Origin of the sequence: [Clostridium] citroniae WAL-17108, assembly GCF_000233455.1 — a bacterium.
GTDB lineage: Bacteria > Bacillota > Clostridia > Lachnospirales > Lachnospiraceae > Enterocloster > Enterocloster citroniae.
Window position 1 is genome coordinate 77312 of record NZ_JH376430.1, and the last position, 57671, is coordinate 134982.

Annotated in this window: 48 protein-coding genes and 3 pseudogenes (1 of these 51 cut by a window edge); 7 read left to right on the forward strand and 44 right to left on the reverse strand. The window is 42.3% G+C overall.

Annotated elements, in window-relative coordinates:
- From HMPREF9469_RS33160 to HMPREF9469_RS26285, 9 genes and pseudogenes are all read right to left on the reverse strand, one after another.
- Positions 1-615, reverse strand: a pseudogene (locus HMPREF9469_RS33160) (hypothetical protein); the annotation flags it as partial.
- A gap of 143 nt (positions 616-758) precedes the next feature.
- A complete protein-coding gene (locus HMPREF9469_RS26250; RefSeq protein WP_007869385.1) occupies positions 759-2183 on the reverse strand; it encodes an undecaprenyl-phosphate glucose phosphotransferase in 1425 nt (474 codons plus the stop codon).
- Between the two features lie 110 nt (positions 2184-2293).
- Positions 2294-3388, reverse strand: coding sequence for a glycosyltransferase family 2 protein (locus HMPREF9469_RS26255; protein WP_007869389.1), 1095 nt, complete (start codon positions 3386-3388; stop codon positions 2294-2296).
- Entirely contained in the window at positions 3381-5609 is a 2229-nt protein-coding gene (locus HMPREF9469_RS26260; RefSeq protein ID WP_007869391.1) for a glycosyltransferase family 2 protein, read from the reverse strand. Before HMPREF9469_RS26260 ends, HMPREF9469_RS26255 begins: the two co-directional genes overlap by 8 nt.
- Positions 5606-6580, reverse strand: a complete 975-nt coding sequence (locus tag HMPREF9469_RS26265; protein WP_007869393.1) for a glycosyltransferase family 2 protein — start codon at positions 6578-6580, stop codon at positions 5606-5608. The genes HMPREF9469_RS26260 and HMPREF9469_RS26265 overlap by 4 nt, the downstream gene beginning before the upstream one ends.
- Positions 6546-7544, reverse strand: a complete 999-nt coding sequence (locus HMPREF9469_RS26270) for an NAD-dependent epimerase/dehydratase family protein (protein WP_007869394.1) — start codon at positions 7542-7544, stop codon at positions 6546-6548. The genes HMPREF9469_RS26265 and HMPREF9469_RS26270 overlap by 35 nt, the downstream gene beginning before the upstream one ends.
- Before the next feature lie 44 nt (positions 7545-7588).
- A complete protein-coding gene (locus HMPREF9469_RS26275; protein ID WP_007869396.1) occupies positions 7589-8725 on the reverse strand; it encodes a class I SAM-dependent methyltransferase in 1137 nt (378 codons plus the stop codon).
- A 31-nt stretch (positions 8726-8756) separates the two neighbouring features.
- Positions 8757-9698, reverse strand: coding sequence for an NAD-dependent epimerase/dehydratase family protein (locus HMPREF9469_RS26280; protein ID WP_007869398.1), 942 nt, complete (start codon positions 9696-9698; stop codon positions 8757-8759).
- Positions 9699-9710: 12 nt separating this feature from the next.
- A complete protein-coding gene (locus HMPREF9469_RS26285; protein WP_007869400.1) occupies positions 9711-11717 on the reverse strand; it encodes a thiamine pyrophosphate-binding protein in 2007 nt (668 codons plus the stop codon).
- A gap of 287 nt (positions 11718-12004) precedes the next feature.
- On the opposite strand from HMPREF9469_RS26285, the gene HMPREF9469_RS26290 reads away from it, so the two are divergent.
- From HMPREF9469_RS26290 to HMPREF9469_RS26300, 3 genes are all read left to right on the forward strand, one after another.
- Complete coding sequence (locus HMPREF9469_RS26290; protein ID WP_007869408.1) at positions 12005-13360, forward strand: PspC-like choline-binding domain-containing protein; 1356 nt, start codon at positions 12005-12007, stop codon at positions 13358-13360.
- A gap of 182 nt (positions 13361-13542) precedes the next feature.
- A complete protein-coding gene (locus HMPREF9469_RS26295; RefSeq protein WP_007869410.1) occupies positions 13543-14013 on the forward strand; it encodes a hypothetical protein in 471 nt (156 codons plus the stop codon).
- Between the two features lie 104 nt (positions 14014-14117).
- Positions 14118-14723, forward strand: a complete 606-nt coding sequence (locus HMPREF9469_RS26300) for a cytidylate kinase-like family protein (RefSeq protein WP_007869411.1) — start codon at positions 14118-14120, stop codon at positions 14721-14723.
- 120 nt (positions 14724-14843) lie between these two features.
- On the opposite strand, the gene HMPREF9469_RS26305 is transcribed toward HMPREF9469_RS26300, so the two are convergent.
- The 7 genes from HMPREF9469_RS26305 to HMPREF9469_RS26330 all read right to left on the reverse strand — a co-directional run bounded on the left by HMPREF9469_RS26305 (position 14844) and on the right by HMPREF9469_RS26330 (position 20550).
- Entirely contained in the window at positions 14844-15089 is a 246-nt protein-coding gene (locus HMPREF9469_RS26305) for a spore coat protein (protein ID WP_007869412.1), read from the reverse strand.
- Positions 15090-15102: 13 nt separating this feature from the next.
- Entirely contained in the window at positions 15103-15276 is a 174-nt protein-coding gene (locus tag HMPREF9469_RS32535; protein WP_007869413.1) for a hypothetical protein, read from the reverse strand.
- Between the two features lie 139 nt (positions 15277-15415).
- Entirely contained in the window at positions 15416-16144 is a 729-nt protein-coding gene (locus tag HMPREF9469_RS26310) for a LytR/AlgR family response regulator transcription factor (RefSeq protein WP_007869414.1), read from the reverse strand.
- Between the two features lie 279 nt (positions 16145-16423).
- Entirely contained in the window at positions 16424-17086 is a 663-nt protein-coding gene (locus tag HMPREF9469_RS26315; RefSeq protein WP_007869415.1) for an undecaprenyl diphosphate synthase family protein, read from the reverse strand.
- A 153-nt stretch (positions 17087-17239) separates the two neighbouring features.
- A complete protein-coding gene (locus tag HMPREF9469_RS26320; protein WP_007869416.1) occupies positions 17240-18118 on the reverse strand; it encodes a glycerophosphodiester phosphodiesterase in 879 nt (292 codons plus the stop codon).
- An 84-nt stretch (positions 18119-18202) separates the two neighbouring features.
- Positions 18203-19156 carry a DUF1848 domain-containing protein gene (locus tag HMPREF9469_RS26325; protein WP_007869417.1) on the reverse strand — a complete coding sequence of 318 codons (954 nt, stop codon included), beginning with the start codon at positions 19154-19156 and terminating at the stop codon, positions 18203-18205.
- 95 nt (positions 19157-19251) lie between these two features.
- The gene (locus HMPREF9469_RS26330; RefSeq protein ID WP_007869418.1) at positions 19252-20550 is read right to left on the reverse strand and encodes a 4Fe-4S dicluster domain-containing protein; all 1299 of its coding nucleotides are present in this window, start codon (positions 20548-20550) and stop codon (positions 19252-19254) included.
- A 654-nt stretch (positions 20551-21204) separates the two neighbouring features.
- Between HMPREF9469_RS26330 and HMPREF9469_RS26335 the strand changes: the two genes are divergently transcribed.
- On the forward strand, positions 21205-22140 hold the full coding sequence (locus tag HMPREF9469_RS26335) for a hypothetical protein (RefSeq protein WP_007869419.1): 936 nt from the start codon (positions 21205-21207) through the stop codon (positions 22138-22140).
- A 525-nt stretch (positions 22141-22665) separates the two neighbouring features.
- On the opposite strand, the gene HMPREF9469_RS26340 is transcribed toward HMPREF9469_RS26335, so the two are convergent.
- Together HMPREF9469_RS26340 and HMPREF9469_RS26345 are read right to left on the reverse strand one after the other, a co-directional pair.
- Complete coding sequence (locus tag HMPREF9469_RS26340; protein WP_007869420.1) at positions 22666-24372, reverse strand: phospho-sugar mutase; 1707 nt, start codon at positions 24370-24372, stop codon at positions 22666-22668.
- Positions 24373-24394: 22 nt separating this feature from the next.
- A complete protein-coding gene (locus HMPREF9469_RS26345) occupies positions 24395-26002 on the reverse strand; it encodes an O-antigen ligase family protein (protein ID WP_007869421.1) in 1608 nt (535 codons plus the stop codon).
- A gap of 165 nt (positions 26003-26167) precedes the next feature.
- Between HMPREF9469_RS26345 and HMPREF9469_RS26350 the strand changes: the two genes are divergently transcribed.
- Entirely contained in the window at positions 26168-27313 is a 1146-nt protein-coding gene (locus HMPREF9469_RS26350; protein ID WP_007869430.1) for a glycosyltransferase family 4 protein, read from the forward strand.
- On the opposite strand, the gene HMPREF9469_RS26355 is transcribed toward HMPREF9469_RS26350, so the two are convergent.
- The 24 genes from HMPREF9469_RS26355 to HMPREF9469_RS26470 all read right to left on the reverse strand — a co-directional run bounded on the left by HMPREF9469_RS26355 (position 27310) and on the right by HMPREF9469_RS26470 (position 52319).
- Positions 27310-28284: a glycosyltransferase gene (locus HMPREF9469_RS26355; RefSeq protein ID WP_007869433.1), complete on the reverse strand. Its 975-nt coding sequence runs from the start codon at positions 28282-28284 to the stop codon at positions 27310-27312. The two genes, HMPREF9469_RS26350 and HMPREF9469_RS26355, sit on opposite strands and share 4 nt — an antisense overlap.
- 674 nt (positions 28285-28958) lie before the next feature.
- Positions 28959-30293: a sugar phosphate nucleotidyltransferase gene (locus HMPREF9469_RS26360; protein ID WP_007869436.1), complete on the reverse strand. Its 1335-nt coding sequence runs from the start codon at positions 30291-30293 to the stop codon at positions 28959-28961.
- A gap of 23 nt (positions 30294-30316) precedes the next feature.
- The gene (locus HMPREF9469_RS30845; RefSeq protein ID WP_007869439.1) at positions 30317-32530 is read right to left on the reverse strand and encodes a glycosyltransferase family 10 domain-containing protein; all 2214 of its coding nucleotides are present in this window, start codon (positions 32528-32530) and stop codon (positions 30317-30319) included.
- A 1-nt stretch (position 32531) separates the two neighbouring features.
- Positions 32532-33068 carry a hypothetical protein gene (locus tag HMPREF9469_RS26370; protein ID WP_007869442.1) on the reverse strand — a complete coding sequence of 179 codons (537 nt, stop codon included), beginning with the start codon at positions 33066-33068 and terminating at the stop codon, positions 32532-32534.
- A 36-nt stretch (positions 33069-33104) separates the two neighbouring features.
- The gene (locus HMPREF9469_RS26375) at positions 33105-33995 is read right to left on the reverse strand and encodes a transketolase family protein (protein WP_007869444.1); all 891 of its coding nucleotides are present in this window, start codon (positions 33993-33995) and stop codon (positions 33105-33107) included.
- Positions 33976-34794 carry a 1-deoxy-D-xylulose-5-phosphate synthase N-terminal domain-containing protein gene (locus HMPREF9469_RS26380; RefSeq protein ID WP_007869447.1) on the reverse strand — a complete coding sequence of 273 codons (819 nt, stop codon included), beginning with the start codon at positions 34792-34794 and terminating at the stop codon, positions 33976-33978. Before HMPREF9469_RS26380 ends, HMPREF9469_RS26375 begins: the two co-directional genes overlap by 20 nt.
- Positions 34772-35791: an aldolase catalytic domain-containing protein gene (locus HMPREF9469_RS26385; protein ID WP_007869449.1), complete on the reverse strand. Its 1020-nt coding sequence runs from the start codon at positions 35789-35791 to the stop codon at positions 34772-34774. Before HMPREF9469_RS26385 ends, HMPREF9469_RS26380 begins: the two co-directional genes overlap by 23 nt.
- A gap of 18 nt (positions 35792-35809) precedes the next feature.
- A complete protein-coding gene (locus tag HMPREF9469_RS26390) occupies positions 35810-36706 on the reverse strand; it encodes a transketolase family protein (protein WP_007869451.1) in 897 nt (298 codons plus the stop codon).
- Complete coding sequence (locus tag HMPREF9469_RS26395) at positions 36703-37488, reverse strand: transketolase (protein ID WP_007869460.1); 786 nt, start codon at positions 37486-37488, stop codon at positions 36703-36705. Before HMPREF9469_RS26395 ends, HMPREF9469_RS26390 begins: the two co-directional genes overlap by 4 nt.
- A gap of 20 nt (positions 37489-37508) precedes the next feature.
- The gene (locus tag HMPREF9469_RS26400; protein WP_007869463.1) at positions 37509-38366 is read right to left on the reverse strand and encodes an aldo/keto reductase; all 858 of its coding nucleotides are present in this window, start codon (positions 38364-38366) and stop codon (positions 37509-37511) included.
- 1 nt (position 38367) lies between these two features.
- Positions 38368-39306 (reverse strand): GDP-L-fucose synthase family protein, encoded by a 939-nt coding sequence (locus tag HMPREF9469_RS26405; RefSeq protein WP_007869466.1) that lies wholly within the window; start codon positions 39304-39306, stop codon positions 38368-38370.
- A 14-nt stretch (positions 39307-39320) separates the two neighbouring features.
- Positions 39321-40484 (reverse strand): DegT/DnrJ/EryC1/StrS family aminotransferase, encoded by a 1164-nt coding sequence (locus HMPREF9469_RS26410; RefSeq protein ID WP_007869469.1) that lies wholly within the window; start codon positions 40482-40484, stop codon positions 39321-39323.
- Position 40485: 1 nt separating this feature from the next.
- On the reverse strand, positions 40486-41517 hold the full coding sequence (gmd, locus tag HMPREF9469_RS26415; RefSeq protein WP_007869471.1) for a GDP-mannose 4,6-dehydratase: 1032 nt from the start codon (positions 41515-41517) through the stop codon (positions 40486-40488).
- A complete protein-coding gene (locus HMPREF9469_RS26420; RefSeq protein WP_007869474.1) occupies positions 41517-42320 on the reverse strand; it encodes a sugar phosphate isomerase/epimerase family protein in 804 nt (267 codons plus the stop codon). Before HMPREF9469_RS26420 ends, gmd begins: the two co-directional genes overlap by 1 nt.
- A gap of 26 nt (positions 42321-42346) precedes the next feature.
- On the reverse strand, positions 42347-42718 hold the full coding sequence (locus tag HMPREF9469_RS26425; RefSeq protein ID WP_007869477.1) for an HAD family hydrolase: 372 nt from the start codon (positions 42716-42718) through the stop codon (positions 42347-42349).
- Positions 42715-43305, reverse strand: coding sequence for an SIS domain-containing protein (locus HMPREF9469_RS26430; protein ID WP_007869480.1), 591 nt, complete (start codon positions 43303-43305; stop codon positions 42715-42717). The genes HMPREF9469_RS26425 and HMPREF9469_RS26430 overlap by 4 nt, the downstream gene beginning before the upstream one ends.
- A gap of 21 nt (positions 43306-43326) precedes the next feature.
- A complete protein-coding gene (locus HMPREF9469_RS26435) occupies positions 43327-44835 on the reverse strand; it encodes a nucleotidyltransferase family protein (RefSeq protein WP_007869482.1) in 1509 nt (502 codons plus the stop codon).
- A complete protein-coding gene (locus tag HMPREF9469_RS26440) occupies positions 44832-45809 on the reverse strand; it encodes a glycosyltransferase family protein (protein ID WP_007869484.1) in 978 nt (325 codons plus the stop codon). Before HMPREF9469_RS26440 ends, HMPREF9469_RS26435 begins: the two co-directional genes overlap by 4 nt.
- Positions 45810-45818: 9 nt before the next feature.
- The gene (locus tag HMPREF9469_RS26445) at positions 45819-46559 is read right to left on the reverse strand and encodes an ABC transporter ATP-binding protein (protein WP_007869486.1); all 741 of its coding nucleotides are present in this window, start codon (positions 46557-46559) and stop codon (positions 45819-45821) included.
- A 13-nt stretch (positions 46560-46572) separates the two neighbouring features.
- The gene (locus tag HMPREF9469_RS26450; RefSeq protein WP_007869488.1) at positions 46573-47361 is read right to left on the reverse strand and encodes an ABC transporter permease; all 789 of its coding nucleotides are present in this window, start codon (positions 47359-47361) and stop codon (positions 46573-46575) included.
- Positions 47362-47460: 99 nt separating this feature from the next.
- The gene (locus HMPREF9469_RS26455) at positions 47461-48582 is read right to left on the reverse strand and encodes an EpsG family protein (RefSeq protein WP_007869492.1); all 1122 of its coding nucleotides are present in this window, start codon (positions 48580-48582) and stop codon (positions 47461-47463) included.
- Positions 48579-49772 (reverse strand): glycosyltransferase family 4 protein, encoded by a 1194-nt coding sequence (locus HMPREF9469_RS26460; RefSeq protein WP_007869495.1) that lies wholly within the window; start codon positions 49770-49772, stop codon positions 48579-48581. Before HMPREF9469_RS26460 ends, HMPREF9469_RS26455 begins: the two co-directional genes overlap by 4 nt.
- Entirely contained in the window at positions 49769-50920 is a 1152-nt protein-coding gene (locus HMPREF9469_RS26465; RefSeq protein WP_007869498.1) for a glycosyltransferase family protein, read from the reverse strand. Before HMPREF9469_RS26465 ends, HMPREF9469_RS26460 begins: the two co-directional genes overlap by 4 nt.
- Positions 50907-52319, reverse strand: a complete 1413-nt coding sequence (locus HMPREF9469_RS26470) for an exopolysaccharide biosynthesis polyprenyl glycosylphosphotransferase (protein WP_242827949.1) — start codon at positions 52317-52319, stop codon at positions 50907-50909. Before HMPREF9469_RS26470 ends, HMPREF9469_RS26465 begins: the two co-directional genes overlap by 14 nt.
- A 410-nt stretch (positions 52320-52729) precedes the next feature.
- Here HMPREF9469_RS26470 and HMPREF9469_RS26475 point away from each other — a divergent pair, with 410 nt between their 5' ends.
- Both HMPREF9469_RS26475 and HMPREF9469_RS26480 read left to right on the forward strand, forming a co-directional pair.
- On the forward strand, positions 52730-54481 hold the full coding sequence (locus tag HMPREF9469_RS26475; protein WP_007869511.1) for a hypothetical protein: 1752 nt from the start codon (positions 52730-52732) through the stop codon (positions 54479-54481).
- A gap of 112 nt (positions 54482-54593) precedes the next feature.
- Positions 54594-55730 (forward strand): PspC-like choline-binding domain-containing protein, encoded by a 1137-nt coding sequence (locus HMPREF9469_RS26480; protein WP_007869514.1) that lies wholly within the window; start codon positions 54594-54596, stop codon positions 55728-55730.
- A 203-nt stretch (positions 55731-55933) separates the two neighbouring features.
- Here HMPREF9469_RS26480 and HMPREF9469_RS31590 read toward each other — a convergent pair.
- Together HMPREF9469_RS31590 and HMPREF9469_RS34195 are read right to left on the reverse strand one after the other, a co-directional pair.
- Positions 55934-56671: pseudogene (locus HMPREF9469_RS31590) on the reverse strand (ISL3 family transposase); the annotation flags it as partial.
- A gap of 312 nt (positions 56672-56983) precedes the next feature.
- Positions 56984-57671, reverse strand: a pseudogene (locus HMPREF9469_RS34195) (transposase) (its annotated part continues 139 nt past the right edge of the window); the annotation flags it as partial.

Genomic DNA, 57671 nt, shown 5'->3' on the forward strand with positions numbered 1-57671 from the left:
CCCCGCCGGTCTGGCCCCGGTTTCGCCCCGGCTCTGGCTCCGGTCGGCCTGGTCCGGTTTCCGCCCCGGCTCTGGCTCCGGTCGGCCTGGACCCGGTTTCCGCCCCGGCTCTGGCTCCCGCCGGCCTGGTCCGGTTTCCGCCCCGGCTCTGGCTCCCGCCGGCCTGGTTCCGGTTTCCGCCCCGGCTCTGCTTCCCGCCGGTCTGCCCCCGCTGCCTGGCGCTGTTGCGCCTGACGACCTGGTTCCGCTTCCCGGCATTCCTGCGCCTTCCGGTCTCCTGGACCGGGCTGTCCCGGGCCGGCTTTCCAAACCGTTTCCGGATACCGGACGGGCCCCTGCCGCCCTGCTTCTGACATTCCCCTCCGGGCGTGCCCCCGCTATCCTTCTCCCCTCTGTCTCCGCCTGTTCCGGCCGTACCCGTGATGTCCCGGACACAGGTCTGCGCGGTTTCGCGGCAGGCCGGTCCATACCGGCATCATCCGGGCCGGATCTGGGGCGTCTGGCAGAAGCTGTATCTGAATCAGCCCCAGAACCAGCACCTGAATCCCGGCGCCGGCTGCGGCTTCTCAATCTCTCATCTTCCTGTCCAAATTCATTCTCAAAATCACGATTCATTCGTCTATCCTCATTCTATCATGTAGCCCGGTCCAAGCCCGGCTGTCGCTGCCAGAAAAAAATTTCCAGACACGCTCCAGATCTTGCCCGGTTCATGCTCAGCCAAGATGCTGGGAGTATTTTAAATGTATACGGAATGCATATCAATATGCATTTTTATTAATAAACCCTTTAAAAACAGTTAAAAACATAATCTTAAAATCAAAACCCAGGCTCCAGTTCTCAATATAATACAGATCATGTTCGATTCGTTTGGTAATGGAAGTGTCTCCCCGGTATCCATTGACCTGGGCCCAGCCGGTCAGTCCGGGGCGTACCTGGTGCTTGATCATGTAACGCGGAATCTCTTCCTTGAATTTTTCAACAAAAAGGGGCCTCTCCGGCCTTGGTCCCACCAGGCTCATGTCCCCAACCAGGACATTAAAAAACTGCGGCGTCTCGTCAATGCTTGTCTTACGTATGAAACGGCCCACGGAAGTTACCCTGGGGTCGTGGGGCGTAGTCCACTGTCCCCGCTCCTTTCCCGGGTCCTGGACCTCCATGGAACGGAACTTGTACATCCTAAAGGGATGATTGTGAAGACCAATGCGCTCCTGGCTGAAGATCACAGGACCGGGGGATGTGATCTTAATAAGCACAGCTGTCAGCACCATGACAGGCGAAAATACAATCAGACCAAACAGGGCGCCGATAATATCCACGATCCGCTTCATCGTTGCATTAAACACGCCCGTAAGAGGCACATGGCGGATATGGATAACCGGAAGTCCCTGAAGGTCCTCCATATAAGGTATGGTTGGTATTATATTATTATAATCGGGAATAAACTTTGTATGCACGCCTGATTTCTCACAGGCAGCCACGATGGGCTCCAAATTAGCGTATTCCTTGATGCTCAGAGTGATGGCGATCTCATCCAGGGTATTGGAGGCAAGAAATGTCTCCAGATGATCCATGGGACCCAGGATCTGAACATTCCTGTATCTGTAACCCGGCTTTTGATTGTCATCCAGGATCCCCTGTACATGGTATCCCCACTCCGGGTTCATACTGACCCTGTCAATAAACCCCTCGGCCGCGCGGCTGTATCCAATGAGCAGAACATGCTTCTGGTTATATCCGTTGGTCCGAAGGGAATGAAGAAACAGACGTATGCAGATCCGCTCTGTCTCCATCAGGATGATGTTGATCACAAAGAATGCCAGCAGCATCTTGGTAGAGAAAAATTCGTTGTGCTGGATGAATTTCCTCGCGCCGAAAAGCACGAAGGTGAAAATCATCAAACCGATAATGTTGGCTTTACAGATATTTGCAAACTCTGAACGCCGTCCCTGTATCCGCTTGGGCACATACAGGTGAAAGCTGGCGTACAATATGAGATAAATGGGCACAATGAAAATAAGTGCCATAAAATATACCTGAGGCTTTAACACGCCAACATTTACATCCAGCGGTATCACCTTACCGCTGATAACAATAAACCATGCCAAAGCGTAGGCCGCAGCCGTGACCACTATGTCCAGCAGGACATGGAGGCGGTTCAGCCTTTTCTGGTTATCTTTTATCATTGTATATCACCTTGGTTTCTCAGGAAATCCCTATATACCGTAAATATCGTTGTTATTATACATGATAAATCGGCATTATTCTATAACATTTCTCTTAATTTCTAAAAACTTCATAATTTCGCAATCTGTCTCGCAGTGAACTCATAGAGGTAGATCAGTGTACCTGTTAACAATTCCCATTCAATGGCAAAGTAATTGCGCAGGTGCCTGGGGTCATAGGGAACCTTCCTGCACGTTCCCGCAGTGGCAATACCCTCCTTTAGTCCCTCCACATAATCCTTTGCAAAACCGATCTTTCTGAAAAACATGTATTTGACCGCGATCCCCGCCATGATAGGGAGCAGATTTACAGCCAGCTGCAAAGCGGGCATGTTCTTGTAGTTCAGATATACATTGTTGCGTGCGGCCAGCTTTACCTTAAAGGAATTATACTTGGAGCCGCTGGTGCCGCTGCCCACATGATACACCACTGCCGATGGGCAGTAGATGTTGTCATAGCCTGCGATCCTGGCCCTGTAGCCCACATCCGTGTCCTCCAGGTAGGCAAAATGCATCTCATCAAAATATCCGATCTCATCAAATATCTTCCTGCGGTAGATAGCAGCCCCCGCACAGGCCGAGAAAACGCGGCAGGCCTTGTTATAGCCCGCGGAAGAGCGGCCCACCCCGCGCTGGAAAGCCCAGCCCAGGAGACTGTACATGTCTCCCGCATCATCCATCAGCTCCTTGTGGTACATTTGGATCATCTTACTGCTGACGGAAAAAATCCTGGGTGAACGCTCAATGGCTTTGATCATCTCACCCACATAGTGGCAGTCCGGCTCCGTGTCATTGTTAAGCAGGATGACATAGGGCGTGGAAGCAGCCCTGATCCCCCTGTTCACCGCCCCTGAAAAACCGGTGTTGCTGTCCAGGAAAATGGAGGTCACTCCCTGGTCCTTCAGCCACTCCACGCTTCCGTCCGTGGAGCCGTTGTCCACCACCAGCACCTCGAAATCCCTGCATATCTGAAGCTCCAGGGCCTTAAAACACGGTTCCATAAAGGAGAGGCCATTATAATTGGGTATGACAACAGTGGCCTTCTTCCCCTCCCTGCCGCAGCGTCTGTGTGGATGATTGTGCTGACGGCTGTTTTGATGACTGCCTTGATGGTTGATTTGATGGTTGTTTTGATCACTGTTTTGACGGTTGTTTTGATCACTCATGGGAATTCTGTTTATCCTCCGGCGCATACTGCTGGTAAACCCTTAAATCATATGGTTCCCCGATTTTTTCTTTTAACAGGTCCCGAAGCGCAAAATTGGATTTGCGCAGGGTCAGGTTGGGATTATAATAAGGGTCGCCATTTTTTATGATATCCGGCCATTTTTTAATGAAAATGGCCACCTCTCGGTTGAACCGTTCCACCTTTTCCGGGGTATCCTCCAGTCCTCTGGACTTGGATTCATAATGGTAGAAGCATGCATAGGGAGCATATACTACCAGTTTCCCCAAGGCCCTTACTTTCATGCAATAGTCAATATCATTAAAAGCAACTGCCAGTTCGGTGCTCAGACCGCCCACCGCATCGAATACGTCTTTTTTGGTCATAAGGCAGGCGGCTGTGACCGCGCTGTAGTCCTGGGCGCACATGGCCCTGTGGAAATAACTGTTCTCCGCCTTGTGAAGTCCGATAAAGGTATGCCCTGCAATGCCGCCAAATCCTATGACAACCCCTGCATGCTGGATGGTATCATCCCCATACAGCAGTCTGGCTCCGGCAATGCCCACATCCTCCCGCTGGCAGAAACCAAGCATTTCCCTTATGGAATCCGGATCGATCAGCTCCGTGTCATTATTTAAAAGAAGCAGATACTGACCCTTAGCAAAACCGGCCCCATAATTGTTGATGGCTGAATAATTAAATTCCTTCTCCCAGGTGACCACATGGAAATTACTGTGCAATGCCTGCATTTTCTCATAATAGGCAAATGTCTCTTTTTCCCTGCTGTTATTTTCCACCACAATAAACTCCAGGTTCCGGTAAGTGGATTTTTCAATAAGGGATCTCACGCACACATCCAGATCTTCGCTGTGATCCTTATTGGGAATAATCACTGATATAAGCGGCTCGCCCTGAATCTTAAACCGGGTATGGTAGATGCCGTGATCCACACCCTTTTCCACACGCTCGGCCTCTATGCCCAGGCGCTCATAATGGGCCATGATGGCTCTGGATCCGGCCTCAAAGGCGTACATCTTACTCTCCGGATTGCTGGCCGTGGAATCCTGGTGGCAGCGCCAGTGATAGAGCACCTTTGGAATATGATGCACATGTTCCGCGGCCTCAGTGCAGCGGAAAATAAAATCATAGTCCTGGGCTCCGTCAAACTCCTGGCGGAAACCGCCCACCTGCTTCAGCAGATCCTGCCTTACCACAAAGAGGTGGCAGATATAGTTTACGCTGGTCAAAAGATCCGGGTTAAAATCAGGCTTGAAATGCGGGTCAAACAGGGCCTTTCCATCCATGTCCAGCTTGTCCTCATCCGAGTAGAGCACATCGCATCCCGGATGTTCACTGATGGCCTTCACCACCTCATAAAACGCATGGGGAGGCAGGGTATCGTCATGATCAGCCAGGATCACAAAATCTCCCCTGGCCATATCCAGGGCAGCATTGGTATTGCCCGCAATTCCCCGGTTGCTGCCCAGCATCTCATATCGGATGCGCCCGTCCCTGTCCGCATACTTCTTAAGGACCCGCTCCAGCCCCTGTCCTCTGGGGCTTCCGTCCGCAATGCACACCTCCCAGTTGGTATAGGTCTGTTCCAGAATGGAATCCAGCATTTCCCTGAGATAGCGCTCCGGCGTCTTATAGGCAGGGATCACAACGGATAAAAGCGGCTCAAAATCAAAGTTCTCCTGCCGCTGGGCAGCCAGTTCCTCATCTGTTGGTTTTGTGAGCTCATACCATTCGCCGTAATCATAGTCATTATCAATGCCCTGAAGCTTATGTTTGGATTTGACCACCAGGGCCTTTAACCCATGCTCCTTCCAGAAATCCAAAGCCACATGAACGGTCTCCATGTTCATGAGATCCTTTATCTTTTCCATCCGTTTGTGGGCAACGCTGGCCCGGCGCGTGATCAGGTCCTCATTGTACTTGATCTTGGCCTGACGTCCCTCACAGCGAATGAGCAGGTAATAGCTTTTTCCGCGCTCATAGGGAAACTGGATGTCAAATCCAAATTCCTTGTTATGCACTTTCTTAAAATAAATCTGGCTCACGTCATCCCTGCGCGTGGATACATGCTTGAATTTCACCGGATTATGCTTTTCATCCTCGATCCGGAAGGTGGCCCGGCTCTCAGGGGATTTTCCTATCGCCCATCCGTTTAACGTGATGGAATTCTCCCGGATGCGCACAACATCTATTTTATATTTCATGCCTCTGCACCGCCCTTTTCATCCTTGTCCGCTTCCTCGTCAAAGTTAAGCCGCTCTTCCTCGATCACCAGCGGGCGCTTCATCACCCTCTGGTTAATGCTCATGATATATTCACCCAGAAATCCGATAAAGAACATCTGTACCGACCCCAGAAACAGCATTCCGATCAGCAGGGGGGCCATACCTGCCGGAAAACGGTCCCACCAGATCAGTTTCATCACCAGGTACACCAGGGCCACCAGTATGCTGATCACAGCGCACACGCTTCCGAATATGGTGGCCAGCCTGAGTCCAGCTTTTGTGTAGGAGGTGACGCTGAGCATGGCCGCATCATAAAGGCGGTAAAAATTGTTGTGGGTCTTGCCAGCCCGCCGCTTGGGCTGCTCATAGGGGATCTCCTTGCGCTTGTACCCCAGCTCGGCTACAATTCCCCTCAGAAACGGCGTGGGATCGTCCAGTTTTCTGAGAACCTCAATAAATTCCCTGTCATAAAGCCCTGAACCAGTAAAATGTTCAATCTGCTCCACATCGGACAGCTTTTTGATGGTCTTATAATAACAGCTTCTCAGCCAGTACATCACCTTATTTTCCTTGCTGCTGGTCTTGATGCCGATTACGATCTTGTAGCCCTTTTCCCACTCACGGACATATTTTGGTATCATCTCCACAGGATCCTGGAAATCCGCCACCATCTCAATGACACAGTCTCCCGTCACCTGAAGCATACCGTAATAGGGGGAATTAAACTGACCGAAATTGCGTGCATTTAGAATCGCCTTAATCCTGGGATTGGACGCGCAAAGCCCGCGCAGGATATCCCTTGTGCCGTCAGTGGAGTCATTGTCAATAAACACAAGCTCATAGTCATACTGGGGCAGTTCCCTTTCCAGTATGTCCGTCACCGCCTTGCTGATGGGACCTGCATTTTCCGCTTCATTATAACAGGGAATCAATACGCTGATCTTCTTCATGTCTTTTATTCGCTTCTTCTTTCTCTATAGTTTCTTCAATGCCGCGGCAAAAAGTATATTCCTCTTTCCAGTCACCGCCTGTGAGTCCAAGCAGCCTGCCGATATCCGGCCGTATGGAAAGGGCGCCCTCTTTTGCCTGGACAAATGTGCCGTATTCAAGTTCACCCCGAAAGCCTGCGATCTTATGGATCTCCTCCACAAAGGAACGGAGGGGCCTTGTATCAGAACTGGCAATATTCACAATGCAGCTTCTCAGACCCACAGGCGGAACACCGTGCCTGTATAATTCATATACTGCCTGTACCGCATCCTCAATATACATAAAATTCCACTGATGTCTGCATGCACTTAGGGATACCCGCTTATCCTGCCTTAGATCCCTTACCAGGGTGGAAATAATAGACCACGGGTGATCCCCGTATCCATAAACACTGAAAAACCTCAGATGATAATAATTCATGTTAAGCTCCCTGCAAAGGGGGGCTGCTTTTTGATAAAATTCCAGCTTGGCCTTTCCATACTGGTTCACGGGATGACATTCCACATCCTCCTGCATCATGCCCTCCACGGCGCCATATTCCACACGGGAGCCTGCATCCATAAACACGGTGCAGCCTAAGCGGGCCGCTGTCCTGACACAATCCAGGGAACCGGACACATTGCGCGCCTGCACCTTGGGTGAGTCGATCTCCTCACGGTTCACTCCGCCCCAGGCCAGATGCAGGAATGCATCCGCCCGTCCGATGGCCGGTATGCAGTCAGGCACATGGTCCAGATCACATTCCACGGTTGTAAGATTGTCGTGGACCGGCAGCGCATCCCTGTGCCTGGACCCCGGTCTCACCAGTGCAAATACATGATCCCCGTGTTCCAGGAATACCCTGGCAAGATTGCTTCCAATAAAGCCGGTGGCTCCGGTTATCACAATACGCGCTCCCAAGCCGCCTTGGGTCACATCCTTCATTTTCCTTCCAGTTCCTTTCCCATCATCCGTGTACACGGACGGTATTATCCCACCAGTTCCAGATGATTAAAGCGCATGGCTCTCACTTCCACATCCTTGCCGAACCGTTCCCTGATACTGGCCGCGATCTCCTCCGTGTAACCGGGCGCGGTGATGATAATGGCATCCACCGGGTGGTCCAGGAAATACTCCGGAGGCACAATGGGAAGATGGGAGGAGGGAGCAAACTTCCCGTGCTTAAACGGTGCGGAGTCTATGATATACTGCGCCTTATCCCCCAGCTTTGTGGTGGCTGCCAGGGTAAACCCCTGGTGGCTGGCCCCCCACATGGCGATCTTCTTGTCCCATGCGTCCAGGTACTTCATGTAACTTTCCATCTCCTTCCGGAGATTCACATAGCAGTCCAACAGATTCTCCGTGTCCATCTGCGGGCGTTTTTTCACTATCACGGACAAGGTATCCCTGTTAATGACCTCGCATTCCTCCACCTGGAATCCGTTGCGCTCCAGAAGAGGCGTAAGGGTCTCAAATGTATAATAGGCAATGTGGTCCCGGATCAGCTCAAAATAACTGTTGTGGTCCATGATATATTCAAAGCTGGGAACCGTGATCAGTCCCACCGCATCATCCTCAAGATTGCGGTAAATGGCCTGGAGCATGGTGCCCGGATCAGGCTGGTGCTCAAGGAAGTTAAAGGAGAGGAAAACATCATAAAGACCCCCGGGGAACCTGGTGTCCTCCGTTTCAGTAAAACCTTCCATCACATCCAGTCCCTGCGCCCTGGCCAGCTCCACCAGATGGGGATCATGCTCGATTCCATGGGCCTCCACGGGAAATTCAGTCAGCACCTTAAGAAACTCGCCCTGGCCGCAGCCCACCTCAATGAACCTCTTTCCCTCCAGATGATAATTTTGGATCAGATTCTTATACTGATACCGGCGCAGTTCCACCATGGTTTTGGAAAAACCTCCTGCCCGTATCACATCCCTGTAATAGTCCACCGGATCGCAGTCAAACTGGACCAGGCCGCAGCCCATGCACTGACACAGATCCAGGGTCAGCCCCTGGTCCTTTAAAAGCCCTGCGGCATCCGGCATATGCTGGGCGGAAGCCGGCATGTTATCCAATGTAAGTAAAGGCGTCTCCCATAACGGAGCACCGCAGGCGATGCATCGTTTCATGTATCTGCCTCCTTTCAAACGTTTACACAATTTATTTTAATCCCAGACTTTTCTGATATGGAATATTTCCCTTATGAAGCATTTCCTTTATCCCCTGCTCAAAGGAGATCTCCTGCCTAAAGCCGACCGCTTCATGCAGCTTTCCCGTGTCCGGGATCAGGGAGACCACTCCCTCCGCATTAGGAGGACGCTTCCCGTATTCATAGGTTCCACCGCCTCCGCAGAGTCTGTGCAGTTCTTCCAGATAATGTTTCAGGGGGCGGGTATCTTCCCCTGCCACATTATACACGCCGGCAGGTGCTTTGGCAAGCAAAAGGCCTGTAAGAGCCCTTGCGGCATCCGTTATATACAGGAAATTCCACATCTGGGTACAGGCTCCAAGCTCCATATGCCCGCCTTTCAGGAATGTGTCCATACAGGTGGCTATCAGGGACCAGGGATGATCCCCGGGGCCGTACACGCTGAAAATCCGGGCGTGGATATAGGTGATCCCCAGACGGCGCGCCTCCTCCGAAGCCATGGAGCACACTTTCAGCTTATCCTTGCCGTACTCCGACACGGGATGGCATTCCCCGTCTTCCCTCATTACCGTATGACAGATACCGTATTCCGCCTGGGATCCGCTGAACAGAAAGCGGCTGCATCCCAGGGCGTAAGCGGTTCTCAGGGCTTCCAGGGCATAGGCAATGTTGCGGGCCTGTATCTCAGGATCGCGGCGGTTATCGCTTCCCGCCCCCTCCCATCCCAGATGAAGCCATGCATCCGCTCCCCCTGCCAGTTCCCTCCGTCCCACCAGGGTGTGGATCTCCCGCAGAGTGCAGGACATAATGAAACAGCCCTCTTTTCCTTCCAGCCGCCTTCTGCCGGGGGAATCCGGCCGCACCACGGCAAACACCTCATGCCCCTTATCCAGCAGTTCCTTTGTAACAGCCAGTCCGATAAAGCTGGTAGCTCCTGTTACCACTATCCGCATAACACGTACTCCTTATTCCTTTATTCTCGCAATGATCATATTCTCATCCATCTCCTGCTCAGGCAGGAAGGGTGACAGGTCTTCCAGAGGCGGCGATACCATGGTGCCGTCCGAAAGCCTCTTGGCAGATGATTTGGGCTCAAAATTTTGATCCGTGGACACAAATACCTCACAGATAACAGGCCCTTCCATTCCAAGGGTATCCTCCACTGCCCGGGCCAGCTCACTGTTGTGTGCTGCGGACCGGTAGGGATAGCCGTAAGCAGCGGCCAGCTTTTCAAGGGATGGAAAACTCAGATCCCCGCTGTCCACACCCACGCCCACCAAAGGCTCACCGAAGAAATTCTTCTGGGTCTGGCGGATGGAATGATAACCTCCGTTGTTGATCACAAATATCTTTATATTCATCCTGTGATGGATAATGGTCTGCAGCTCCTGCAGGTTCATCTGAAGGCTTCCGTCTCCGGTGACCAGGATCAGGTCATCCCCGCTGGGATCTCCGCCATTGCTGTAGAACTGGTTTGTCCTGGAAGCAGCCCAGGCGCCGATGGCCGCGGGCAGATCATATCCCATGGCCGCGATGGCTGAATTGGTGATAAAGCGCTGCCCCTTCTTAATTACATAAGCATGGCCCCCCACCACACAGGCGGAGCCGTTGCCCACCACTGTAACCTGGTCCTCCCTGAGACGGCTGCTCACTTCCCAAATAAACGCATATACATTGGCCGGTTCCTGGTCCCCATGTTCAAAATGCTTTGGCAGGACCACCGGATAGCGCTCCTTCCACATGGCGCAGGTTTGGCTCCAGTTCATGGATCGAAGCCCTTCCCCGCCGTCAAACACCTGCTTTTTGCCCGGACGGCTCAGGCTATCGGGCAGTGCACTGCCCTCCTCTGCCAGCAGGGCATCCAAAACCCGGTTCAGCTGTTCCAGCAGATCCCCGGCATCCGCGTGGACCGGCATGTCCACATGGACCGATGGCTTTTTCAGCTCCTCCTGGTCGATATCATTGGCGATCACATAGGCCTCCCTGGCCCAGGTCTTATAATTATATCCTACCTGCCGTATGCTCAGACGGCTGCCGATGGAAAGTACCAGATCACTGTTTTGTATGGCAAAGTTGCCAGGCCTGTCCCCCATGTTGCCCGCACGGCCCACATAAAGAGGATGGGCGTCATACATGCAGTCCTCGCTGTCCCATCCCGTTATCACCGGCACCCCAAGCTTTTCAGCCACTTCCATAAATACCTCATGGGCGCCTGCAATGCGGATCCCGTTGCCCGCGTTGATCACAGGGCGTCTGGCATTTCTCACCTTTTTAATGATCTCCTGGGCCGTGGACAGCTCCACCCTGGCCGGAAGTACCTGGCGCAGTTCGCCCTGTCCGGCGATATCCTGGCTGATCCTGTGGCTCTTGTCACCGCCTGCCCAGCCGTCTCCTCCTGCATTATAGTCCTCCTGGTCAAAACCAATCAGATCCTCCGTATCCACAAAGGCCCCCTGGACGTTCAGCGGAATATCCAGCCAGCAAGGGCCGGGGCGGCCGGACCGGGCAAGATACAATGCTTTCTCCAGGCAATAACGGATACGCAGGGGGTCCAATACCATCTCCGAATACTTGGTCATGCATTCAATGGATCTGCAGATATCAAACTCCTGGTCTCCCATGGCCCTGATCCCCACCCCTGAAAAACGGGCCGTGGTATCATAGCGGACCTGCCCTGACAGTACCAGCATGGGAATGGAATCCAGCCACCCGCCTACCACTCCGGTAATGGCATTGGTGCCGCCAGGCCCTGTGGTAACGCACAGCGCAGCGATCCTGTTATGGATCCTTGCATATGCCTCTGCAGCCATGGCGCTGGCTTGCTCGTGGTGGTTATAGATACAGTGCAGCCCCTCCTGATGCCCCAGCCCATCGTTCAGATGCATTGCACCTCCTCCGGTCACCATGAATGCCTGGCAGATCCCTGCCTCCACCAGCCTGGCTGCTATATAATTGGAAATCTTGATCTTCATCTGCGGTCTCCCTCCCTGTTCTTATGCTCGTTACCGAAAATGTTAATATATCGAGAGTATAGCATAAAACACCATAAAATAATACTAAATTTCTCTTACAATAAAGGGGGGATACAGGCCAAACAGGCCATTCAAGGGGCCGCCCCCCTGCCTCCAGCGTATTCCAGAACTTCCAGTAACCATCACTATCATTCCGCGGATTTGTCCGCTATAATGAACCTCGTAATGCAAGGACGGATTTTCGGCCACAGACAAAACCACATATCAAAAAGGAGAGATTCAATATTATGAAAAAACAGACAAAAGTTCTGGCTGTATTATCCACTGCAATGCTGATGGCAGCAGTAACCCCTAACTTCTTCCCAACTACTTCTACCGCTTACGCTAAAAGCGCGGGATGGTCAGAGGAAAACGGGAACTGGTATTACTACGATTCTTACGGCGATGCCGTAACCGATACCTGGAAGAAGTCCGGAGATGACTGGTATTACCTGGATTCAGACGGTATACGCGCCACCAACATGCAGATTGATGAGTATTACGTAGGAGAAGACGGAAAACGTGTCAGCATGAAATGGGTTTCCGTAGAAAACGAAGATTTCTGGAATGAAGAAGACGCTCAGGAGTATCTGTATTATTATTACGGAAGGGACGGCAAGGCCCTGACCTCCAAATGGGCATCCATTAACAACCAGTGGTACTATTTCAATGAGGACGGCATCATGCAGACCGGTTCCATCACAGTTGACGGCTACAACTACTATTTAGGCGAAGACGGCAGCAGGAAGACCGGCTGGGTTCTTCTGGAAGATGAAACCGATGATCCTGAGATCCTTGAATCCTGGTACTATTTTGACAACACAGGAAAACGCATTGAAAATGAAGTGGACAAAAAGATAGAAGGCGACTACTACACATTTGTTGACGGCCGCATGCAGACAGGCTGGTTCAAGCTCCCTGCATCTGCGGAAACCGCAGATGAGGCACAGGCAACCCCTTCCGAGGCAACTCCTGCGCAGACAGAGGCAACCGTAGCCGGATATCAGTACTATGATGAGGACGGCAAGCGCGCCGATGGCTGGAGAACCATTGAAGGTGTTGAAGGCATCAGCGAGGAAGCAGAGCTTTACCGCTTCTACTTTAAGAAGGGAAAACCTTACCACGCAACCAAGGGTCTTGAGCTGTTCAGCGTTGACTCTAAAAAGTATGCGTTCAATACAAAGGGTGAAATGCAGACCGGCAAGCAGGTTGTAAATATTGAAAATGACGCCATTGCCAACTTCTACTTTGATGAAGAAGGCGTGATGAAGACCGGTAAGCAGGTAATCTACGATGAGGATTTAGGCGAGACACAGAACTGGTATTTCCACACAGACGGCTCCAGAAAGGGCCAGGGATACCACGGCATCAAGGACAACGTGCTGTATGTATACGGCCTGCGTCAGGAAGCTGACAAAGATCTGCGCTTTGCACCTGTTACCTTAGACGATAAGCAGTACCTTGTAAATGCAAACGGTACCGTACAGAAGGCAGGATCCTCCTCCAAGTCCAATGCAAAACCGGAACTTGGCAATGGATTCAAAGACTTCAAAGATGAAAATGAAAAGATCTGGACAGTAAACACCGAAGGTGTGATCCAGTAATAAACCATTCTGCCATCATCCGTTCAGATTATCAGGCAGAGTGATATACACGGCAGACTAGCCAAATAGTCTGCCGTTTTTTTGTGCATTGTGCCGAAATTACAAGAAAGTTACAAAAAATAGACATATTTTCGCTTCTGAAACGTTATTTATATTATGAGTACTTATCAGGAGAGGACATTATGAGAGAGTTAGCTGTTTTTTATTGCCCCAAATGCGGACACTACGCATATTACCAGACCTCCCGACATCCCCAGTGCCCCAAGTGCGGGTGCGCGGAGGCCATGAACATGGTGCGGATGCACTATACGGAATTTATGAGAATGTCCTGTGATGAACGGGACGAATACCTTTCAAAGGAGATACTGAGGACCAACCCATCCCTGGTGGAACGGTTGACCGAGCCCCACAAGCGCTACAACAGCAGGGAGATCATTGCTGAGATGAACAATGTGATCATGAACCTGGACACAGAGAACAAAATACTCAATGACACAGTGAAATGGATGCACGATACCATATGGGATCTGATCCATGAGCGCAGGCATCTTCTCAGAGATGAGGCCGCGGCCACTGACATTTCCCCTGAACAGGAGGAAGCCGAAGGGCAGGAACATGTCTGTATACGGGAGATCATGCAGGATAAAGCCTGAAAATATAATTTTCTATATCTTTTGTGCAAATAGTGCGGTATAATAACATATATAGCAACTAATTTGTGCACTTTATATGTTTCAGGTTGGAAAGGAGTGGAACTATGAGCCATAAGATCATTACCATAGCCCGTCAGTTCGGAAGCGGAGGACATGAGGTAGCCCAAAGGCTGTCAGACCTTCTGGGGATTCCCCTCTATGACAGGAACCTGGTGGAGATGGCCGCTGAAAAGATGGGACATTCCCCTGTCAGCGTGGAAAAGGTTGACGAATCCGCCCTCTCCACCTTTCTGGCTAATTATCAGATACCCAAGGAGCCCAATTCCGTTACCGGGTACGGGCTGTCCCTGAACGACAGCACCTATGTAACACAGACCATTATCATTGAGGCCCTGGCCAGAAAGGGCCCGTGCGTGATCGTGGGACGGTGCGGTGATTATGTGCTGCGCAATTACCCGGATCTGGTCGATGTCTTTATCTGCGCCTCCATGGACGACAGGGTCCGCCGCATTATGGAGCGCTATAACTTTACGGAAAAGGACGCTGTCAACGCCATCAAATCCACGGACCGGCGCAGGAAAAACTATTATGAAAACTATACCAAGCACAAATGGGGCAGCATCGATTCCCACCAGATGCTTCTCAACATAAGCAAGCTGGGAATGGACCAGACCATACGGATCATAAAAGGAATTTATGAGTCAGACTAAGAATTCTTTCCATATGGCAAAAGAGCAGGACATGCTGACCACATGCCCTGCTCTTTTCCGGATTCTGTAACCTGCCTGTTACCCGGGCCGCTTACCCGGACCGCTTACCGGGGCCGAAACCTACATTCCTGCGAACTGGTTCTTAACCTTCTGGATCTTCTGCTGTTCAGCCTGTTCTGTCTGATACCATCCGCGTGCGGACATCTGCTTGTAGATATCATCCTGCAGACACAGACTGTCATTTAACGCCTGATTAAATGTCTGATGCACATTGGTTGTGGAAGACTCAATTGTGCCGTGAACATACAGGTCACATACGCCTTTCTCTGTAAGGAGAAGGTTCTCCATGATACACTTGTCATCCATTGCTTTCTCCTCCTTATACGAGATTGTAGAAATTATCAAAAATCTGCTGGTGCTTCTGTTCCATCTGCTGTACCTGATTCTTAAGGGCAGGATCCTGCAGGTTCTGGATCGCTTCCTGGCACTGTGTCTTCAAAAATTTTTCATGGCCTAAAGCGTCTTCAATATAGTCTAATTCCTTGGGACTCATAGATTATCACCTCCAAAGTTAGTATGCATCCGATTTAACCCGGATATGCACGGTTCCCGGAAATGAATTATAAATAGCGATGGTAACGATGCTTTGTGCCTGAATCAATTTTTGCTCATAGTTTGTTCACCCGGACCAATCATCTCTGCCTGCCTATTTTCTCACTGTATGCCTCATACTGCCTCTGGGCGTTCTCTTTAAAGGGCGCGCTGACCGTAAACTCCTCGCCGTCAAACAGCGTCACCATCCTGACGCTGAATTTTGCCACAAAACGGAGATTGACGGCGTACGACTTATGCAGCCGAATAAATCCCGCCTGCTCCATGTTAATTTTGGAAAAAAGATTTTCAATGGTGGAATAACAATGATATGTATGTGTGGCTGTTACGATTTTAACCCGCCGGTTATCGCCCTCAAAGTAATGGATATCCTTCAGAGGAACCCTGTACACGGTCCTGCTGGACTTAAATTCAAAAATACCTGAATCCCCCTGTATCCTGTCACATGCCTTAAAAAACACCTGCTGGAATTCCTCTGGTTTAAATGGTTTTTTGAGAAAATGAAAGGGCTGGAACTGAAACAGCTCCAGTGCGTATTCATCCCCATATCCGGACATATATACGATCATGCTGGTGTCATTGCCAAGCTCTTCCCTTATAAACCGGCTCAGCTCAATGCCGCTGCAGTCTTTCATAACAATATCCAAAAATATAAGGTCAAAATACCGTTCCCTGAGAGCTTTCTCAAATTCCCTCCCTGTGTTAAAGACCTCTACTTCCAGTTTTCTTTTTTCTTTCCATTTTTTTATATAATCTTCCAGTTGGCTGCACAACTGGATATCATCATCACAAACCGCTATATGTATCATATATCTGTCCCCGTACTGCAATTTTTTTCTATGATATTTTACACCCCCCTGTCTAAATTTGTCTATAAATGTTGAAAACAGTCTGTTTAATGTAGAAATTTATATTGGCGCCCGGGAAATATGAAGCCTGGCCCGGATCTGACTTTTTAAGCCAGCCCAGCCCAGGGCATATTACGCGGACGCCAATTTAGTTTCTGGTCCATTCCTTATTATGATATATTGTAACAGTTCAGGACAGCGGGAAAATGGGCGCAAAAGCGGGTAACCTGGTGGTTCCCATCATCCGCCCAAGGTGACATCCTGGGCCGAGTACCACTTAATTGCGTCCTCCACATGCTGACGCCTGAAATCCGGCCAGTAATCATCCACCACATATATGTCGGAATAAACCGACTGCACCGGGAGAAAGCCTGACAGCCTCCTTCTGCCGCCCCAGCGGATGATCAGGTCAATACGCGACACATCTGCGGTCTTAAGCCCCGGCCCGATGGAAGCCGGCCGGCTGATTGCCGGTTCACCGGATGTCCTTGGCCCTGGTTTGAAACCCAGGTCCCACTCCCAGCTGTAATTTACCAGGAAATTGATCTTCATTCCCCCCGCCCCAAAGTCCTGTCTGGTGGTATAGGGAAGAAGCTCCGGCGGGAACATATCCGATTGGGTATTGCCCAATACCAGCAGGCTTGCATCCTCCTTTGACAATTCCCCGACAGCTGCAACACATGCCTTTGTAAACGCCTGGCGCTGAGTTGTGGGGCGTTTCGTGTTATCCACTGTAAAACCGTAAAAGGACATTTCCTCAATGCCCAGTTCACGGCACATATAATACAGGGTCATTCCCGGGGAAATGCCGTGACTGTATCCATCCGCCTTTTCCATCCCCCGGTTCTGTGCCCATCTTCTGTTTCCGTCCGGTATGATTCCAATATGTTTCGGTATTCTCATTATCTCTCCTCCAGGCTCCGGCCTGCATCTGATGCCGGTAATATATGGAAAGTATGGGCTTTTCCGGAAGACCTATACCTGGTCTATGCCTGTTTGCAGATGAAAATGCCACGTAACCGCTGTAAACAGCTGCCAATAACCACAAAAAACACATTACTCCGGTAGAATATCATCCGGCCTGTCTGTTATGATATTGTCTGCCCTGGCTTTTTTGCACTTATCTACAGAGTACTGGTCATTAATGGTCCAGGCGATCACTTCCTTGCCTAGTCCATGGATCCGGTTCACGGTGTCCGGCTCGATCAGTTCAATACTCAGGACAAAGTTGTCAGCGCTGGTGTAGATCTCAGGCTGAGGTATGGGCTGGGATGAGATAAGGCCGGTCTCCAGGGACGGCTCAAATATCTTAACCATCTGCAGGCAGCCATAATTAAAGGATGTTATCATGCACTCCTGAAGCATTTCCCTCTGGCGTATCATTTCTACCATCTGCGGGATCAATTCCAGGGATTGTCCCTCTCTATATTTAATCTCTATATTGAGTTTGATCTTTCCGCGGCAGTAATCCAGCACTTCAGACAGGGTTGGAATGGATGTCCCCTGAAAATCGGGCCCCAGACGGCTGCCCACATCCAGGCTGCGGATCTCATCATACGTAAGATCCCTGACCTTGTAGGGAACTCCAGCCACGCGCATCAGGTTCTCATCATGAAGGACCACCAGGACCCCGTCCTTTGTCTGGTTGATATCCAGCTCGATCCAGTCCGCTCCGCTCTCGATCGCGGCTTTAAATGCCGGGATCGTATTCTCCGGAGCCTGGGAAACATCTCCCCTGTGGGCCGTGATCTCCACATCCTGGTCCCAGTTTTCCTCCGCAAAAGCAAAGCCGGGGCTGGCCAGCACTAACATCAGGCCGCACAGGAGCGCGGCCGGCAGCGGTGCCATTTTCATGATGAAGGGTACTGGAAAATGGGTGCGCCCGGCGTTGGCTGATGGGTGACGGCGGTTTTTACTTACTCTCTCTTGATTCATTCTGTCTTGCCTCATTCTGTCTTGTTTTATTCTGTCTTGTGTTATTCTGTCCTACTGCAGGAACGGATGTCTTTTATCCTTCACTTACCACTGAAGCTCCATCTGTCCGTCATCGCTGTGTCTAAAAACGGATTTCATTACCCGCTGTGTTATCTTCTCTTCTCCGTTCAACCTGCCAATCAAAAGAGGCGAGTCCGGATCATGCTGTCTTCTGTTCTCCTGTACCTGAGGCGGATTCAGATTGGCATAGCAGTATCTGCAAAAATGGGCGCAGGTATGGTAAGTGCCAATGTCCACGCTTTTAACACACCCGCAGGTTTCCCTCTGTGTATCATCCTTTTTTACATCCAGCTCCCGTCCTGTTATCCGTGAGATCAGGCGGTCGTCAATACATTTTCCCTTTTGTATGCCATATTCCGAAAGATCCATTGCCTCTGAACATGTCTGCAGCCCTATTTTGTACTGTTTTGCTATGGGGCCAAGCAGGGATGCCAGCAAACGTATATCCCCGGCTCCCATATCATAGACTCCCATGTGCTCCATACTCTTTTTAATCCTGGCATACATGTCAATAAAGCTGATCACACAGGTCTGCGTGTACCCGCTTAAGCTTTTACACAGCTGCTCAAACCACCGGCAATGGTATTCCACATTATAAATCCCTCCCAGCAAAATGGGATCATATCTCCAGATTACCCGCTCAGCCCCAATGCGCCGTGAAAGTGTTCTGAAGGTCTCCACCAGCTCCCGCTTATCAGGAAGTCCCGGTTCCATGTCCTGGCCGTAGGCAGTCAGGGTAAATTGGAAATAATAGGGATACCCCATGGTATCCAGGATTGAAAGCCTGTCCATCATGGGGCCGGGGTTCTTGGTCCAGAACACGAAGCAGTCCACAGTATCCCTGCTCAGCTTCAGTTCACTGACCTGTTTTGGGTTCATGGGATTCCTTACATACAGGTAATTCTCTACCAGGCGATTATAAAACCACTCCGCATAAAATGCCGGAATATCTGTTCTTCTGCTTGCACTGACTATCATTTTATCATCTCATTCCGTATTCTGCTCATATCCTTTGTTCCCGGATATTCTTTTCATTCTATCACAGGAACCACATAAAGTCATCTCTGTGTACATCAGGTAAATTTTCCCTTTTTTCGTTTACTCTGCATTGATAAAAGGCGATCCAAATAAACCGACTTAAACTGCTTGCTGGCCATGGCCTGCTTGATAGGCGGAAGGTCCAAGATGGCGCTGAACAGGGCGGCCATTGCCCTGTGGTTGGCAAATGCCTGGTTATCAAAAACAAGATTCTGCAGCGTTCCCTTCTCAATGGCCTGGAGAACAAACCGGTGGGTGCTGTTCACAGGCGTAATAATCTGCTCCGGGCGCCTCTTAAGCTCAATGGCTTTTATATTGCAGTTTCTGGCACATACACCGCACCCCAGACAGATGTCCCTGTCCAGAACCGCTTTCTTGCGTCCATCCCCATTCTCCTTCATGGAAATAGCCAGAACAGGACAGACCTTGGCGCACTTGCCGCAGCCCACACACTTCTCATCTGAGATCTCAGGGATATAATTGGTGGTTGCCACAGGCTGCATGGGGCTAAAATGCCTGGCTGCCTGAAGGGCCTCACAGCAGCATCCGCAGCAATTACAGATAAAAGCAGGGTGTTCACGGACATTTTCCCCAATCTGCACCAGATTGCTGTCATAGGAGCGCTCAAGGGCATCCAGCGCCTCCTCCTTGGAGATAAGCCTTGCATAATCTCCATGCTCCGCCAGTGAACGGGCCACATTGTCAAAGGTCAGGCATACGTCCCATGGCGCGTCAATCTCGCAGGGATGGCCCGCGTGATACATCTTATGGCGGCAATAGCACAGGCCAAGGCCTATATATTCAGCCTCCTCCACAATATGGGTCGCCCTCTCATAGTCCAGGATATGATTCATCTTATCATTGGTCAGCACCGGTTCCTGGACAAAAACACGGCCCAGCTTTGTCTCCGTGGCATAAAACAGATCCTTAATAAAATCCTCTTCCACGTTCATATACTGGTAATACAGCTCGCTAAGATATTTCTGGTCAATGTCTCCCCTGGTCCGCATCAAAGCAAACTCTATGAATCCGGCCATTGGCGGCGGCATAACAAACTGTCTGACACCGTTGTGCCAGGAGTCAACCAGCAGAGCCTTGTCACAGAGATGATCCAGCAGGCGTTCCGCTTTATACTCTGATGTCTGCCATATCTTTGCCGCCTTCTTAACTGTAAATGGACGGACGGGAAGCAAAGCAACCCACTTGGCTTCCTTTTCCGAGTAAAGCACCTGCAGGATCTTATATAGTGTCTCTGACACCGGAGCGCCCTGGGTGAACCAGTTGATGCGGTCACCGAGGGATTTGTAGGCGTCACGGGTGGTTAGGTGTCCCATAAATTATCCTCCTCTTAATTGATGTGTGCGATCGGAATCTCCCGGTACTCCGATTTGCGAGATGATTTTTTTGTCAGTTGCGCATAAATTCATGAGGCGTACACGGTGTGTATGTTGAATCAATTTGTGTGCGACTGGTGAGAAATCAGACGCAAAAATTAGTGCCGGGGAGACTCCGAGAGTACATGATTTCTGCTTTCTATCTATTTAATAGGGCGGCTCCATTAAATAACAGAGCCACCTTTGCTTTTATGTTCCATTAAATTATCGCCCGGCTTTTTGGTAGTATTCATTCGCCCTCTGTTCTTATACGATACCATACCAGGTATCAACCTACTTATTACCATTATAGTATACATTTGCTGGGATGTAATCTTAATTTTTCAATAGAATATCGGACTATTTTCTTTCATATTAATTTAATATTTTTGCACAATGGGTCAAATGATTCTGATGATGCGGTACTGGCATCGAGGATGCATGCTTTTGAAACAGCTTAGGGTGTATGGTTGTATGGCGGGCTGCAACAGACAATTTTCAGGAGACAATTTTCTTTCCCGCAAGAAATGGACATTTCCTCAGAAATACTGTAAAATAAAAACAGCAACCAATGATTCACCAAGCAACGTATCATTTATGAAAAGGAGGATTTCAGTGAACAAAAAAATAATTGCAATCATGGCTTTAGCTGCATGTCTCACATTGGGAGGCATCTTCTCCGCCTATGGCCAGGAGAACACCATTACCTCGGTCTCCTTAAGCTTTTCCTGGGACAAGGCCCCCAAGGGAGGCGATATTGTAGGCAGCATTACAGCAAGCTCCAGCAGCAGCCAATTCAAAGTAGAAGGCACGGAATATGTAAAAGATGACGACACCTGGATTTTCGGGGAACGGCCCGTGGCTGAGGTGGAACTCTCTGCCAGGGAAGGTTATAAATTCTCCAATATTGAGAGAAGTGATTTCAGTCTGTCCGGATGCAGCGCTCAGTACAAGGAGTCTCACATAGAATCAGATGGCGTTACCCTGATCCTTCAGGTTTATCTTCCCGAGATCTCCGGCAATCTGCCCGGCACCACTGCAACCAGCTGGAACGGCGACACGGCCCTGTGGGATTCAGTGGATGGCTCAGAACAGTATGAGGTAAAACTGTACAGGGACAAGCGTCTCCTGGCAACTGTGACCACCAAAGAAAATTCATATGATTTCAGTTCCTATATTAATACTGAGGGCAGCTATACCTTCAATGTCCGCGCCCTTGGCACCTACAGCACCGAAGCCAGCGGATGGTCCTCTGATTCTGATGCCAAAGTTCTCAACCGCGAGAATGCCTGGACCAGGGACAACGGAGAATGGCAGAAAACATCTGCCGGATGGCGCTTCGCTTATAAGGATGGAACCTTTGCAACTGACTGTTGGAGGGTGATCAATGATACGTGGTACTATTTTAATTATAGGGGATACATGGAATCAGACTGCTATGTGAAATCAGATGCCCTTGAAATGTATTACTGGCTTGGAAGCGATGGGGCCTGGATGCCGGAGTGGGATACGGGGACGCCGGATCGGGGGAGTTATCGGGTGGTGCAGTAGAGGGGGCGAAAAATGGACCTGTTGATAGCCAAAAATCCAAACGTAGCAAACTCGCTCGGCATAGGGAGAATACCTCCTCGCTGCTATGACATAATCTAACGCGCATGGTAAAAGCTGCATGATTTCGGATTATAACGATTCGATTTTACTAGATTTCCAGTTCTTATTGTTGTAAACCAAGAAAAAAGTGATTTTGTCAACAGGTCCTTTTTAACCTGTCTCAGGAGATAGCTCTCTGGAACCATAGAATCTATGATAAAAATTACCATCTAAATTTGCCCAGTATGTTTTCCCATCATAAAAATGGCCTCCCGCAATTGATATGATAATTATATCATACAGAAGGTCATTTTTCTTTAGTTTGTTAACAGGTCCATTTCTTCACCCACTCCATAACTGTACTTTCCATGTAATCACTCCATGTGATGTTTATAGCACTTTAATACTGCATGTTCAACCGAGTCTGGAAAGAGACTATTTAGCGCTTACATTTTTCAGGCTTTTCCCTCTGCTTTATGGTAAAATTCAAAAAATCTTAAACTCCAAAAAATCAATAATACTCTCTTGCATCTTTTTTTCTATCCTTGCCGCTGCTTCCATATCTCCAGCACTCACTGACATATACACTTTTATCTTGGGCTCCGTTCCTGATGGACGTATCACAGCAGAGCAGTGATCCGCTAAAAGGAACTTTAACACATTGGATTTTGGCAATCCATCCAATCCCTTGGAATAATCCATACAATCCACGACCTTTATTCCACCAATATTATCTATGCCCTCCCTCATAAATGCCATAATCTCCTGCATTCGTTTAAATCCAGCCGCTCCCTCAAATTCAAAAGTGTGTAGTGTATTTAGGCAATATCCATATGTTCTGTATAATTCCTGCATCTTTTCCCATAGCCCTATTCCTTTGGATTTATAATATGCAAACATCTCGCAAATTAACAACGCTCCTCCCACTGCATCCTTGTCTCTTACATAGGAACCACTTAAATATCCATAGCTCTCTTCAAAGCCAAAGATAAACCGTTCTCCTTGTCCCTTTGATTCCAGTAAGCCAATCTGCTCACCAATATATTTAAAACCAGTTAAAACGTTTTTTGTGCTTACACCATAATGTTGCGCAATTCTTTCTGCCATATCAATTGTTACAATTGTCTTGAAGAATACCGGTCTCTCCGGCATCGTTCCATTAGCGTTCCTTCTGCTGCAAATATAATCCAACAACAGCATTCCTGTCTCATTTCCGCTCAAAAGTACATACTTACCATCTGCGTCCTTTACCGCAATCCCAATACGATCACAATCCGGATCTGTTGCAAGCAAAAGATCTGCATTATATTTCCTTGCATACCCAATCCCCAAGGACATAGCATCTTGAATCTCTGGATTTGGATACGGGCAAGTGGGGAAATGTCCATCCGGCTGTTCCTGCTCTTTCACTACTATTATATTGGTGAAACCACTTTCGTTCAGTGTCCGCAGTACTGGCTCCAGTCCTGTGCCATTCAACGGAGAATAAACAATAGACACATTCTTATCCACCACATCATTTGATCCTAATACGCTTTGGCTCTTTACTGCCTCTATAAATCCTGTGACAATTTCAGGCACAATGTAATTGATACTACCCGCTGCAATTGACTCATCAAAGTCAGACCTGCATATGCCCTCAAATATATCGATTGCCTCAATCTCATCCAATATCTCAGATGCCACCACAGTAGTGATTTGGCATCCGTCCGGACCATATACTTTATAACCATTATACTGTGCCGGATTGTGAGAGGCAGTTATCATAATACCCGCTGCACATTTCAACTGCCTCACAGCAAATGACAGACACGGGGTGGGCATTAGCCTATCATATATATATACCCGAATTCCATTTCCCACAAAAACCTCTGATGCAATCCTTGCAAACAGCTTCGACTTAATCCTCGAATCATAGCTTATCGCAATGGAAGCTGTTTTATATCCCTGCTTATTTACGTATCTGGCCAGTCCCTGGGATGCCCTCGCAACTGTGTGAATATTCATTCGGTTTGTTCCTGCTCCAATTACTCCCCTTAGTCCACCAGTACCAAATTCCAAATTACGGTAAAATGCATCCTCAATCTTCTCATAGTCATCAGCAATATTATTTAGTTCCTCTTTAATCTCCGAATCCTCCGCTGCCCTATCTACCCAACGGTGGTATTCTTTCATAATCATTTCCGAATTCATTATCTTGTCCTTTCTAATATCCTTAAACGGGCTTATCTTTATCTGCCACTTCCCGAGCCGCCGTCACTCCAACCATAAGCAAAGTCAACATAATAGGCGCCACAATCGGAACACTTATATTGACTACAGCTTGCGCCCCATAACATATAATTGAAAATGAAATAGCTACTAAAAGGGGATTTTCCGAAGCCCCATGAACCATCTCTTTTATAGCATTAAAAAGCAGCGATAGATAAGCCGCTAAACCAACAACGCCTATTGTAATAAAATATTGCAAGTATTCATTATGGGCGCTATCAAACTTTTCATAATATCGGCTAAGCATTTCATCATAATAATTGTTTACAGTGATAATCCCAAATGTGTCCGGGCCATGACCAAAGATTTTATGAATTAGCGGAAACTTTTGATAGCTCTCTATTCCTATTCTCCAGATATATCCACGATGTGTTCCCCACTCGTCATCAAAAAAAAGATAATTTTTTAAAGAACCATATCTATCAACATTACCATTAACATTAACATCAAACAGAATATATCCCACACATAGGATACCACCTATCAATACCGCAAGCCAAATCCACCTTCCCAAATTGCTCTTTTTCTGCAGACAGTTCTCCTTAATTAGTTTAATATCCAATATATGAATAAATATTGTTAATGCCCACAAACCTACAACAACATATAAAAGCTTATCATAGCCGACAACTATATTAAACAGGCCTGTAATCTCCAATACATGTTCTGGAAACTTGCTAATAATAATATCAATCAACTGAAATTCGGAAAACAAAAGTGCCATAAGAAACATATACTTTTTAATACCCTTTATACTGTTAAAGAGGTATAAAGGTAACAATCCAAATAATGCAATCAATGCCAAATATGCATTGTCGCTAATACCTGTTATCAATGCAAATAACGATATAGTCGCACAAATTGTATACCAGATTTTTCTGTAAACATTCTTTTCCTGAGCAAACAGAACAACACTCATACCTGAAACAAGTGCTATATAAGATGTATAGGTATTAATATTTCCAATGGTTGAAGCAAAAATCCTATAATCGTCCCATGAAAGTCCTACCTTAAATCCAATTGGGTCAATTTCAAAAAACTGCAATATTCCGATAAGGCAGGCAATCATTCCTGCCGCTAAAAACATATCCAAATACCAGCGCTTAAATTTTAGGAATCTGGTAACACTAAAAAAGCTGACAAAATATAGAAGAACCAAAAACATTCCCGTGTATCTGCCTTCATTTCCCCAAAAGGATTCATAAAAGTAATCAGACTGAAAGGTTGATATGGAAACTGCGATCATAAAGAAAATCATAGCCCAATCTGATCTTCTTAAGGACTTTCTTTGAAGCTGCTTGAATATACAACGTGAATTCTCCCACTGATAATCTCTGGCATCAATATACATATATATAAAAGCTGTTATTAGGATGACTACTGTAAACAAAATCACTGAACCGTAATAAAACATGTATTTTACATCTAAAATATCAAAATAATAATCATAAAAAACCAATGGAAAAATTGCTAGTATTGCAACTATAAAAAAACCAGTAATAATTTCATTGGCTCGTTTCCACGATACAATTAAACCGCTATTTTCATTCATCCGTCTGTTATCCTTTCATAAACTATAATGTTTTTTCAGTATACCATTTTGTTCCCAAATCTGCAACTTCGTCATAACATGTACGGTTGCAGCCTTGAATATTTAATGCTATACTGAATATATTCTTTATTAACATCAAAAAATATGACAAATTTGGAGATATCTATGAAACTATTACAAATTACCCCTGAACCTCCCTCTTTAATGTCTGGTGGAGGAATCGTCATTAAGCAAACTTTATTATCACTAGTGGAAAATAATTACTCCGTGGACTACATTGGTCCTGAAATTGAAGACAATTCCCTAGCCGAGTTATATGATACAACTTACTACTTATCCCCTAGCAATAACATATTTCTACGAATATTTGATACTCTGTTCATGAATACAAACCGCCGCTATCGGTCATGGCTTAAATTGTGTATTGATTTTTCTGCATATGATGCAATTGTAATGGATTTCACTAAATTACATTATATCCTTAAACGAATAGGAAATACGCCTTTGTTCGTTCGTGTGCACAATGTAGAATATGATTATTCTCAAAATAATTATCGTCACCACCGGAATTTGTTTAATTTAATTGATGCCTGCTTCTCCAGACCCCGTGAACAGTTAATCGTCAAACGGGCCGATCATTTAATTGCTCTGACAGAAAAAGACAAGAACCGTTTGTGCCAATTATACCATATTCCATCTGAGAAAATAGCTGTCATTCCGGTGTGTATTCCGCAGAAAACAACACACCTTCCCCCTTTAGATACCCAAAATCATGCTCCACATCCATTACGTATGCTGATAACCGGTTCACTGTGGTATGGTTCTAATTATGAAGGCATATTATGGTTTATAAAAAATATATACAGTCGTCTATTGATTCCAAAAGAACTTTGTATCGCTGGAGCCCATCCAACCCCTGAGTTCTTAGAATTTGTAAAGAAAATGCCCTCAATTACAATAGTGAATACGCCGGAAAATATGGAGCCATATTTTTATAATGCAGAATTATACATTGCCCCCATTTTTGACGGCGCTGGCATGAAAGTCAAAGTTGCTGAAGCCTTGTCCTACGCTCTGCCAGTGGTCGGAACAAGCCATGCATTTGAGGGCTATGCTATACAAAACGGCAGCAACTCATATATCGTAGATACCATAGATGATTTTGAAAAAAGCATACTCGATTACTATCATCTTGATGAAAACCAACGTTATAATATGCGGCTTTCCTCTCTACAATTGTTTCAATCTCGTTACAGCCTAAAAAGAAGCGCTGATTTATTCAAGAAATTAATTGACCCTATGAGCGTTTAAACGCCCATAGGGTCCTTTTTGCTAATCCACTCTCTGTATTGCACTGGATCCAGCGTTTTTCCCCGATGGTTTTTCAAGCCATCCTTAACAGCCATATTTAAAATCTTCAAACGAACTTTATGATATCCATTATATTTCGGCTTAATCGCTGCTGCAACCATTAACTTTAATATCTTTAATGTCATAATAGCATATCCCAACATTCTAATTATTACATTGTTTTTAAACTCTCGAATTAAAAAATATTTATTACGTATGGAATAATACTCCTTCCACCATGCATCCGGCGCCATGTAGTTATTACTCAGGGGCGGATCTTGATGTTCTATTATCGCGTTTCTAACTACATATACTCCAAATTTTCTAGAGACACGATATGTATATTCAGTATCATCTCCATAAATAAACAAACTGCCATCAGCAATTCCTACCGCCTCCACTGCTTTCCGTGAAAACAGCGGGCCTACAAATGCATTGGCATCTACCTGAACAACATCCTCTAACTCTTCATATTTATACACAATCTGTCTTTCATTTAGCATCCATCCTTCCAATCTCTTATGGTGGTAAAACTGATACTCCTGTAAATCAATTCCATAAATAAGGGGACATATTCCCCCCACATTTGGAAGATGTTGCTGATAATTAAGCAGTTGTTCCAGACAATCAGGGCATGGATATGCATCATCATCCATAATCCAATACCAATCTGCATCATAACGATCCTTAGCAGCTTTCATTCCTGCCTCAAACCCACCTGCTCCACCAGTATTTTCTGAAAGCCAAAGAACATCGATACAATCATATTTGTCTGCAAACTGTTTTAGAATTTCTTTCTCTTTAATTCCACTATTATTATCTATAATCAGTATTTTATAGACAGGTTTTGTCTGCTTACATAATGACTCCAAACATCTAAATAACGTGCTTGTCCGATTATAGGTTACCGTAATTGCCACTATTCTTTCCATAAACGCCTCAAAATGCCCCCCACCCCATCATATACTCCTAACAAATTAATTACTCTTCCCAAATAAGATTACTTTGTCCTTACCATATACAAATTATGAGATAGAAAACCAATGCAAATGTCTACAAGTATATACAATGTGAAAATGAACATATCTGTAGTAAATTGCTCATGTCCAGCTACTCCACCAATAGGCAATTAATAACCATTACTAAAAGTAGTACAATTATTCTCTCAAAGTCATAATTATACCTTCTGGAGAGATATTATATAATATAATTGCCAATAAATAATGCAAGTAAATATCAGCCCCACAAAATCATTATCAATAATGTCTCCCATTCCGGTCACATACAATAGCAAAATAGTTCATCAAGAACAAACTAAACGGATTATTATTTTCTTAATATTACTACGACCAATTGAACAACTTAATAATACCAACTGAATAACAAATGGAAGAATATAAAATAAATATTACAAACTCTTCCATTTAATTGCAATACACCTGCTTAAGCTGGCCTTATAAAAATTATACTTAAATATAAACCCCTGACCACTAATGAAATTCCCGTGTAATCCTATATATAGTATATTGCTATAATTATGCAAAATACAAATCTCCAAAATTCTATTGCTCCCTGTTTTTTGTATTTCATATCTGCTACTCTAAGGTTACCATTCGTATTCTAACCTCTCGCTAGGTATCTGAATCGAATCATTTTCTCCCATTTGAATTTCCAATAATTCTGTATTAGAAATTGCCCTTAGTGCATGTTTAACCATAGGTCGAATAACTATTGAATCTCCTGCTGAAATCAATCTTTGTTCTCCATCCAGTACAAGCTTTGCTTTTCCCCTAACTATTACCCAAACTTCTGTTCTGGTCACGTGAAAACGATAGCTTAGGCTCATCCCTGCTTTAATATTTAACCTTTTTGTTATACTCATTCTTCCATTTTCTTCAGAGGTATAATCTATTACCCTATACTCTCCCCAAATCTTTGACTCATACATCGGATACTGTAAAATCCTATCAGTATATTTTTTTAGGTATGAACTTTCCTCTTTATTAGATACAAGAATACCATCGTGACTTCCCACTACTACGGCATCTTTAATTCCCATTACAATCACTGGTATATCTAACATATTAAGAACATGAACATTTTTACATGTATCAGCAATAATGACATCTTGCCCTATGGATTCCGTACGCATTTCCTCTGTAAGAGTATTCCAAGTACCTAGATCTTTCCAATTTCCTCTATAAATTACAACATCTAATTTAGATTCTTTTTCAACAACTTCATAATCAAAACTATTATTCACAAAAATGTTATAGTTATTTATAAGATTTTCATATGAATCCAAACTTACAAATTTGTTAAGAATATTAATTACATACCCTAATTTAAAACCAAACACACCACAATTCCACAATGCCCCCTCTTCCATTAATTGTTTGGCTCTATTTAACTCCGGCTTTTCTTCAAAAATCCATAATCCATTCTTTTTTTCTGAATGCAATATATACCCATACTTTTCCGATGGATACGTAGGAACTGTCCCCAACAGCACTATATTACTCTTCCCTTTAACAACTATTTCTTCCATGCTTTTTAAACATTCGAAATATTGATCGTCAGCAAAAACATCTATTGGAAGGACAATAATAGGCGATTCCATATCTAGTTTCTTTTTAAAATAATAATATGCACATGCTAGTAAAATAGCCGGAAAGGTATTCCGCCTTTCAGGTTCCAAAACGATATCTATATCGCTCCCCAATTGGCGTTCCAATATTCCACGTTGTATGTTGTTCGTTGAAACAACAATATCCGCCTTATCTATGGTCCTCCTTATTTGCGCATAGACTCTTTGCACCATAGACTCCTTTGCACCCTCACTTTTCGATGGCAGTAGTTTTAAAAATTGTTTTGACATTGCATCATTAGACAATGGCCAAAGTCGTTTTCCCGATCCCCCTGAGAGTAATATTATATGCATATGCTCATCCTTTCATTGGTATATTACTTCTTCTTTACCAGTCTATTTCTAACATTCAATAGTGCAAGGCATAACTGTCTCGGGAACCATCCCCATTTTGTTCCCAAAAATGCCTGAATTCTTCTAGCCACTTTCCATGAATTCGAAGTTTTTATTTCCATCAATTCGTGGTAACTATTCCGAGCTACATTAGGAGCAGTAAATGCAAGCGAACTCTTTGTATATGGTTTATATCCCTTTTCTACAATATTATATAAAAACTGCTTTGCCTTCTCCTCCGAACCAAAATCAAAATCCGGCTGCATTGGCGGCTGTCTTAACATCTCTAGATATTGTTCATGGTCCTGGTCCAACTCCTTAATCCGCTTGCATACTGCCCTCCAATCATTATTATAATCATTACAATTAATAAATGCCTTAGGATTGAAATCTGCAACGACATCAGGATTCCCCCAATAGATTGGAATAGAATATGCATAAAATGGATGTATCAGCTTCTCTGTTGTATGCCCTGGTATCGCAGTATTTTCAAAAGCTATTGTAAATTTATAGTTTTTAATAAACTCCAATTTTGTAGAGGTCCAATTGTCAACAATGCTATCACGTCCATCTTTAACCGACCATCTAATCCCTAACCCATCTTTCATATTATTAAGTACACGTCCAGGACAGTCCACTCTTCTATACTTCATTAACTCCAAACAAAACTTTTTTCTTAATACGGCACCTTCTCCAAAACTTTCGTTAGAATAAATAAAATTACAGAATCGTCTGTTTATTAGCTTCTCGCTCACAATACTCCGATTTTGAATTTTATCTTTAATATCAATTAGACTGCTATTAATCCATCCACTAATACTAATCCCCTTTTCAATCCAGTCAGGCTCCAAATTACCGATTGGTGTTCCATACCGTTCCCCAACGTCAGCACGAATATATCTATCTCCTAACTCTAAGCGGTCATGGCACATGGCATAGTCACATTCATTAAAATTGGGTATGGTATCCTCACCGGTAAAAAATATTTTAATACAGTTCTTATATTGATCAAAAGTCAATCCAAACACACTATAGAATAAAAACTCAGGATTATCGGAAAATACTACATTATACTTTTCTCTAAGTACCCTAGTAATCCAAATCTTCTCTTTATTAAAATCCGGAGGAACATCTACATATTTTATTTTTATAGTTTTTTTACTTGAAGCTACATGAATTGCAAATAATCCTAGTATACTCCTCCTTATAACATCAAAATTACTCTCATTGGAATTAAGTTCATACTCTATGGCATCATTACATAAACCAAGGTGTTTTAATCCTGTATAAGGTAACGAATTTCCGTTAGGCCAATGATTCGCTTTAAAGGTATGAATTATTATTTTCTTACATGTTGAAGATGAAATAATGTCAAAAAAACCACTACGTATTCCAATTGCAAATCCTGCTTTATCCATAAACGGAACTAAATCTCTATAATCCAGCCCTAACTTTACCGTATTAGCTAGTGGTTTTTCACTTCCAAAACAGTTCGTACATACTGAATATCCACTAAGCTGAAGTTGTTTGACAATACTATTCCAAAAACTCACGTGAAATGTTCCATTTCCTGTTGAGTATGGTGAAATCATCACTGTCTTTCCTGGTTTTAATTTTTTATATTTAAAAATCTTATCTATCTTATTAGAATCAGTCTCAAATATAGGAATCAGTGGTTTTTCCAACTTACTAAGTTTGCATCCATATATCAGATAAAAATCTAAAAGAGACAGTCCTTTATATCCCATCAAGTTCCAAGTTATCCAAAGATAATTTGTATGCTCCCCACCAAAATTTGCTATATGGTTTAGGACATATATATCACTTTTTTCAACTCCCCAAAATAATCGCATATGAATCAAATATGTGTAATGTTCCCAACTTAATATTTCATATTGAGCGTTAGAAAACCACTGTGGAAATAACTCCAGAACACGAATTTCTGATGCCCCACCTGCAATCATCATATATTTATCTATCTTTTTAAATTTTAACCACTGCGGAAAATACTTCGCTACCATATAGAAATCGCCTGTCCCCTTAAAGGTGGGCGTTATTATGGGTAAATTCCCATGCTTTTTTTTTAACCTACAGTATTCTTTATATCCCCTCCACACACTTGTATAAAATACTAATGCAATACCAATTAAATTTATCTTTGTAATTTTATTAATAATTTTTGTTTTGATCTTTTCCATCTCAACAATCCTCCACGCCAAGAAAATCCACTATTTTCTCATCCCATCCATCATATTTTGGAGGCTTACGGCGTATAAAAGGTGTTAACTGGTATACACCAAGAGCAAATATTTCTTCCACTGTAATACCATTTTTTCCGATTAACGTATTCGCATCTCTACCGGCTGGTTCTTCTAAAGACCCTATTATTAGCCTGGAGTCAAACTGATAAAGGCATGCATATTTCATAATTAATTCCATTTTTTTTCTTGTATAAAATTTTACTGTCACTCTATCAGAAAACAAATCAGCCGTTTCCCTAACCATTGGATCATATGTTAAAATAAGAGCATTATGATAACCTCTTCTTTTAAGCATAGGCTCCAAATATAATAATGCATAAAAATTATAATCTCTCTTTAAAGAAGGTAACAAAATAATAGCCGAATGCCCTACTTCCTTAAGTCGTGTTATTTTATGCCACTCCCACCATGCAAGATAACAATCCAACAAGTTCTTTAATAATTCTTTTCTAACCCTCTTTAACTGCTTATCCATTTCAACTCCATATAGTTCCTTTATTCAATGTATTAACTATTCAACAGGGCGGTCAATCATCCTATGTAACTTTTTCTTTAACGTATCTTCGTTAAAGCCGAATAATTCATCCTTTTCCTTCTTAGTTCCATAAGTGCGTATAATTCGGAGAGGTACACCAACCCAGTCCATCTGAACCTGTTCGGGATGGAGCGCTGATATAATATCATGCGTCAATGTATTTTCGTATTCAGGTTCACATACCAGTACTTTTTTAGAGGGGCAATTATTTCTAAGGGTATCTTTATCAAATGGTGCCAATGTTGTATAGTATAAAATAGTTACATCCTCATCTGCAAAAGCATTCATCACTAAGTCCAACATAGTAGAGACTGCAATGACTGTCGCCTTTTTACCTGTTCGGATTATTGTTGCCTTGTCAGCTTCAACTGCGCATTCATATTTGTTGCAGTGATCACTCATTCTAAAAAAGGTGGGCTTTCCATTTCTATATGTCTGCTGTAATAGTGACTCCATCTGCTTCGGAGTCCCTGGAGCAATGAATTGAACATCAACCAGCTGTTTTATATATGTGGCATCAGCAGGCGAATAATGTGAGTATCCTAACGTACTAAAATCGTACGCCGCGCCTGTTGTTATAAAAATTCCATCCAGATTCTGATATGCAAAATTCAATTTTATTTGTTCCAATGCCCTTTCTGCGATAAACGGCGTAATTCCGTATATAATAGGAGATAACCCTTTTATAGCCATACCCGCCGCCACACTAACCATACCCGCCTCAAAAATCCCTATATTCATGGCTCTCTCTGGTATATCATAAATCAAGTCCGAAAATGCTATCGCTCCAATATCTGCTAGCATCAAAACTGCAGTTTCATCACTCCGCACAATTCGTTCTACTTCATTAAACATTGCCCGTCTCAAAAGAGTCCACCTCCTTCATTAAAACTTCTAACTCTTCTTCGTTGGGTGCCCGATGAAACCACATTGCTTGTTCCATCATTGTTCTACTCCCGTATCCTCGTTTCGTATGTGCAATAATAGCTAAGGGTTTTCCCACATGTCCTATTCTCAGGGCTCTTTCTATCTCTGAATGATTATGACCATCTATTTGGCATACTTGGAAACCAAATGCCTCTAATTTTGCTTTCATGTCACCTAAGTTCAACATTACACCAATCGAATCATTATCATCAATTATTACACATAAGTTATCCAACTTACGATATCCTGCAAGTAAAGCTGCTTCCCACATTGTTCCTTCATTGAACTCTCCATCCCCTACCAAGGCATATACATTGGTAGGGGAATTTTGTATTTTTCCAGCCATTGCAATTCCCACTGCCTGCGGGAAACCATGCCCCAGGGAGCCAGCACTTATTTCAATTCCTCCATCAAACTTGGTTCGATCCGCCTGCATAGCAAATCTGGAATTAATCTTACAAAATGTATCCAGTTCTCCAAATCTAAAAAAGCCTTTTTCAGCTAAAACACAAAAAAGTCCTAAAGTCGCTTGTCCTTTACTTAATACAAAAAAATCGCGATGGATATCCCTACGATTTTCCGGAGAGCATCTCAAAACCTTATCATATAGTATATATATAACATCTAATGCTGAAAAAACACTTTGTAAATTTGCATCATTCCCTTTATTTGCTATTTCAAGACATTTTTTCCTTAAAAATTTAACATTATCATAGCTATCTATTATCGTCTTGTCCATATTTCTCCATTGCCTCATCTGCCACTTTCGTGATTAACGTATATCTAAAGTCATCCGGAATATAATCCAATACTCCCGACAGATCCTTTAACCTACTAACGCCTTTCTTATTTAAATACCAGCCATATGCAGAATTTGTATTTTTAGATGAGGTCGTAAAGTATTCCATCGAATAACCCCAATAATATGTTTCAAAAATCCTTCGTATATACGCATCAAATACGTTTAAAATCTTGCCTATATCATACTGCTTGCCAAAATTCTTATTTAAATATTGTGCAATCAACTCAGTGGCTAGATTCCCCGCTCCTCTTCCCATTCCGTAAATACCAGCATCTATAATTAAATGCCGATCCGTTTCATATTCTGCAAATACCTGGCTATTCGAAAATGCCATTTGGATATTATTGTGTGCATGAAACCCAAATGCAATACCTGGAGCCAATATGTCATCAACTACTTTCATCAGATGAAGTACGTCCCTATTATATAAAACTCCAAAGCTGTCCACTATATAAAATGCGTATGGCTCTACATCATTAACCTCTTTTACCAGCGCTTCTAGTTCTTCGTCTGAATACACTGAGGTTGCCATTGCCTGAAGAAATACAATATACCCCTTCTGTTTAAGGCCTTCCGCATACTTTAATGCATCTTTCCATTCAGGCTTAAAAAAGGCTAAGCGAATGCACTGCACAGTATCCTCGCCACATCCCGGGATCTGAAAACTGTCCTTTTCAGAATATGTCAACATAAGAGTATATACGCATTTATTATTCTTTTTCTTAAGTAATGGAAGAATCTCAGAAAAATTGTTAAATTTAACCTGTTCCTCTGCTTTCTTGGTTAAGCCTAATATACCGACTTCTACAAATTCTATTCCCGCATCCTGTAATTCTTCTATAATTCCGCTTGCAGTTCTGTTATCAAACTCCCAATTATTTACATATCCTCCATCCCTTAGTGTACAGTCTAATATTGAAATATTTTTATTCATGCTTTTGCCAATACCTTTCTATGCCCTTTCCACAAGTTGCATCAATTTCTTTGATATCATCTCAACGGTAATTCCTGCATTCAAGTCGTTTTCTTCTCTTGTTCCATATGAATCTAATATTTGATGTGGAACACCCACAAAATCCATCATAACATATCCCTGCAATGCCTGGCAAACATCTGTTGTAAGAACGCCGGAATAAAATGGTTCACATAAAAGCACCTTGGAGGATGAGCAATTCATTGCCAATGTTTCATAATCAAATGGTGCTATAGTCGTATAATAAAGAACTGTAACATCAAAATCGCGTACCGCCTCCAACACCATCTTCAGCATCGGTCCCACCGCTACTATGGTTGCTAATTTCCCTTTTTTTACAATATATGCCTTTCCAAATTTCACCGGCATTGTCTCAGGATTTACAGCAGTGCTCAAACGAAAATACGTGGGGCTTCCATTGTCATATTCACTACAAATCAAATTATGAACTTCCTCTGCCGTTCCTGGCAGCACAATCTGCATATTAGGCAAATACTTCAATACTGCAACATCTGCCGGGCTATAGTGGGTCGTCCCCAACGCCCCGTCATCATATGAAGCTCCGACACTTACAAAATTGCCGCATAATTTTTGATACGAAAAATCAACTTTCAACTGTTCATATGGCCTTTCCACAACGAATGGCGCAATAGTATGAAAGAAAGGAATATAACCAACCCTTGCTAACCCTGCTGCTATACCAATAGACGCTGGCTCCAAAATCCCAAGATTATGTACTTGATTGGGATGCTTGTCTTTTATTTTTTTAAAGCTGTAAACTCCTATATCGCCTAGTAATGTAACTACCCGTTCATCCTTATCAGATAAATATTCGGTAGTTAACACATACTGTTTTCTCATGTTCGTCTCCATCATGCCAACTCCTCCATCATCTGCAATAATTCCTCTGAATTTGGGCTTCTGTGGTGCCATGCTGGATTATTCTCTATCATTTTGCACCCATAACCTTTAATCGTGTTTGCTATTATTGCTATTGGCCTTTTTATATCGTTTGTTTTTGTAAGCGTATCCTTTAACTCCGCTTGATCATGGCCGTTAACACTGTATGTTTCCCAACCAAATGCATTAAATTTTGTTTCCATGTTCCCAAAATCCACTGCTCTGTCAGAAGAATGATTATAGTCTACAATGCATACTAAATTGGATAATCCCTGCTCCTTAGCTACCATGATAGCTTCCCAATTAGTTCCCTCATTCATCTCCCCATCGCCTACAATAACATATACTCTTTCTCTGCTTCCTTTGAAATTCAATCCCATCGCGATGCCAACAGCCAGCGGCAGTCCATGGCCTAATGAACCTGTGGATGCCTCGACTCCAGGAACCTTGTGGTAATCCGGATGACCTCCAAGCCGGCTGTTTAACTGTCCAAAGGTTGATACTTCTTCCATTGGAAAATAACCTCTGTCAGCTAATATTGTGTATAATCCCAGAGAGGCATGCCCTTTACTGACAATGAGCCTATCCCTGATTTTCTTCTCCGGCTGGCAGGGATCAATATCCATAACATCATGATACAAAACATATAATATGTCTAAAATAGAGTATGCGCTGGGAATATGCCCTTCCTGCCGTTCAAATGCCACCTGGGCAATACAGCGCTTTAATTCCTTCATTTTTTCTTCTATAACAGCCATTATGTCACCTCTTTCCAAAACTAATATTTTTTTTGCAGCTCATAGTCTGTAAATGGAGCATGACCGTCTTCACGATCCAATGTTTCCATCTGTTTCATATCCTCATTGTCTATAAAAAAGTCAAATGGCCCTAGGTTTTCTGTCATTCTCTTTTCATTAGATGCCTTCGGAATTGGCTGTATTCCTCTTTGCAAGCACCATGCCAAGCATATTTGGGAAATGCTCCTTTGATATTTCTCTGCCATATGATGTAATAAAGGTAATTGAAATACATTGCCCCTCATAAACGGACTCCAGGCCTGCACCAAAATCCCCTCCTGCTGGCAAAACTCTACATTTTCGCGCTGATGATAACAGGGATGTATTTCAATTTGATTGATCATCGGCTTTATATCGGCTTTTTGCAATAATGGCTGTAAATGGCGTGGCAAAAAATTACTCACCCCTATTGCCTTTACTTTTCCCTCCCTGTATAAACGCTCAAAAGCTCTCCATGTAGAACAGTTCACTTCCTGATAGTTTTTTTCTTTTCCATAGGGAACCGGCCAATGTATCAGATAAATATCCAGGTAATCTGTCTGCAGCAAGTCACAGCTTTTTTTAAAAGCTTCTAACGTATTCTCATATCCCTGATCTGGATTCCATACCTTGCTTGATATAATAAGGTCGCTTCGCTTTATTATTGAGGCAACATTTTTTATCGCCACTCCTATATTGGCCTCATTTTTATAAATTGAAGCCGTATCTATTTGTAAATATCCGGTTTTTATAGCTCTTTCGACAATCTCAACCGTTTCATCCCCATCTCCTGCATTAAAAGTTCCAAATGCAACCTGAGGCAGTTCTAATCCATTAGAAAGTTTAAATCCCATTTTCATTTTATCCCACCTTCAATATTTCTCTTAGAAACCATTGATAAGTTCTATTCAATCCCTCTTCTATGGTTACCTTAGACGACCATCCCATCCCATCCATCACCGATGTATCAACCATTCGCCTCATCATACCGTCTGGTTTTGTGGGATCACAAACAATTTTCCCCTCATAGCCTACTACCTTTTTTATTAATTCTGACAGTTCTAATATTGATATTTCACTTCCGCTACCAATATTTATAACTCTTTCTTTGCTTTCAAAATTTGCTAAAAATACACATGCATCAGCCAAGTCGTCAACATACAAAAACTCCCTTTTAGCTTTTCCTGTTCCCCATAATACCACTTCTGGCAGCTTATTTAATTTCGCTTCATGATATTTTCTTAAAAGAGCCGGAATCACATGTGATTTTTTTACATCAAAACAATCATTAATACCATAACAATTAGCAGGAATTACGCTTACATAATCTACACCATACTCTTTACTGTAATACTCACAGGCCCGAAGCCCTGCTATTTTTGCGATAGCATATGGCTCATTTGTCGGTTCCAAGGCAGATGTTAGCAATGCTGATTCTGTCATCGGCTGCTTTGCTTCTTTGGGATACATACATGCGCTTCCCAAGAACAGCAGTTTTTTTACACCGCAGCTATAAGATGCTCTAAGTATATTATTTTGTATTTCAAGATTGTCCATTAAAAACTCAACAGGTAACTGGGAATTAGCCTGTATTCCCCCAACCCTGGCTGCTGCCATAAATACATACCCCGGCTGCTCAATTTCAAAAAACTTTTTAACCAGCTGAGTATCTCTCAAATCTAATGTTGAGGAATCACGCAGTATAAGATTATAAAAACCCTCCGCCTTTAGTCTTCTCACTATAGCTGAACCAACCATGCCATTATGTCCAGCAATAAAAATTTTAGCATCTTTATTCATAAAAGCCTCACCTTCTACAGCAAAGCACTCTTTAATGTTTCAATGAACCAATCAATTTCTCTGCTGTTATCACAACTATGGTTTCCAACAAAGAAACCATTATCATGGATTTCATCCGCACTTGCTAATTTTCCATAAATAGTGTAATCCAAATATTCTATGGCCTTATTTCTGACAAAATTACCAGCTACGATTGGCCTGACTTCAATCTCATTGTTTCTTAACGCCTCTACTACTTGGTTCCGCTTTCCTAAGTTTCCGTCCTCCAAAATAACTGCAAATCCAAAATATGAACTTTCTCCGACTTCTTTTTGATTTCTAACCCCCGGAATTTCTTTTAATCGCTTTCTAAAATACTCCGCATTTTTTCTCCTTTGAGATATGATTCTGTCCAACTTCTTTAACTGCTCCAAACCAATAGCCGCCTCCATCTCAATTGGTCTTAAATTATATCCTGGAACGATAAAATTAAAGCTTTCATAGAATGAATCCTGCTTTTTAGTATATATGGGGCTGTCTAACGGCAGATTACGTGTCCATCCGTGGGCTCTTACCGCTAGCATATAATGATATAATATCTCATCATCTGTAACCACCATGCCTCCTTCCATCGTACATAAATGATGAGAATAGAAGGTGGAATATGTACCAAATAATCCCATTGTCCCTAATTTCTGCCCTTCATACATAGCCCCCATAGACTCGCAGTTATCTTCAGCAAAAATAATATTCTTATTCTTGCAAATATCCTTTATTGCATTAAATTCATTAGAATTACCTAATAAGTTAACCAAAAATATCATTTTGGTCTTTTGGGTTATTGCCCTCTCCAACTGAGACACATCTATATTAAGGGTTTGCGGATCAATATCAACAAAGCGTAATTTTAATCCATGCTGCGCTATGGGAAAGTATGTTGTGCTCCACGATACAGCTGGTACAATCACCTCATCCCCCATATTTAGACGATGAGAATAAACCATAGATGCAAACGCCAACAGATTAGCTGTAGATCCGGAACTGGTCATAACAGCATATTTAACTCCAAACTTATCCGCAAACTCCTTTTCAAATTGTTTTACCTTTTCCCCCATGGAAAACATATGCGAAGCAAGAACCTCTTTAACCGCATTTTCTTCATTTATATCCCATGTATCATCACTCAATCTATATTTCATTTTATTCACCCCTCGCAACTAATTTAACATCATGCTCTACCATAATTTTTACCAAGTCTTCAAATGTTGTCTTTCTTGGATTCCAGTGCAACAAACTCTTAGCCTTACTTGGATCGCCTAAAAGTGTTACAACATCCGTTGGTCTGAAATATTGGGGGTCGACCGCTACAACAACCTCTCCTGTTTTCACATTGATTCCCCGTTCATTCACGCCTTGATCTTCCCACCTTAACTTTATTCCTACATTTTCAAAAGCAAGATTGCAGAAATCCCGCACTGAATATTGCTCTCCTGTTGCAATCACAAAATCTTCCGGCTTCTCATACTGCAGCATCAGCCACATGCACTCAACGAAATCTTTTGCGTAGCCCCAATCACGTAAGGCATCAAGATTTCCCAAATACAGCACTTTCTGTTTTTTTGCTGCAATTCTAGCCGCTGCCAAACTAATCTTCCGAGTTACGAAATTCTCACCTCTGCGTTCAGATTCATGATTAAATAGAATTCCATTAACCGCAAACATCCCATATGCTTCTCGATAATTCCTTACAATCCAATACCCATACTGCTTGGCTGCTGCATATGGTGAATATGGATAAAACGGTGTTGTTTCGCTTTGCGGAATCTCCTGTACCTTACCAAACAGCTCTGACGTGGATGCCTGATAAAATTTGCATTTACTCTCCAGACCTAAAATACGAATGCTTTCCAATAACCTGGTAACTCCTAACGCGTCAATATCAGCGGTATTCTCAGGTACATCAAATGATATTTTTACATGTGATTGTGCTGCCAAATTATAAGTCTCATCCGGCTGTACTTCTCTCAAAATCTTAATTAAGCTCAATGAATCCGTTAAGTCTCCATAATGCAGATAAAAATTTTCAGAATTTCTCAAATGCTCTATTCGTTCTTTTTTTTCTGTAGATGTTCTTCGTTCAATTCCATGTACCTCATAACCCTTTTCCAACAGAAATTCAGCTAAATATGAACCATCTTGCCCTGTGATTCCTGTAATAAGCGCTTTTTTCATCACACATCCTTCTTTCTATTACATTTAATAAAAATATTTTTTAATTTATGATAACTATCCGCCAAAACCTTAATAGGTTCTCCATCATTCCCATATAATTCCAGTAATACAACGCCCGAATAGTGGTGTGCATAAAGATAGTTCGCAAACTCTTCAATATCCATATCTCCCAGACCGACCGGAAGACACGTATTATTTGAATTATGGTCGCTAAAATGAACATGTTTCAAAGAATCTCCCATGGCCTCCAACATCTTATATAAATCCATTGAAGATCTCAGTACCTGCTTCACATCAAGCGTATATCCCAGCTCTGGATACAGATGTCGCAGCCTGGTGATTACATCTGCATCCCGGCTAAAACATCTCTCCACATTCTCCAACAATATTTCAACATGGTATGCCTGTGCTTCCCAATTTAAACGCATCAGCCTTTTTCCAAATTCCTCAACACTTATTCCGCTATTCTTCTGGTCGCCATGTATAATTACATATTTAGCTCCAATTTTACCTGCAAATTTAAAATATTTTTGATAATATATGCACCCATCATCGAATCTTCTGCTATAATCCGAGAAAAAATAGGATGGCTCTAATTCGCTTGTAAAAGGATGTACAGAAATGGCTTTTTTATGATTCTGAATTAATATTCCTAATATTTTCTCAGCAAAACTATCGCTTAATTCACAGTCACTATTAACAAATATCTCAAAATTATCGAATATGTGTACCGCCATGTCTTCCAGAACTGTCTCCGTATTTCCTGGAAACAAACATGCCGTGGAAATCCCTACATCTATCATTTAAATCACATTACACTTTCTAAATGCTATAAATTCTTTTCAATATTTATAAACAAATCGCAGCGGGCATCACGAGTTTTATTTATACTAATTCCCATTTCTAGACCAGATGGTTTCCTGTCATTAATCAAAATTCTCTCTCCCACAGGCATATCATAAAGTATCTTATCAAATCTCAATCCATTTTCTTCTAAAAACATCTCAGTCTCTGCTTTATATTGTTCTTTTCTTGCTGTCAAAATAAGAACATAGTCTGCACTCGGAATCTGTTCAAAAAACTTTTTAATCCCCGGCAATACCCTATCTTTTCCATATATCTTGTATCCATTATGTTCCACAAGGGTTCCATCTAAATCTAAAATCCATGTATGCGGTAAAGAAGATATTGCCAACATCATAGTATTTCACCTCTCAGTTTAGCGCCAATCCCTCCACCCGGATGATTTACTTTAAAATCATCCAGTGTAATACCTCTCTCCTGACACACCTGCATTGCAAGCCCTTGCAGCAAAATCAAATACACAGTAGTAGAATTATTAGGAACAATATCCCATTCATCCCCTTCATTTTTAAGGTCTAAGATAAGGTGTTCTTTTATTATAGACATTAATTTAGACTTTTTATTAAAGCTTAACAACCATGTTTCTGTTCCTCTTTCATTCAGATAATAGGCAAGCTTAACTGATTCTTCTGTATTTCCACTTTTAGAAAGCAGCAGCACAATATCGTTTTTACCGACCATCCCCAAATCCCCATGCACGGCTGTATTAGTATGAAGGAATCTGGCATCCATGCCCAATGAATTCATTGTTCCAACAAACTTTTCACATATAGGAACATTCTTGCCCAGGCCGCTAGCCACAATCTTGCCTCCATTATCGATACATTTTGTACAATGGATTACCAGCCTTTTAAACTTTCTTTCATCTAAAGAATTTAACGATTCTTTAACCGTTTCCATAATATCATTAAAATACGTGATCATTCTTTTCCTCCTCATCTAACCCTATAGTACATCTTCAAGTAAATATGTACCTTTATAAAATGCTCCACAAATTGAATCATAATCTTCCCACGCATATGTAGTTAAAGACAGCCATATAATCGCATGAAGAAACTTAATCTTCTCTGGATTACACCCACTTATCCTACTGATAAAATATTCCCCAACATCTTTCCATCCATTGGTTTCTATCTCCAGCCAAACTTCGTTATTAGTCATTGTAAGATTAAACTTTTTATTGTTAAATTGGTCATAATCTCCTTCTATTGAGTAATACACCTTTGCCCAATCATAATATTCGTCCCCATACAACTCCTGAAAGCCAAAATATCCTCTCGGATCCAGGAAAACAATATTTAAATCCGAATCCACCATTGTATTGGAAAATGTGCAGTCTCCATGAATCAACACAAACTTATTAACATCACACAACAAATCCTTTACTTTCTTTCTAAACTCATCTTTATAAAAATAGGGATTGCGGCAATTTTTTTTGTTAATACGAATATATTCCTGATCCGCAAACGGTATAAGATCACGCACGCTCTCTAAACGCTTAATTGTTTTATGGTAATATGCCTCCATTATGCTAAATACATCTACAGATGTCCCCTTTAAACCATGCAACTTCTCAAGTGAATGCACCAAATTATCGACCACTATCCTTTTTTCTTCTATTGTTAAATTTGTATTGAATATATTATTCCCTTTTATTTTCTCCATGGTCAAGGGTTCATATTTGAATATTTTAGGTATTTGGCTAAATTCGTATTTTTGAACTTCCTTGTACCATTTAGTTTCCCGAATAGCTAGCTTACGCCCCTGCTCATCAATTGGTCTTTTAATAAGTATATTGCCATCAACCTCCATGCTATTGAATGGGCGGCAGCGATATTCATTGGTTCCTAATTGTTCTATAGCGACTAATGTTCCAACCTCTCTGGTTCCATAAAGTCCAATCTCCTTAAAAATCTTTGCTTTTTCACCCATCCACCGCACTAATTCGCCTTGATATGGAACATCCTTAAGCTCAGATTTGCTTTTAAATACAAACAAGCCTGCTACCCCATGCTCAAATGAATGCTGTTCAACAAATACATCTTCTTTATATGACCACCGACACTCGAAATCCTTTGATATTCCTATATAATTCCCCTCATCCAATGCATCGATATCTATATCCGTCCCTAAGATCAAATCTGACCATATCAACATGAAAGGTTGCTTATCTGGTACATACTTCAATGCATTGCTGATTCCAGCACAGGTTCCCACGCCTTCAGCTTTAACCGTTAAAAATTTAACTTTCCCAAAAGATTCCAAGTATTTATCCAGGACTTCATGTTTATAATCGCCTATAATAATAAACCTTTTTTGAGGATATTTATTGAATAAATGAAAGATAATAGGTAAATTATTAACTGGCACAATACCCTTAGGTTTGTTTTTCGTTAGATTTCCTAATCTCGTTCCCTTTCCACCCGCCTGAATCACTATATACTCGATACTCATATTTTTCTCCTTTGTTTTATATAATCCATTAAATAAGATAAATCATATTTTTCGTTTGAAAGGCGATGTTCAGTTATATCTGCCTCTATTCCTTCAAGAGCACTTAGTTTAAAAAAATTTACATAACGATTATCTGAAGGATAAAGTGCAATGACATGACACTTCGCATAACACAACAAATCTAATATTCCACTCCTCAATCCTATCACCCACCCACAATATTCAGCTATTACCATCGCCTGATCTAAGCCACAATACAAAGGTAGACTTCCTTTTACCACTACCTGTTTAGGATCAGTAATATTGGTCATAATCTGAAAACCCTGCTCAAGAAGGAGTTCTGACAACTTGTCAAAAAAAGAAAACGGAATTGGTTTAGTTACCACCGCATATGGTGTTAAAATAACTGTTTTTCCCTTTTTTACATTTAATTTTTTAATAATATCATTGTCATCATACTGGAAATGTGGTGTTATGAACTTTGCATCACTTTCCAAATTCAGTTCTCCGTACTTTATACAATCTTTTAAGGATATCATAGGAAAACGAGATGGGTATAAAAAGAATTCACTAGTAAACGCATTCTCTGGATTAATAATTGTAACTCCTTTTAATTTTTTAATGACATGATCACCGAAATTAGTTTTTCCGGCATCCAAGATCAACCTCAAACATTTTTTTTGCAAAAAAATAGTGTTATCTAAAAACTGGTCATAACCTTCTACAAGAGACATCATACTTTGCGTTGTAACAAATGTCAAATGCCTAATTCCATGCTTATTACGGTAGGCGTTAATATAGCCTAAACATAATAGTGTATCCCCAATGTGATCGCATACCACCATATAATGTGTAGACTCACTCCTAAATTTATATATGATATAAACAATTGATATAGGAACCCTTATTAGTGATACATATATGTTGCGAAAAACAACAATAATCGTACTTTTAAATAAGTTAAGCATAGACATCCTACTCTCCTAAAAGCTTTCCATATATTTTTGGCTTACTTCCATTACATCTCCATGCATCCTCACGTTCCCTTTATCAAGCCACATAGCTTTATTACATAAACTCCTAACTGACTCAATTGAATGTGATACATACAGTAAGGTTGTTCCTTTTTCTAACATCCCATGCATGCGCGCTTCACATTTCTGCTGAAATGCATAATCGCCTACCGATAATACTTCATCTACAATCAATATGTCTGGCTGCACTACAGTTGCAATCGAAAACCCCAATCTGGCTGCCATTCCCGAAGAATAATTTTTTATAGGCATATCTAAAAAGTCTCTTAACTCTGCAAAGTCTACAATTTCATCAAATTTTTCTTTCATGAACCGTTCGCTATGCCCTAATACAGCCCCATTCAGAAATATATTTTCCCGGGCTGTGAGTTCACTGTCAAATCCAGCGCCCAATTCAATCAAAGGTGCAATGGTCCCCCTGATCGCCACATTTCCTTTATAAGGTTTAAGTATTCCGCATATAAGCTTTAGGAGTGTTGACTTTCCGGAACCATTTGTCCCGATAATGCCCCATGCCTCTCCCTTTTTTACCTTTAGATCAACCTGTTTTAAAGCCAAAAACTCCTGGAACATAAGCTGTCCGTTCATGAGCTTGATAAAGTATTCCTTTAAATTATCCAATCGCTCCGTTGACATGTTAAATCTAACGGTTGCATCCGTAACTTCTATTATATACTCGTAATTTTCCATATTATATCCCCAATTATATATACAAGATAAATTTGTTCTGTGTTTTTAAGAAAGACCAAGTCCCCACCAGCATCCAAAATAGTCCTACTGAAAAGCCTATTAAAATCATTTTACCTCCCGGCATTTGCCCATCCATGACAATCATGCGGAACTGCTGGATATATCCATACATTGGGTTAAACATAATAACAGAAGTTCTCAGCCAATCCGGGAGCATTGTTATAGGATAGAAAATAGGAGTAAGATACATCCATGCCATGGTAAAAGCACTATAAAGATGTCGGATATCCCGAAAAAAGACAGTACTCTGTGCCAAAAAGAGTCCCAACCCCAAGCTAAATAAATATACCTGAAGTATAATTACTGGTATAAACAACATAAAGATATTCCAGTTCACTCCGCAAACAATAAACACAAAAAGCATAGCCCCCAATGAGAATATCATGTTTACCAGTGAACTCGTAACGCGAGCCATGGTAAATATATATTTGGGAACATATGTCTTTTTTAGTAAAGCTGCATTCTCAGTAATCGAACCCAAGGCCATATTGGTAGCTTCTACCATAAAGTTAAATAAAGTTTGTCCCACAATTAAATATACAGGAAAATTCTGAATGTCGCCTCTAAAAATATTCGAAAAAACAGCCACCATAATAGCCATGGTCAGAAGTGGATTTAAAATACTCCACAGATACCCCAAAAAGCTTCTCCTGTATTTTAACTTTATATCTTTTTGAACCAACTGTTTTAACAAATGTCTGTAACAATAAAAACCGTTAAGACGAGCTATCATCTTGCCCATTCTTTTTCCTCCAGCCAATCAAATCTAAATCAGTATAACATCTTAGCATATCTTTTGCAACCAAACAGACATGTGCAATACTATGAAAAACTGTACTTTTTATCCTATCATTCCAAATATTGTAGAGAATGGCACATACGCATCATAGCTCCCCACATAAACCATTAACCTAGACAAGGCATAAATTCCATATACTCCAAATATAATCTTATATTTCCAGCCATCGCTATTTTTTCTAAACAGATAACTAAATTGGTACAAACTAACCATACAGTACGGAGTTGCAAATCTGGCATAGACATTACTAGTAAACAAAGCTCCTATTGTAATTGCAAATCCAAATGAATATAAATTAAGGCATCCCAGAAAATCCTTATCTCCCCCGTATCTATTATACAGGATAAACATGACCCCTACAATAAGAATAGAATTTGCCATTCTTTTTAATATCATAAACACTATGCTATAGTTCGATCCATATGCACTGTTTCCCTCATTAAGATATTCCCAAATACGATACCCTAGTTCTCCTCCTATTATCTGGCTTATCACTAAAAACAATGGCTTTACCATAAATGCTGCAAATACCGAAAATGCTACAAGCATCATCAGAATCCATCTTCTACTTAACGAAATATGATAAATTGGATACGCCAGAACCCATGCCAATGCAGCTTTGTGAAATAGTATCGCAATCAAAAGACACATTAGAAATTCCACCCATTTTTTTCTCTTAATATATATAATGCTGTAGAGGCAGACTACTGATGCTACGGTCTGGCGCACTACAAATACTCCCCATAACCCCATCGCCCATGTTCCGAACATAAATAGGAAAATGCACCTTTTTTCTTTATCAGTTTCCATCTTCCAGATAAATAATGCAAATAATCCATTTACTAGAAGCCCCTGAACGAATAGAAACACATTAAAGTTGCCGCCACTCATACGGTTTGTCAGGATCAAAAGAAGGTTAAATAATGGTTCAGTATCAAATTTTTCAAAACCTCCATGGAGCACCATTCCCCACTGCATATTATCATACATTTTTTTATAATTAAAGAAATCTCCTGGGCCTCCCCAACGTATGGCTGACATGCAAGTAATTAGAAGCACAATACTAATAAGGAAATTCCTCTGTGTTTTCCTGCTAGGTGTTCCAAATACTTCCCCTCCAGTCAATACCAACAGAAAAAGAAAAACAAATACATAAACAATCATACTCCTATCTTCTCACTTTCATATAACCCTCTTAAAACCTGTTCACTTCTTTCCCATCCAAAATGCAATTTAGCATATTCCTGTCCATCCCTACATAAATCACAGTATTCCTTCTCTCCCATATTCATAACATCTACTATTGCTTGTACAAACTCTGATTCTGTCTTTGCCAGTAAAAGTACATTGCCCATCTCATCAATTCCCTCTGCCCCTATATCCGTTGTCACAACCGGCGTTCCAAGAGCCAGGCTCCGTAAAACCTTGAGTTTAATTCCTGCACCTAATGTTAATGGGAATACAGCAATACCGGACTTCAACACATACTCATCCACATCTTCAACAAAGCCAGTAATATGAACCGTGTCACCTTCTAACTTCTTTAACTCAGGTGGCGGATTATTTCCAACAATATAGATATTCACCGGGTAACCTATGTTTTTTAACCTATCTCCCAAACGAATCAGGCTCATTGCAGCAGCAGTATTTTCTTCCCTTCCCATCTGTCCTAAAAAACACAGCGTGCTTCGCTCTTTTTCCCGGTATTTCGGTTCTTCCATCATACCATCTTCAATTCCAAAATATGGATTAAGTACATGAATCTCAGATAATCCATATTGTTTTTCCAAAAGCACTTTGTCTTTATGGCTAAAGGTCATAACAGCATCAGATCGGTGGCAATAAATCTTTTCATAATGATATAATCTACGGATCTGATAAAAAAGATACTTTCTTTTCCATCCCTGCTCTTGTTCGGCTTTACGCTCATATGATTGCGTTGTCACATCATGCTCTGTCATATAATAGCGTAGTCTTGGAAACAAACGGCATATCCACTGATACTGTGCCATTGCTGCATACTCACCGTGAATGACATCAATATTGTAATGCCTTACACACCAAATTAGCTTCATACCAAACCTTAATGAAGACCTGGCTGCAAAATAAGCCGGAAGCCATGGTTCACACAAAACATGAAGTACTTTGCTCCATTTATATAACTTTACAAAATGATACCGGACATCTCCTTTTAAGTTATCTGCAAGTTTCTGATCAAAATCTGATGCAATAAACGTCAAAACGTATACTTGATTCCATTCTCTTAGTGTTTCTATTTGACGCCCCATACAGACGCCGCCTGCATGATTTGTTTCTAAGGAAGGAAGATATGGAGAGATATGCAGTACATTCATTTTTCGTTTCTCCTCTGTATATCTAACTGACTCCAAATCGTTTCCATCTGATCATAAAAGGCTGGTATAGAAAACCTTTTTTCATATACATCTCTAATATGAGCACGCATCCCAACCACCTCTTCAGATAAATGAATAATATCATCTAACTGCCTCTCATTCATCATTGTGTAACAATTATATCCTACCTTCTCCTTTTCTACCAAATCCCACGTATCCCCTCGAATTGTATTAAGAATCGGCAGTCCAAATGCAAGATACTCAACTGACTTCATTGTCAACCCCACACACACATTAGACTTCATCATATTTAGCCCCCAATGACACTGTTGGATAATTCTAATCTTCATATTCTCATCATAAATAATCCCCTCGTCCTTGACTTCAATACCCGCTTCCATCAATAATTTTATGAAATATGCTTTAGTTTCTCCTTTTCCAATCAAATGAAGTATTATCTTCTTCTTCCGGTTCAAACGCCCCATAAGATTGACTATTGTTTTTATATCAATAATATGATTAACAGTACCTAAATAGCAGATATGAATACTATTTGAAGCGGGAATGCCAGTCCACTCTGGCTGACTTATTTCCTTTGGCCAATATGCGGTTTTGGGCGTATAACCTAATACCCGTTCCAATAGGCCAGCAAATAGATTACATTCAGTTATTACCGCATTAGCAAACTTCAGATTATCATCTCTTAATTTCCTCCATACCGAAAAAGGCCAGCATGTCTTTCCGAACCGAAAAGGCAAAGACTCTGGCCACATATCCAATATATCATAAATAAGCATTCCGCCATATTTTCTTTTATATTCTGAACAAACCTTTGCAAGAGAATTGGCAGGAACAAGAACATACAATAATTCTGGCTTTTCTTGCTCAACTATATGAAACGCTTTTTTCGCAAAATCGTACAAAGAATATATTCGCTGCAAAGATAGGTTCTTTTTATAGACAATCATTGGAAGATACTCATGATTGTTTTTTTTAGAATATCTTTTTTGTTTTGTATGGTGATCATATCCAGGCTCTAAAACTAATACATCGTAGCCCTTAAAAGAAAGAAACTCTTCAATGGCATTAACCCTACTCTCGTATGTAGATGAACTTGTTATGATTACCGCACTACTATTCTGTACCATTCTTTTCTTCCTCTGGAATGTCTAAAGTTGCGCATTGTTCCTCTGTAAAACCTTCTGTACTGTCTTTCATAAATAAAATCTTAACTGTCAAAAAAATAATTTCAATATCCATAAGCCATGAATAATTTTGTATATACATTAAATCCAACTTCAACTTGTCATACGGCGTTGTATTATACTTTCCATGGACTTGGGCATATCCAGTTAAACCACTCTTTACTTTTAAACGATATTTAAATTCCGGTATATCCTTTACATAGGCATCTGTGAGCTTAACGCTTTCCGCTCTAGGACCTATAAGGCTCATCTCTCCCCTTAAGATATTTAAAAACTGAGGCATTTCGTCAATTCTTAACTGACGTATTACTTTTCCAACCGGAGTAACCCTAGGATCATCATCCATAGTAGGCACATATTTAATGGAATCCGAATTCATCTTCATGCTACGAAATTTATAGATCATAAACTTCTTTTCATTCTTCGTGTACCGCTCCTGCAAAAAAAAGATAGGGCCTCCATCATAAACCTTTATAGCAATAGCCGTCAAAATCATAATTGGTGAAAACAGTATTAATAAAATTAATGTCAATATAATATCTACAGTCCGTTTACAGACTCTTTGCTCAAATGTAAATCCATTATTTCGCGATAGCAACAGCGGACTATCAATAAGATGTGATTCTTCCGCACTTCTAATAATAATGTCCGATAATTTGGGGGTGACATAAACTCGTATTGATTGAGAATAGCAATATTTCAAAATTTTGTTGCGTACTTCTGAAGGTAGATCACATAAAATAACCGCTTCGCAATCCTTGGTCAAACTAATAATTGCCTCGAATCCCTTTCTATAATCTACTTTCTTTGAAATAATAAAACGATCATTTCTTGTATTTGCCTTTCCAACAAAAGCATCCACAGAACGTTCACCATATACCAATAAAGTCTTCCTTGCAGGATATAGAAGTCTATATAGACGCGTGAATACCACACCCCAGGGAACGGTAATTGCCAATTGAACAGTTGTCATAAATACTAATGGCAAGATTGACGTAAAATGTTTTATAAGCAAAGTAATTTGAAGATAGATCAATGCATTCGCAGAAATAGTGGTTAAAAAATGTGAATATATAATATTAAAAGTCTTTAAATATCCAATCTTAAATCCACCATACATCTTGCAGAAAATAAGCAACAAGAGACCGTAAACTGCAACAATCATCCAGTTACCGGTTCTATTATATGGTATTTCCATTTCTATGTTATAATGTTTCAACCATACTGCCCAGTAAATAACCATTTCACAAAATATTAGTGATATTACAGATGTAAAACGGACAATACGTTTATATTGTTCAAAATTCTTCATTAAATAAGCACCTTCTACAGTTCTATCCATCTTTTTCAACTATTACTTCATGCATTTTTAATCTCAATACAGTATATCATTCCCTAGGTATTTTAGCAACTTTCGAGCCAACAAAATCATTGGAAAAACTTTAATATTTTATTAAATATTCCATATTTTAGCCAATCAGGCAACCAGCTTATTTCTTAGATAAGCTTTAGCTTTTCACATTTCTAGTACGGCTTAAGATTATTTCCATCTACTGGAGGTATATGCTATATTAAGCACTTATCTAAGAATAATAAATTCAATTTTCATATAAATATAATCTTACAAAAGGATTATCTTACGCATTTTTCAAATATCCTCATAATTTTCCTTATCCGAAGTATAATCAACTCGTAATGCAATAAAGGAATTTCAAAAAGTATTTCAAAAAGAAAAAGGAGAGTGCATTAATTATGAGAAAGCAGACAAAATTAGTTGCTGTATTATCAACAGCAGCACTGCTCGCTATTGGTGCATCCATGACATCTTTTGCGGCTCAGGGTTGGGCTGAGGAAGATGGTACTTGGGTATACTATGATAGGAATGGCGACAGAGTAACCGATAAGTGGGCAAAGTCCGGTAATAACTGGTATTACCTGGATAGCGATGGCGAGATGGCTATCGATACCCTGATCGAGGATGGCGACAACTACTACTATGTAGATGTTAATGGCGTTATGGCTTCCAATCAGTGGGTAGCTATTGATAATGAAGATGCTGGCGATGATGATGAGCCAGATCACTACTGGTATTACTTCCAGGCTAATGGTAAAGCATTAACCAATGGAAATAACAGCAATGTAGCTCTGAAGACTGTAAACGGCAAGAAGTATGCTTTCGATGAAGAAGGTAAGATGCTTTACGGTTGGGTAGCAAAAGATAATGCAGAGCGCATCGATAATACAGATGGCGATGGCTTCAAGACAGGTGATTATTACTTTGGTGGCGAGGATGACGGTGCTATGACCGTTGGCTGGCTGCAGATGGATATCACATATGATGAAGCAACCAGCGATTACGAGTTTGCTCCAGTATTCAATGATGATGAGGATCAGACTCGTTGGTTCTACTTCCAGTCTAACGGTAAGAAGGTTAAGGCTGATGGAGCAAGAGAAGCAAAAGAGAAGACCATCAATGGTAAGAAATATGCATTTGATCAGTACGGTGCTATGACAGCAGAGTGGTCCTTGGATCGTGAAGATGCTGATAAGCTGGCTACAGCTGATCGTGCACATAGCGACAACAGCACAGCAACTGGTAATAGTGTAACCGCTAAGTATGCTCAGGAGTGGAGATACTTCAACAGTGTTGAAGATGGTTCCAGAGTAAGCAAGGGCTGGTTCAAGGTAGTTGCAGCTGAGTGGCTGAATAATGATAAGTTTGATGATGATGAAGATGCATGGTACTATGCAGATGGTAGCGGTAACCTGTATGCAGGTGAGTTCAAGACCATCAAGGGTAAGAAGTATGCATTCCGTGATGACGGTCGTATGGTTAACGGACTGAAGTTCATCAAAGATCTGGGCACTGGTTTAAGTGTAAGAGCAGATGATGATGGTACTCTTCCATTCGATACCGAAGATGACTTTAATGACAATGCACTTCAGTATGAGAAGCTGGGTTACAGCTGCTACTACTTTGGTGATGGAAATGATGGTGCTATGAAGACCAACAAGACCAGCATTGATATTGATGGTGATAAGTTCAACTTCTACTTCCAGAAGTCTGGCTCCAAGAAGGGCGCTGGTTTAACAGGTGAGAAGGACGACAAGTTCTATCAGTCTGGTAAACTGCTTGCATCTGGCAAGGATGAGAAGTATCAGGTAGTTGCAAAAGTTAGCAATGCAACTGAAGAGGGATACAAGAAGTTATCTGATGTTGATGACTTCTTAACAGCACTCGGCAGCAATTATGCTGATTTAACCAGCGCAACTGATGCTCAGAAGGAAACTGCTCTGGCCGGTGTTGGTGTTAACAAGAAGGGCGAGGACATCAAGGATCTGTACATCATTAATAGTGGTAACGGAATGCCTTCTGATGACTACTTCTTAGTAAATACATCAGGTAAGGTTATCGACAGCAAGACCAAGAGCACAGACGGTAGCGACTTTGTATATGTTACTGCAAAGGGCGGAAAGATTCTTGCTATCTACAGCGAGGACTAATTTAGCAATTAGTTGATTTGAGTAGTATAATTTAGGGGGAAGCGTTGTGACTGATTTAGTATTAAATTAAGTCACAGCGCTTCTTTTTTATAAGATAAAGGAGAGTCAAATTATGGCACATAAAAAGCTAACATCGTTGATTTTGGCAGTGCTTATCTCTGTAGCAGCATCATTTTCAGTAATGGCAGAGACAGCTACAACGACTATGGAAAACAGTGGGGCATTCCTTTTTGAATGGCGTCCTGTTGACTGTGGAGATGGTCATTCTTTTGCGATACTAGTAGGTGGTAACACAATCAACGAAAGCAACGTTATTTTGAACAGAGGATATGACTACGCATATACATTTAATCCAATGGCATACTCAAGGCCATGGGGACAGGTTCCGGATCTAGTTAACATTGATGGTTTGTGGGGGATTCCTGAAAATTGGGCATCTATGCCTGAGGGCAGCCAGCCAGTTACTCGTATTGTGCTCTTCACAAATAATAGAAATCTATCTACCAATGAGCGATATGTGGACGTAGTCCATCTTCCTGGCGGAGTAAATACAGCAGATCTTCCTCCCGAAGTAAGGAAGTATTTAATTAATGTAGATGGCTCGGATGCAGGGGCTTATAATGGAACTATCACGTCAGGATGGGTACAGGAGAATGGTCAGTATAGATACAGAAAACCAGATGGTACATTTGTATCTAACGGATGGTTGAAGGTAAATGATCAATCCTATTATATGGATGCCAATGGAATCATGCTTGCAGATACAATTACACCGGATGGTGTTTATGTAAATGCTAGTGGAGAAAAAACAAATTATATACCAGGTTGGTACCAAGACGAAAAAGGGTGGCGTTATATACAGAAGAATGGATATTATGCTGGCGCTACCTGGATTCAGGGTAATGATGGAAATTGGTATTATATTAATATTGGTACATATATGGAAACCGATGATGTTACACCGGATGGGTATCGGGTAGATGCAAACGGTGTATGGGATGGTCAGCCATCAATTATTGACAACACGATAAATCTGGGGCCTGGTGCGGCATCTGAGGCATCATCCGAAGGCTGGGAAGCATCTGGAGATACGTGGAAATATAGGTTATCTGATGGAAGTTATGTTACAAATGCCTGGAAAGAAGTGGATGGGAAATGGTATTACTTTAATGAAGATGCCCTGATGGTTACTAATCAGACTACGCCTGACGGATATTATGTAGGGGCGGATGGCGTGTGGAATAATTAGGCCTTTTACGTCATGTAGCTGATAAGATAATTCAGGTATGTTTTGAAGCTTTGGTTAATAATACAGGCTCTTTGTCAATGGTTGGGGTGGGATTTGTTAAAATCCCGCCCCAATTCTATGAAAAGGGCTCTTTTTATGTTTAGTTCCAGGTTCTACTGATTTTGGGCATGTCAAATAAGCCTCCGCATTACCGACTTTTTATCCTATGATGTACAGTGGAGTATCCGCGTCCGGAACCGTTTGAAATCCCGGCTTCCGTAGCTGCTCCGTTTTAATACCTTTATCTTGTTGTTAAATCCTTCAGTGGGACCATTTGTCAGCCCGTATTTAAAGGCATTCAGGATTTCTTTTCGCCAGGCCCTGTAGGTCTTAGCACAGGTCTCAAATTCCTTGATCTCACAGCCCTGTGCATTCGCAATCCAGTCATCAAATTCCCTCTGCTGCTGACGATACGTTTCCATCTGGCAGATATCATAGAACCACTCTTTCATGCGGTGCGACAGACGCAGATCTTCGCTATAGTGAAGCATTAAATCACAGGCCTGTTTGTTCTCACCCTTCAGCTTTTTATAGCGGGTCAGAATGAGTTTCCGGCTGCGTTTATAATACTTACGCAGAGAAACCGGCATGGACCGCTGCCGCCGTTTGCGTACGTTTTCAATCGCCCATGTCACCTGCTGGATGAAATGATATTTATCCACGATGATGGTTGCATTTGGAAAGAAGGTCTGTGCAAGTTCGGTGTAGGGCCGCCACATATCGCAGACGAAGAACTTTACCTTCAGGCGTTCTTTCCTGGTAATGTTCCGCCAATAATTAGCCAGATGGCTCTGGATCCGATCCGGGAGAATGTCGAGGAACCGGCGCTTTTTTGGATCCACCAGAATGCACTGATATTTACCGGTAGAAGCATTGCCTTTGAATTCGTCAATGGAAAGCGCTTAATGAAAGAGTCTGCCTGAACCACTTTTTAATAGAAACACCTTCCAAGTGAAGAAAAGCCTTGGTATAATTAGGGTACATCTATAAGGGGTCGTCACCTCCGTAACATTAAACTTTGGTCGGGATAATGCGTTTAGGAGGCTTCTTATAGATGTATTTTATTACAACGAAAAGAATGTTGGAAGTGTGCTTTTCAGCACACTCCAACATTCAGTATAGAACCTGTTTTGTGAGCACTTTGTATGTATAGTTTCATGTTTTCCTGATTTTGGGCATGCCAAATGAGCCTACATATTACCGATTAATTTATCCTACGATGTACAGTGGAGTATCCAGGTTCGAAAACGCTTGAAGTTCCAGATTCCGTAGCTGTTCCGTTTTAATACCGTTATCTTGTTGTTGAATCCTTCTGTAGGACCATTTATCAGCCCATATCTAGAGGCATTCAGGAGATTTCTTTTTGGTATTGACCGGTGGAGCCGTTTGCGTACGTTTTCAATAGTCCCATATAACCTGGCAGATGAAATGGTATTTATTCACGATGATCATTGCGTTCGGAAAAACATTTATACAAACTCTGTATAGGGCCATTGTATATCACAGACGAAGAACTTCACATTCAACGCTCTTTACATGGGATGTAGTGCCAATAATCAGTCAAATGGCTCAGGGTTCGGTCTAGAAGGATATAAAGGATGCGCCTTTTTTCTGGATCAACCAGGTTGCGCTAATATTTGCCGGTGGAAGTATTCCTTTTGAATTCGTCAATGGAAAGTGCTTGGGGGAGCCGGTCAGGCGGAGGATAGTTAATAGTATCCAGGAGTCAGCAGGCTGTCTGGACGGAAACACCAGTAAGTTCTGCGATCTGTTTCGTTGAAAAGGCCTAGCGAAGCAGGGAGACAATGTAGAATGCAAGCCTACGGTGGTAGCTGGGCAGGAAAGAGTAAGGTTCCGTGAAACGTTCATGGCAGGAGGGGCAGAAGTAGCGCCGTTTATGAA

What these genes read in the sequence shown, in the direction of transcription:
- HMPREF9469_RS26420 (WP_007869474.1), bottom strand. Translation starts at nt 42,320, where the DNA reads ATGATAGATGTAGGGATTTCCACGGCATGTTTGTTTCCAGGAAATACG.
- HMPREF9469_RS26285 (WP_007869400.1), bottom strand. Translation starts at nt 11,717, where the DNA reads ATGAAGATCAAGATTTCCAATTATATAGCAGCCAGGCTGGTGGAGGCA.
- HMPREF9469_RS26380 (WP_007869447.1), bottom strand. Translation starts at nt 34,794, where the DNA reads ATGGACAAGACGATAATAGATAGCTATGATAATGTTAAATTTTTAAGG.
- HMPREF9469_RS26460 (WP_007869495.1), bottom strand. Translation starts at nt 49,772, where the DNA reads ATGAATGTACTGCATATCTCTCCATATCTTCCTTCCTTAGAAACAAAT.
- HMPREF9469_RS26400 (WP_007869463.1), bottom strand. Translation starts at nt 38,366, where the DNA reads ATGAAAATGGGATTTAAACTTTCTAATGGATTAGAACTGCCTCAGGTT.
- HMPREF9469_RS26450 (WP_007869488.1), bottom strand. Translation starts at nt 47,361, where the DNA reads ATGGGCAAGATGATAGCTCGTCTTAACGGTTTTTATTGTTACAGACAT.
- HMPREF9469_RS26445 (WP_007869486.1), bottom strand. Translation starts at nt 46,559, where the DNA reads ATGGAAAATTACGAGTATATAATAGAAGTTACGGATGCAACCGTTAGA.
- HMPREF9469_RS26290 (WP_007869408.1), top strand. Translation starts at nt 12,005, where the DNA reads ATGAAAAAACAGACAAAAGTTCTGGCTGTATTATCCACTGCAATGCTG.
- HMPREF9469_RS26275 (WP_007869396.1), bottom strand. Translation starts at nt 8,725, where the DNA reads ATGAAACGATGCATCGCCTGCGGTGCTCCGTTATGGGAGACGCCTTTA.
- HMPREF9469_RS26260 (WP_007869391.1), bottom strand. Translation starts at nt 5,609, where the DNA reads ATGAAATATAAAATAGATGTTGTGCGCATCCGGGAGAATTCCATCACG.
- HMPREF9469_RS26310 (WP_007869414.1), bottom strand. Translation starts at nt 16,144, where the DNA reads ATGATACATATAGCGGTTTGTGATGATGATATCCAGTTGTGCAGCCAA.
- HMPREF9469_RS26370 (WP_007869442.1), bottom strand. Translation starts at nt 33,068, where the DNA reads ATGGATAAGCAGTTAAAGAGGGTTAGAAAAGAATTATTAAAGAACTTG.
- HMPREF9469_RS26355 (WP_007869433.1), bottom strand. Translation starts at nt 28,284, where the DNA reads ATGGAAAGAATAGTGGCAATTACGGTAACCTATAATCGGACAAGCACG.
- HMPREF9469_RS26270 (WP_007869394.1), bottom strand. Translation starts at nt 7,544, where the DNA reads ATGAAGGATGTGACCCAAGGCGGCTTGGGAGCGCGTATTGTGATAACC.
- HMPREF9469_RS26255 (WP_007869389.1), bottom strand. Translation starts at nt 3,388, where the DNA reads ATGAGTGATCAAAACAACCGTCAAAACAGTGATCAAAACAACCATCAA.
- HMPREF9469_RS26360 (WP_007869436.1), bottom strand. Translation starts at nt 30,293, where the DNA reads ATGCATATAATATTACTCTCAGGGGGATCGGGAAAACGACTTTGGCCA.
- HMPREF9469_RS26330 (WP_007869418.1), bottom strand. Translation starts at nt 20,550, where the DNA reads ATGGGACACCTAACCACCCGTGACGCCTACAAATCCCTCGGTGACCGC.
- HMPREF9469_RS26325 (WP_007869417.1), bottom strand. Translation starts at nt 19,156, where the DNA reads ATGATAGTCAGTGCAAGCAGAAGAACAGATATTCCGGCATTTTATGCG.
- HMPREF9469_RS26480 (WP_007869514.1), top strand. Translation starts at nt 54,594, where the DNA reads ATGGCACATAAAAAGCTAACATCGTTGATTTTGGCAGTGCTTATCTCT.
- HMPREF9469_RS26300 (WP_007869411.1), top strand. Translation starts at nt 14,118, where the DNA reads ATGAGCCATAAGATCATTACCATAGCCCGTCAGTTCGGAAGCGGAGGA.
- HMPREF9469_RS26350 (WP_007869430.1), top strand. Translation starts at nt 26,168, where the DNA reads ATGAAACTATTACAAATTACCCCTGAACCTCCCTCTTTAATGTCTGGT.
- HMPREF9469_RS30845 (WP_007869439.1), bottom strand. Translation starts at nt 32,530, where the DNA reads ATGGAAAAGATCAAAACAAAAATTATTAATAAAATTACAAAGATAAAT.
- HMPREF9469_RS26410 (WP_007869469.1), bottom strand. Translation starts at nt 40,484, where the DNA reads ATGAAATATAGATTGAGTGATGATACATGGGATATAAATGAAGAAAAT.
- HMPREF9469_RS26385 (WP_007869449.1), bottom strand. Translation starts at nt 35,791, where the DNA reads ATGAATAAAAATATTTCAATATTAGACTGTACACTAAGGGATGGAGGA.
- HMPREF9469_RS26250 (WP_007869385.1), bottom strand. Translation starts at nt 2,183, where the DNA reads ATGATAAAAGATAACCAGAAAAGGCTGAACCGCCTCCATGTCCTGCTG.
- HMPREF9469_RS26435 (WP_007869482.1), bottom strand. Translation starts at nt 44,835, where the DNA reads ATGAGTATCGAGTATATAGTGATTCAGGCGGGTGGAAAGGGAACGAGA.
- HMPREF9469_RS26315 (WP_007869415.1), bottom strand. Translation starts at nt 17,086, where the DNA reads ATGAGAATACCGAAACATATTGGAATCATACCGGACGGAAACAGAAGA.
- HMPREF9469_RS26280 (WP_007869398.1), bottom strand. Translation starts at nt 9,698, where the DNA reads ATGCGGATAGTGGTAACAGGAGCTACCAGCTTTATCGGACTGGCTGTT.
- HMPREF9469_RS26430 (WP_007869480.1), bottom strand. Translation starts at nt 43,305, where the DNA reads ATGATCACGTATTTTAATGATATTATGGAAACGGTTAAAGAATCGTTA.
- HMPREF9469_RS26395 (WP_007869460.1), bottom strand. Translation starts at nt 37,488, where the DNA reads ATGGCTGTTATAGAAGAAAAAATGAAGGAATTAAAGCGCTGTATTGCC.
- HMPREF9469_RS26475 (WP_007869511.1), top strand. Translation starts at nt 52,730, where the DNA reads ATGAGAAAGCAGACAAAATTAGTTGCTGTATTATCAACAGCAGCACTG.
- HMPREF9469_RS26440 (WP_007869484.1), bottom strand. Translation starts at nt 45,809, where the DNA reads ATGTCTATGCTTAACTTATTTAAAAGTACGATTATTGTTGTTTTTCGC.
- HMPREF9469_RS26320 (WP_007869416.1), bottom strand. Translation starts at nt 18,118, where the DNA reads ATGAATCAAGAGAGAGTAAGTAAAAACCGCCGTCACCCATCAGCCAAC.
- HMPREF9469_RS26405 (WP_007869466.1), bottom strand. Translation starts at nt 39,306, where the DNA reads ATGAATAAAGATGCTAAAATTTTTATTGCTGGACATAATGGCATGGTT.
- HMPREF9469_RS26390 (WP_007869451.1), bottom strand. Translation starts at nt 36,706, where the DNA reads ATGATGGAGACGAACATGAGAAAACAGTATGTGTTAACTACCGAATAT.
- HMPREF9469_RS26305 (WP_007869412.1), bottom strand. Translation starts at nt 15,089, where the DNA reads ATGGATGACAAGTGTATCATGGAGAACCTTCTCCTTACAGAGAAAGGC.
- gmd (WP_007869471.1), bottom strand. Translation starts at nt 41,517, where the DNA reads ATGAAAAAAGCGCTTATTACAGGAATCACAGGGCAAGATGGTTCATAT.
- HMPREF9469_RS26465 (WP_007869498.1), bottom strand. Translation starts at nt 50,920, where the DNA reads ATGGTACAGAATAGTAGTGCGGTAATCATAACAAGTTCATCTACATAC.
- HMPREF9469_RS32535 (WP_007869413.1), bottom strand. Translation starts at nt 15,276, where the DNA reads ATGAGTCCCAAGGAATTAGACTATATTGAAGACGCTTTAGGCCATGAA.
- HMPREF9469_RS26470 (WP_242827949.1), bottom strand. Translation starts at nt 52,319, where the DNA reads ATGGATAGAACTGTAGAAGGTGCTTATTTAATGAAGAATTTTGAACAA.
- HMPREF9469_RS26455 (WP_007869492.1), bottom strand. Translation starts at nt 48,582, where the DNA reads ATGATTGTTTATGTATTTGTTTTTCTTTTTCTGTTGGTATTGACTGGA.
- HMPREF9469_RS26425 (WP_007869477.1), bottom strand. Translation starts at nt 42,718, where the DNA reads ATGATGTTGGCAATATCTTCTTTACCGCATACATGGATTTTAGATTTA.
- HMPREF9469_RS26295 (WP_007869410.1), top strand. Translation starts at nt 13,543, where the DNA reads ATGAGAGAGTTAGCTGTTTTTTATTGCCCCAAATGCGGACACTACGCA.
- HMPREF9469_RS26265 (WP_007869393.1), bottom strand. Translation starts at nt 6,580, where the DNA reads ATGAAGAAGATCAGCGTATTGATTCCCTGTTATAATGAAGCGGAAAAT.
- HMPREF9469_RS26340 (WP_007869420.1), bottom strand. Translation starts at nt 24,372, where the DNA reads ATGAATTCGGAAATGATTATGAAAGAATACCACCGTTGGGTAGATAGG.
- HMPREF9469_RS26345 (WP_007869421.1), bottom strand. Translation starts at nt 26,002, where the DNA reads ATGAATGAAAATAGCGGTTTAATTGTATCGTGGAAACGAGCCAATGAA.